The organism is Amycolatopsis sp. NPDC004368 (assembly GCF_053602515.1).
This window is the reverse complement of the sequence record NZ_JBSGDT010000036.1, coordinates 1-56,957: the sequence shown is the minus strand read 5'-3', so window position 1 is coordinate 56,957 and position 56,957 is coordinate 1. Positions and strand designations below refer to the sequence as shown.

Annotated in this window: 52 protein-coding genes and 2 riboswitches (1 of these 54 running past the window's edge); of the genes, 31 read left to right on the top strand and 21 right to left on the bottom strand. The window is 72.1% G+C overall.

Translation table 11 applies throughout. From position 1 onward, the window contains the following. Together ACWEOE_RS34520 and ACWEOE_RS34515 are read left to right on the top strand one after the other, a co-directional pair. Positions 1-10,963, top strand: partial view of a non-ribosomal peptide synthase/polyketide synthase gene (locus ACWEOE_RS34520; RefSeq protein WP_452016688.1) — the final stretch only. Its footprint begins 12,476 nt before the window's first position; 10,963 of the gene's 23,439 nt are visible here — the last part of the coding sequence; its start codon lies off the left edge, out of view; it ends in the stop codon at positions 10,961-10,963. Positions 10,964-10,977: 14 nt separating this feature from the next. Then, the gene (locus ACWEOE_RS34515; RefSeq protein ID WP_452016686.1) at positions 10,978-11,187 is read left to right on the top strand and encodes an MbtH family protein; all 210 of its coding nucleotides are present in this window, start codon (positions 10,978-10,980) and stop codon (positions 11,185-11,187) included. A 95-nt stretch (positions 11,188-11,282) separates the two neighbouring features. Here the strand turns inward: ACWEOE_RS34515 and ACWEOE_RS34510 are convergent, their stop codons facing one another. From ACWEOE_RS34510 to ACWEOE_RS34500, 3 genes are all read right to left on the bottom strand, one after another. Continuing rightward, the gene (locus tag ACWEOE_RS34510) at positions 11,283-12,359 is read right to left on the bottom strand and encodes an iron-siderophore ABC transporter substrate-binding protein (RefSeq protein ID WP_452016684.1); all 1,077 of its coding nucleotides are present in this window, start codon (positions 12,357-12,359) and stop codon (positions 11,283-11,285) included. A gap of 92 nt (positions 12,360-12,451) precedes the next feature. Continuing rightward, positions 12,452-14,215, bottom strand: a complete 1,764-nt coding sequence (locus ACWEOE_RS34505) for an ABC transporter ATP-binding protein (protein ID WP_452016682.1) — start codon at positions 14,213-14,215, stop codon at positions 12,452-12,454. Further along, the gene (locus tag ACWEOE_RS34500; protein WP_452016680.1) at positions 14,212-15,903 is read right to left on the bottom strand and encodes an ABC transporter ATP-binding protein; all 1,692 of its coding nucleotides are present in this window, start codon (positions 15,901-15,903) and stop codon (positions 14,212-14,214) included. Before ACWEOE_RS34500 ends, ACWEOE_RS34505 begins: the two co-directional genes overlap by 4 nt. Positions 15,904-16,040: 137 nt before the next feature. Between ACWEOE_RS34500 and ACWEOE_RS34495 the strand changes: the two genes are divergently transcribed. Both ACWEOE_RS34495 and ACWEOE_RS34490 read left to right on the top strand, forming a co-directional pair. Then, positions 16,041-17,069: a FecCD family ABC transporter permease gene (locus ACWEOE_RS34495; RefSeq protein WP_452016709.1), complete on the top strand. Its 1,029-nt coding sequence runs from the start codon at positions 16,041-16,043 to the stop codon at positions 17,067-17,069. Continuing rightward, a complete protein-coding gene (locus ACWEOE_RS34490; protein ID WP_452016678.1) occupies positions 17,066-18,100 on the top strand; it encodes a FecCD family ABC transporter permease in 1,035 nt (344 codons plus the stop codon). The genes ACWEOE_RS34495 and ACWEOE_RS34490 overlap by 4 nt, the downstream gene beginning before the upstream one ends. A gap of 3 nt (positions 18,101-18,103) precedes the next feature. On the opposite strand, the gene ACWEOE_RS34485 is transcribed toward ACWEOE_RS34490, so the two are convergent. Both ACWEOE_RS34485 and ACWEOE_RS34480 read right to left on the bottom strand, forming a co-directional pair. Then, a complete protein-coding gene (locus ACWEOE_RS34485) occupies positions 18,104-18,943 on the bottom strand; it encodes a hypothetical protein (protein WP_452016676.1) in 840 nt (279 codons plus the stop codon). A 129-nt stretch (positions 18,944-19,072) separates the two neighbouring features. After that, positions 19,073-19,735 carry a Type 1 glutamine amidotransferase-like domain-containing protein gene (locus ACWEOE_RS34480; protein WP_452016674.1) on the bottom strand — a complete coding sequence of 221 codons (663 nt, stop codon included), beginning with the start codon at positions 19,733-19,735 and terminating at the stop codon, positions 19,073-19,075. A 109-nt stretch (positions 19,736-19,844) separates the two neighbouring features. On the opposite strand from ACWEOE_RS34480, the gene ACWEOE_RS34475 reads away from it, so the two are divergent. The 5 genes from ACWEOE_RS34475 to ACWEOE_RS34455 all read left to right on the top strand — a co-directional run bounded on the left by ACWEOE_RS34475 (position 19,845) and on the right by ACWEOE_RS34455 (position 24,527). Beyond that, the gene (locus ACWEOE_RS34475) at positions 19,845-20,555 is read left to right on the top strand and encodes an MBL fold metallo-hydrolase (RefSeq protein ID WP_452016672.1); all 711 of its coding nucleotides are present in this window, start codon (positions 19,845-19,847) and stop codon (positions 20,553-20,555) included. A gap of 262 nt (positions 20,556-20,817) precedes the next feature. After that, entirely contained in the window at positions 20,818-21,648 is an 831-nt protein-coding gene (locus ACWEOE_RS34470) for an ABC transporter permease (RefSeq protein WP_452016670.1), read from the top strand. Continuing rightward, positions 21,633-22,361 carry an ABC transporter ATP-binding protein gene (locus ACWEOE_RS34465; RefSeq protein WP_452016668.1) on the top strand — a complete coding sequence of 243 codons (729 nt, stop codon included), beginning with the start codon at positions 21,633-21,635 and terminating at the stop codon, positions 22,359-22,361. The genes ACWEOE_RS34470 and ACWEOE_RS34465 overlap by 16 nt, the downstream gene beginning before the upstream one ends. Beyond that, positions 22,348-23,370, top strand: a complete 1,023-nt coding sequence (locus ACWEOE_RS34460) for an ABC transporter substrate-binding protein (protein WP_452016666.1) — start codon at positions 22,348-22,350, stop codon at positions 23,368-23,370. Before ACWEOE_RS34465 ends, ACWEOE_RS34460 begins: the two co-directional genes overlap by 14 nt. Beyond that, the gene (locus ACWEOE_RS34455) at positions 23,367-24,527 is read left to right on the top strand and encodes an LLM class flavin-dependent oxidoreductase (protein WP_452016664.1); all 1,161 of its coding nucleotides are present in this window, start codon (positions 23,367-23,369) and stop codon (positions 24,525-24,527) included. The genes ACWEOE_RS34460 and ACWEOE_RS34455 overlap by 4 nt, the downstream gene beginning before the upstream one ends. Before the next feature lie 154 nt (positions 24,528-24,681). Here the strand turns inward: ACWEOE_RS34455 and ACWEOE_RS34450 are convergent, their stop codons facing one another. After that, positions 24,682-25,122, bottom strand: a complete 441-nt coding sequence (locus tag ACWEOE_RS34450) for a class F sortase (RefSeq protein ID WP_452016662.1) — start codon at positions 25,120-25,122, stop codon at positions 24,682-24,684. Between the two features lie 29 nt (positions 25,123-25,151). Here ACWEOE_RS34450 and ACWEOE_RS34445 point away from each other — a divergent pair, with 29 nt between their 5' ends. Further along, positions 25,152-25,346, top strand: a complete 195-nt coding sequence (locus tag ACWEOE_RS34445; protein ID WP_452016660.1) for a hypothetical protein — start codon at positions 25,152-25,154, stop codon at positions 25,344-25,346. 392 nt (positions 25,347-25,738) lie between these two features. Here the strand turns inward: ACWEOE_RS34445 and ACWEOE_RS34440 are convergent, their stop codons facing one another. After that, complete coding sequence (locus tag ACWEOE_RS34440; RefSeq protein ID WP_452016658.1) at positions 25,739-26,335, bottom strand: TetR/AcrR family transcriptional regulator; 597 nt, start codon at positions 26,333-26,335, stop codon at positions 25,739-25,741. A 142-nt stretch (positions 26,336-26,477) separates the two neighbouring features. On the opposite strand from ACWEOE_RS34440, the gene ACWEOE_RS34435 reads away from it, so the two are divergent. The 4 genes from ACWEOE_RS34435 to ACWEOE_RS34420 all read left to right on the top strand — a co-directional run bounded on the left by ACWEOE_RS34435 (position 26,478) and on the right by ACWEOE_RS34420 (position 31,305). Continuing rightward, positions 26,478-27,404 carry an oxygenase MpaB family protein gene (locus ACWEOE_RS34435; protein WP_452016656.1) on the top strand — a complete coding sequence of 309 codons (927 nt, stop codon included), beginning with the start codon at positions 26,478-26,480 and terminating at the stop codon, positions 27,402-27,404. Between the two features lie 15 nt (positions 27,405-27,419). After that, on the top strand, positions 27,420-28,445 hold the full coding sequence (locus ACWEOE_RS34430) for an LLM class F420-dependent oxidoreductase (protein WP_452016654.1): 1,026 nt from the start codon (positions 27,420-27,422) through the stop codon (positions 28,443-28,445). Positions 28,446-28,579: 134 nt separating this feature from the next. Next, positions 28,580-29,899: an MFS transporter gene (locus ACWEOE_RS34425; RefSeq protein ID WP_452016652.1), complete on the top strand. Its 1,320-nt coding sequence runs from the start codon at positions 28,580-28,582 to the stop codon at positions 29,897-29,899. After that, positions 29,896-31,305, top strand: coding sequence for a pyridoxal phosphate-dependent decarboxylase family protein (locus tag ACWEOE_RS34420; RefSeq protein WP_452016650.1), 1,410 nt, complete (start codon positions 29,896-29,898; stop codon positions 31,303-31,305). Before ACWEOE_RS34425 ends, ACWEOE_RS34420 begins: the two co-directional genes overlap by 4 nt. Before the next feature lie 262 nt (positions 31,306-31,567). On the opposite strand, the gene ACWEOE_RS34415 is transcribed toward ACWEOE_RS34420, so the two are convergent. From ACWEOE_RS34415 to mrf, 8 genes are all read right to left on the bottom strand, one after another. Next, complete coding sequence (locus ACWEOE_RS34415; RefSeq protein WP_452016648.1) at positions 31,568-31,828, bottom strand: DUF6295 family protein; 261 nt, start codon at positions 31,826-31,828, stop codon at positions 31,568-31,570. A 34-nt stretch (positions 31,829-31,862) separates the two neighbouring features. Then, positions 31,863-32,606 (bottom strand): dienelactone hydrolase family protein, encoded by a 744-nt coding sequence (locus ACWEOE_RS34410; protein WP_452016646.1) that lies wholly within the window; start codon positions 32,604-32,606, stop codon positions 31,863-31,865. Further along, entirely contained in the window at positions 32,603-34,237 is a 1,635-nt protein-coding gene (locus ACWEOE_RS34405; RefSeq protein WP_452016707.1) for an MFS transporter, read from the bottom strand. Before ACWEOE_RS34405 ends, ACWEOE_RS34410 begins: the two co-directional genes overlap by 4 nt. Before the next feature lie 68 nt (positions 34,238-34,305). Further along, positions 34,306-34,749, bottom strand: coding sequence for a MarR family winged helix-turn-helix transcriptional regulator (locus ACWEOE_RS34400; RefSeq protein ID WP_452016644.1), 444 nt, complete (start codon positions 34,747-34,749; stop codon positions 34,306-34,308). Positions 34,750-34,892: 143 nt separating this feature from the next. Beyond that, positions 34,893-35,987 carry a GTP-binding protein gene (locus ACWEOE_RS34395; RefSeq protein ID WP_452016642.1) on the bottom strand — a complete coding sequence of 365 codons (1,095 nt, stop codon included), beginning with the start codon at positions 35,985-35,987 and terminating at the stop codon, positions 34,893-34,895. Then, positions 35,984-36,142 carry a 50S ribosomal protein L32 gene (gene rpmF, locus ACWEOE_RS34390; RefSeq protein WP_326835965.1) on the bottom strand — a complete coding sequence of 53 codons (159 nt, stop codon included), beginning with the start codon at positions 36,140-36,142 and terminating at the stop codon, positions 35,984-35,986. The genes ACWEOE_RS34395 and rpmF overlap by 4 nt, the downstream gene beginning before the upstream one ends. Continuing rightward, on the bottom strand, positions 36,142-36,405 hold the full coding sequence (locus ACWEOE_RS34385) for a type B 50S ribosomal protein L31 (RefSeq protein WP_452016639.1): 264 nt from the start codon (positions 36,403-36,405) through the stop codon (positions 36,142-36,144). The genes rpmF and ACWEOE_RS34385 overlap by 1 nt, the downstream gene beginning before the upstream one ends. Further along, positions 36,402-37,661 (bottom strand): ribosome hibernation factor-recruiting GTPase MRF, encoded by a 1,260-nt coding sequence (mrf, locus tag ACWEOE_RS34380; RefSeq protein ID WP_452016637.1) that lies wholly within the window; start codon positions 37,659-37,661, stop codon positions 36,402-36,404. Before mrf ends, ACWEOE_RS34385 begins: the two co-directional genes overlap by 4 nt. Positions 37,662-37,737: 76 nt before the next feature. Between mrf and rpmB the strand changes: the two genes are divergently transcribed. The 5 genes from rpmB (at position 37,738) to cobA (ending at position 39,992) form a co-directional block, all read left to right on the top strand. Further along, entirely contained in the window at positions 37,738-37,974 is a 237-nt protein-coding gene (gene rpmB, locus ACWEOE_RS34375; RefSeq protein WP_452016635.1) for a 50S ribosomal protein L28, read from the top strand. Further along, positions 37,975-38,142: a 50S ribosomal protein L33 gene (rpmG, locus tag ACWEOE_RS34370; RefSeq protein WP_003091682.1), complete on the top strand. Its 168-nt coding sequence runs from the start codon at positions 37,975-37,977 to the stop codon at positions 38,140-38,142. Beyond that, the gene (gene rpsN / locus ACWEOE_RS34365) at positions 38,142-38,447 is read left to right on the top strand and encodes a 30S ribosomal protein S14 (RefSeq protein WP_452016633.1); all 306 of its coding nucleotides are present in this window, start codon (positions 38,142-38,144) and stop codon (positions 38,445-38,447) included. The genes rpmG and rpsN overlap by 1 nt, the downstream gene beginning before the upstream one ends. 5 nt (positions 38,448-38,452) lie before the next feature. Further along, a complete protein-coding gene (gene rpsR, locus ACWEOE_RS34360; RefSeq protein ID WP_452016631.1) occupies positions 38,453-38,689 on the top strand; it encodes a 30S ribosomal protein S18 in 237 nt (78 codons plus the stop codon). An 85-nt stretch (positions 38,690-38,774) separates the two neighbouring features. After that, positions 38,775-39,992, top strand: coding sequence for a uroporphyrinogen-III C-methyltransferase (gene cobA, locus ACWEOE_RS34355; RefSeq protein ID WP_452016629.1), 1,218 nt, complete (start codon positions 38,775-38,777; stop codon positions 39,990-39,992). Positions 39,993-39,996: 4 nt separating this feature from the next. On the opposite strand, the gene ACWEOE_RS34350 is transcribed toward cobA, so the two are convergent. Continuing rightward, positions 39,997-40,872 carry an alpha/beta fold hydrolase gene (locus ACWEOE_RS34350; RefSeq protein ID WP_452016627.1) on the bottom strand — a complete coding sequence of 292 codons (876 nt, stop codon included), beginning with the start codon at positions 40,870-40,872 and terminating at the stop codon, positions 39,997-39,999. Between the two features lie 103 nt (positions 40,873-40,975). On the opposite strand from ACWEOE_RS34350, the gene ACWEOE_RS34345 reads away from it, so the two are divergent. Together ACWEOE_RS34345 and ACWEOE_RS34340 are read left to right on the top strand one after the other, a co-directional pair. Beyond that, entirely contained in the window at positions 40,976-41,818 is an 843-nt protein-coding gene (locus ACWEOE_RS34345) for a crotonase/enoyl-CoA hydratase family protein (protein WP_452016625.1), read from the top strand. Positions 41,819-41,852: 34 nt separating this feature from the next. Further along, positions 41,853-43,565, top strand: coding sequence for an AMP-binding protein (locus tag ACWEOE_RS34340; RefSeq protein WP_452016623.1), 1,713 nt, complete (start codon positions 41,853-41,855; stop codon positions 43,563-43,565). Between the two features lie 31 nt (positions 43,566-43,596). On the opposite strand, the gene ACWEOE_RS34335 is transcribed toward ACWEOE_RS34340, so the two are convergent. Further along, positions 43,597-44,109, bottom strand: coding sequence for a hypothetical protein (locus ACWEOE_RS34335; protein ID WP_452016621.1), 513 nt, complete (start codon positions 44,107-44,109; stop codon positions 43,597-43,599). Between the two features lie 324 nt (positions 44,110-44,433). On the opposite strand from ACWEOE_RS34335, the gene ACWEOE_RS34330 reads away from it, so the two are divergent. The 6 genes from ACWEOE_RS34330 (at position 44,434) to ACWEOE_RS34305 (ending at position 47,880) form a co-directional block, all read left to right on the top strand. After that, positions 44,434-44,697 (top strand): hypothetical protein, encoded by a 264-nt coding sequence (locus tag ACWEOE_RS34330; protein ID WP_452016619.1) that lies wholly within the window; start codon positions 44,434-44,436, stop codon positions 44,695-44,697. Positions 44,698-44,808: 111 nt separating this feature from the next. Further along, positions 44,809-45,402, top strand: a complete 594-nt coding sequence (locus ACWEOE_RS34325; protein WP_360601683.1) for a CDP-alcohol phosphatidyltransferase family protein — start codon at positions 44,809-44,811, stop codon at positions 45,400-45,402. Between the two features lie 46 nt (positions 45,403-45,448). Beyond that, positions 45,449-45,832: a glycine cleavage system protein GcvH gene (gcvH, locus tag ACWEOE_RS34320; RefSeq protein ID WP_452016617.1), complete on the top strand. Its 384-nt coding sequence runs from the start codon at positions 45,449-45,451 to the stop codon at positions 45,830-45,832. A gap of 133 nt (positions 45,833-45,965) precedes the next feature. Beyond that, positions 45,966-46,433 (top strand): glycogen accumulation regulator GarA, encoded by a 468-nt coding sequence (gene garA / locus ACWEOE_RS34315; RefSeq protein ID WP_033287853.1) that lies wholly within the window; start codon positions 45,966-45,968, stop codon positions 46,431-46,433. Further along, the gene (gene ftsR, locus ACWEOE_RS34310) at positions 46,430-47,188 is read left to right on the top strand and encodes a transcriptional regulator FtsR (RefSeq protein WP_452016614.1); all 759 of its coding nucleotides are present in this window, start codon (positions 46,430-46,432) and stop codon (positions 47,186-47,188) included. Before garA ends, ftsR begins: the two co-directional genes overlap by 4 nt. 218 nt (positions 47,189-47,406) lie before the next feature. Then, positions 47,407-47,880, top strand: a complete 474-nt coding sequence (locus ACWEOE_RS34305; protein ID WP_009078856.1) for a bifunctional nuclease family protein — start codon at positions 47,407-47,409, stop codon at positions 47,878-47,880. Between the two features lie 75 nt (positions 47,881-47,955). Here the strand turns inward: ACWEOE_RS34305 and ACWEOE_RS34300 are convergent, their stop codons facing one another. Then, positions 47,956-48,591: a TetR/AcrR family transcriptional regulator gene (locus tag ACWEOE_RS34300; protein ID WP_452016612.1), complete on the bottom strand. Its 636-nt coding sequence runs from the start codon at positions 48,589-48,591 to the stop codon at positions 47,956-47,958. Between the two features lie 257 nt (positions 48,592-48,848). Between ACWEOE_RS34300 and ACWEOE_RS34295 the strand changes: the two genes are divergently transcribed. Then, positions 48,849-49,430, top strand: a complete 582-nt coding sequence (locus ACWEOE_RS34295) for a MerR family transcriptional regulator (RefSeq protein WP_452016610.1) — start codon at positions 48,849-48,851, stop codon at positions 49,428-49,430. A gap of 41 nt (positions 49,431-49,471) precedes the next feature. Then, positions 49,472-49,572, top strand: a riboswitch (glycine riboswitch). Beyond that, positions 49,573-49,692: riboswitch (glycine riboswitch) on the top strand. It begins immediately after the preceding riboswitch. A gap of 206 nt (positions 49,693-49,898) precedes the next feature. Here ACWEOE_RS34295 and ACWEOE_RS34290 read toward each other — a convergent pair. Further along, positions 49,899-50,261, bottom strand: a complete 363-nt coding sequence (locus ACWEOE_RS34290) for a nuclear transport factor 2 family protein (RefSeq protein WP_452016608.1) — start codon at positions 50,259-50,261, stop codon at positions 49,899-49,901. 180 nt (positions 50,262-50,441) lie between these two features. Between ACWEOE_RS34290 and ACWEOE_RS34285 the strand changes: the two genes are divergently transcribed. Continuing rightward, positions 50,442-51,245 carry a helix-turn-helix domain-containing protein gene (locus ACWEOE_RS34285; RefSeq protein WP_452016606.1) on the top strand — a complete coding sequence of 268 codons (804 nt, stop codon included), beginning with the start codon at positions 50,442-50,444 and terminating at the stop codon, positions 51,243-51,245. A 92-nt stretch (positions 51,246-51,337) separates the two neighbouring features. Then, complete coding sequence (locus ACWEOE_RS34280; protein WP_452016604.1) at positions 51,338-52,162, top strand: aldo/keto reductase; 825 nt, start codon at positions 51,338-51,340, stop codon at positions 52,160-52,162. Positions 52,163-52,250: 88 nt separating this feature from the next. Here ACWEOE_RS34280 and ACWEOE_RS34275 read toward each other — a convergent pair whose 3' ends face one another. Next, positions 52,251-52,952, bottom strand: coding sequence for a hypothetical protein (locus ACWEOE_RS34275; protein WP_452016602.1), 702 nt, complete (start codon positions 52,950-52,952; stop codon positions 52,251-52,253). 277 nt (positions 52,953-53,229) lie between these two features. Beyond that, positions 53,230-55,668, bottom strand: a complete 2,439-nt coding sequence (locus ACWEOE_RS34270) for a DUF7617 domain-containing protein (protein ID WP_452016600.1) — start codon at positions 55,666-55,668, stop codon at positions 53,230-53,232. Positions 55,669-56,089: 421 nt separating this feature from the next. Between ACWEOE_RS34270 and ACWEOE_RS34265 the strand changes: the two genes are divergently transcribed. After that, positions 56,090-56,932, top strand: a complete 843-nt coding sequence (locus ACWEOE_RS34265) for a 3-methyladenine DNA glycosylase (protein WP_452016598.1) — start codon at positions 56,090-56,092, stop codon at positions 56,930-56,932. Positions 56,933-56,957: the final 25 nt, after the last annotated feature.

Genomic DNA, 56,957 nt, shown 5'->3' with positions numbered 1-56,957 from the left:
GCCGGCCGCGTTCGTCACGCTCGCCGTGCTGCCGTTGACCGACAACGGGAAGCTCAACGTCCGCGCGTTGCCCGACGCCGAACCCGCCGTGACGCTCACGGAAAGCCGGCCCGCCGAGTCACCGGCGGAAGAGGTGCTGTGCGAGCTGTTCGCCGAGGTGCTCGGGCTCGAACGCGTGGGCGTGGCGGACTCGTTCTTCGACCTCGGCGGCCATTCGCTGCTGGCCACCCGCCTGATCAGCCGGGCGCGCACGGAGCTCGGGGCCGAGCTGGCGATCAAGGACCTGTTCGAGGCGCCGACGGTGGCGGAGCTCGCCACTCGCGCCGGGAGCGCTGAACCCGCGCGACCGCCGGTCGTGGCCCGGACGCGGCCGGAGCGAATCCCGCTGTCGGCGGCGCAGCGGCGGTTGCTGCTGCTCGAAGAGCTGGGTGAAGTCGGGGAGGCGTACGGCTTCCCGCTGTTCTTCCGGGTACGGGGTGAGCTCGACGTCGCGGCACTGCGGACCGCCCTCGGCGACGTGGTCGCCCGGCACGAGTCGCTGCGGACCGTGTTCGGTGACCACGAAGGCACGCCGTACCAACAGGTTCTGGCGGCGGCCGAGCCGGAGCTTCCGGTCGTCGACTGCGCTGAAACGGACCTGTCCGCGCGGTTGCGTGAGCCGGCGCGGCACCGGTTCGACCTGCGCCGGGAACCGCCGCTGCGGGCCGAGGTGCTGCGCCTGGGCGAAGGCGACCACGTGGTGGCGATCGTGCTGCACCACGTCGCCACCGACGAGTGGTCCGACCGGCCGTTCCTCACGGACCTCACGACCGCGTACGAGGCCCGGGTGGCCGGCCGCGCGCCGGAGCTGCCCGCGCTTCCCGTGCAGTACGCGGACTACGCGCTGTGGCAGGAGGACCTGCTCGACCGGCTCGGCTCCGCGCAGCTCGAGTTCTGGACCACGGCGCTGCGCGGCCTGCCGGACGAGCTGGCGCTGCCCACCGACCGGCCTCGCCCGGCGCGGCCCACCGGCGTGGGCCGGACGGTGCGGGCCGCGCTGCCGGTCGAGGTCGCCCGAGCGCTGCCCGGTTTGGCCGCTTCGGCGGGCGCGAGCACGTTCATGGTGCTGCACGCGGCCGTCGCGACGCTGCTGCACCGGCTCGGCGCGGGTGACGACATTCCGGTGGGTGCGCCGATCGCGGGCCGCACCGATGCCGCGCTCGACGAGCTGGTCGGGTTTTTCGTCAACACCCTTGTGCTGCGTGCGGACCTGACCGGTGAGCCGACGTTCGCCGAGCTGCTCGCGCGGCTGCGGGAAGCGGATCTTTCCGCGTTCTCGCACCAGGATCTGCCGTTCGACCGGCTCGTCGAGGAGCTCAACCCGGAACGCGTCTCCGGGCGCAACCCGCTCTTCCAGGTGATGGTGGGCTACCACTACCGGCCCGACGGCGACCCGGATGTGCTGGGGCTGCCCACCGAATGGGTCGACGTGCCCGGTGAGACCGCGATGTTCGACCTGAGCTTCACGATGGTCGACGGCGTGGGCGACGAAATCACCGTGGGGCTGGAGTACGCGACCGACCTCTTCGACGCGCGCACGGCGGAGCGCCTGCTGGCCCGGCTGGTGGCGCTGTTCGGCCAGGTCGTCGCCGCGCCGGAGCGCCCGATCGGCGGGTACGACCTGCTCGACGACCACGAGCGTGATCTCGTGCTGCGGCAGTGGAACGACACCGCGCACGCCGGCGAACCGGTGACGTTGCCGGAGCTGGTCGAAGCCCAGGTGGCCGCGACCCCGGACGCCGTCGCGGTGGTCTTCGAGGACACCCGCCTGACCTACGCCGAGCTGGACGCGTGGGCGAACCGGTTCGCGCACTGGCTGCGGGAGCAGGGTGCCGGGCCCGAGTCGGTGGTCGCGGTCGCGTTGCCGCGTTCGGCCGAGCTGGTCGTGGCGCTGTACGCCGTGCACAAAGCCGGCGCCGCCTACCTGCCGCTCGACCCCGGCCAGCCGGCCGAGCGGGTGGCGTACCTGCTCGCCGACGCCGCGCCGGTGTGCGTGCTCGACGAGCCGGCCCAGCTGAGCGGACTGGCCGGGTATCCGGACTCGCCGCCGCGGCGCGGGTCGCGGCCGGCGAACCCGGCGTTCGTGCTCTACACCTCCGGCTCGACCGGCCGGCCCAAGGCGGTGATCGTGCCGCAGGAAGGCGTGGTGAACCGGCTGCGCTGGTTGCAGCACGCCTACCCGCTCGGCGCGACGGACCGCATGTTGCACAAGACGCCGATCACCTTCGACGTGTCGGTGTGCGAGGTGTTCCGGCCGCTGCTCGTCGGCGGTGCCGTGGTCGTCGCGCACCCGGACGGGCACCGCGATCCGCGCTACCTCGCCGAACTGATCCAGGCCGAGGGCGTGACGGCCGCGGACTTCGTGCCGTCGATGCTGCAGCTGTTCCTGGAGGAACCGGCCGCGGCCGCGTGCACGAGCCTCACCCGGGTCGTCGTCGGCGGCGAGGCGCTGGGTGCCGATCTCGCGGCCCGGTTCCGGGCCGTGCTGGGCATCCCGCTGCACAACCTGTACGGCCCGACCGAGACGTCGATCGACGTGCTGGCCTGGACCGACGACGGCGGGCCGGTCGCGATCGGCCGGCCCGGCTGGAACGTGCGCGCGTACGTGCTCGACGCGCGCCTGCGGCCCGTCGCGCCCGGCGTGATCGGCGAGCTGTACCTCGGTGGTGACCAGCTCGCGCGGGGTTACCTCGGGCGGCCGGGACTGACGGCCGAGCGGTTCGTCGCCGACCCGTTCGGGCCGGCGGGCTCGCGGTTGTACCGGACCGGGGACCTGGCCCGGCATCGCGCCGACGGCGTGCTGGAGTACGCGGGCCGCGCCGACGACCAGGTGAAGGTGCGCGGTGTGCGGATCGAGCCCGGTGAGGTCGAGGTCGCGCTGGCCGCCGACCCGTCGGTCGCGCAGGTGCGGGTCGCGGCGCGCGACGGTCTGCTCGTCGCCTACGTCGTGCCCTCGGGTGCGCTGGATCCGGCCGATCTGCGGGCCCGGGCGGCGGACACGTTGCCGGCGCACCTCGTGCCGTCGGCGGTGGTCGAGCTGGCCGAGCTGCCGTTGCTGCCCAACGGCAAGCTGAACCGCCGGGCACTGCCGGCGCCGGAGTTCGCCGCCGGATCGGGACGCGCGCCGCGGACGGCCCGCGAGGCCGAGCTGCGCGGGTTGTTCGCCGAAGTGCTCGGTGTCGCGCGGCTGGGCGTGGACGACGACTTCTTCGCGCTCGGGGGCCATTCGCTGCTGGTCATGCGGCTCGCGGGCCGGATCCGGGCCGCCTTCGGCGTGGACGTTCCGCTGCGCGTGGTGTTCGACGCGCCGACGGTGGCGCAGCTCGCCGCTCGCCTCGACGGACTCGGGGCCGCCCGGCCCGAGCTGGTCGCGGCAGAGCGGCCCGTGGTGCTGCCGCTTTCGGCGGCACAACGCCGGTTGTGGTTCCTGTACAAGCTGGAAGGGCCGACCTCGACGTACTCGCTGCCGGCCGCGTGGCGGCTGGGCGGCGCGCTGGACGTGGCCGCGTTGCGGGCGGCGTTCGAGGACGTCGTGCAGCGGCACGAGGTGCTGCGCACGGTGTTCGAGGAGCACGACGGCGTGCCGGCCCAGCGGATCCTCGACGACGCGCCGCTCGACTTCACGGCGGAGGCGGTCGACGACGTGGCCGCGCGGATCCGGTCCGAAGTGGACATTCCGTTCCGCCTCGACGAGGCCCCGCCGGTGCGGGTGCGGGTGTTCCGCGTGGCGCGGGACGAGCACGTGCTGCTCGTGCTGCTGCACCACGCGGTCACCGACGAGTGGTCGGAAGGCCCGCTGCTGACCGACCTCGCCACGGCGTACCGGGCCCGGCTCGCCGGCGACCGTCCCGAGTGGACGCCGCTGCCGGTGCAGTACGCGGACTACGCGCTGTGGCAGGACTCCGTGCTGCGCGGGGAGCAGGACCGACAAGTGGCGTTCTGGCGCGACGCGCTCGCGGGGCTGCCGGAAGAGCTCGACCTGCCCGCCGACCGGCCGCGGCCGGCCGAGGCGAGCCACCGTGGCGGCACCGTGGAGTTCGAGGTGCCGGGCGGGCTCGCGGCGCGGCTGCGGGAGCTGGCCCTCGCCCACGACTCCAGCATGTTCATGCTCGCCCAGGCCGCCGTGGCCACGCTGCTGCACCGCCTCGGCGCGGGCACGGACATCCCGATCGGCGCCCCGGTGTCCGGCCGCGCCGACGAACGGCTCGCCGACCTGGTCGGGTTCTTCGTGAACTCGCTGGTGCTGCGGACCGACCTGACCGGCTACCCGGCGTTCGGCGAGGTGCTGCGGCGGGTCCGGCAGGCCGACCTGGCGGCGTTCTCGCACCAGGAGCTGCCGTTCGACCGCGTGGTCGAGGCCGTGGACCCGGACCGGTCGCTGGCGCGCCACCCGTTGTTCCAGACCATGGTCGTGTACCTGCCGGAAGGCGCGGGTACCCCGCAGCTGCCCGCGCTGGTGGTCGAACGCGAGGACGTCGCGCAGGACGTCGCTAAGTTCGACCTCGAGTTCGGGTTCCTGGAACAGCCCGGGGGCTCGATCGCCGGTGCGATCGAGTACAGCGCGGACCTGTTCGACCGCGGGACCGCGCAGGCGATCGCGGCGCGGCTGGTCCGGGTGCTGGAGCAGGTCGCGGCTGATCCGTCGGTGCCGGTCGGATCGCTCGCCGTGCTGTCGGAGGCCGAATCGGCGCGGTTGCACGGGTGGCAAACGACCGGGCACGAGGTCCCGGCGACGACGTTGCCCGAGTTGTTCGAGGCCCAGGTCGCGCGGACGCCGAACGCGACCGCGCTGGTGTTCGAGGGCGTGTCGCTGTCCTACGCGGAGCTGAACGCGCGCGCCAACCGGCTGGCCCGATGGCTGCGCGAGCGGGGTGCGGGGCCGGAGTCGGTGGTGGCGGTGTCGCTGCCGCGGTCGCTGGATCTCGTCGTGTCGCTCTCTGCGATTCACAAGGCGGGAGCGGCGTACCTGCCGCTGGACCCGGACTACCCGGCAGACCGCCGGGAGTTCATGCTCGCCGACGCGGCGCCCGCCGTGGTGCTCGACGGGCCGGTCGACGTGGCCGATTACGACAGCTCGAACGTCGGGGTGCGGGTCGCGCCGGAATCGCCCGCGTACGTGATTTACACGTCGGGTTCGACCGGCCGGCCGAAAGGCGTGGTGGTTCCGCACGCGGGAATCGTCAACCGGCTGCTGTGGATGCAGGCGGAGTACGGTCTGACGGCCGAGGATCGGGTGCTGCAGAAGACGCCGTCGAGTTTCGACGTGTCCGTGTGGGAGTTCTTCTGGCCGCTGATCACCGGCGCGACGCTGGTCGTGGCGAAGCCCGAAGGCCACCAGGATCCGGCGTATCTGGCGCGCCTGATCCAGGACGAACGGGTGACGACCGTCCACTTCGTCCCGTCGATGCTCGAAATTTTCCTCGAGCAGGCCACCGCGTTCCCGAGCCTGCGGCGTGTGCTGTGCAGCGGCGAGGCCCTGCCGGCCGAGCTGGCCGCGCGGTTCGACCTCGCCGCGGAGCTGCACAACCTCTACGGGCCCACGGAGGCGTCGGTCGACGTCACCGCGGCGCCCGCGCGGGTGGCGCCGTCCGGCCGCGTTCCGATCGGCCGTCCGGTGTGGAACACCCGCACCCACGTGCTCGACGCGCGGCTGCGGCCCGTGCCGCCGGGCGTGGCGGGCGAGCTGTACCTCGCCGGAGTCCAGCTGGCCCGCGGCTACCACGCGCGCCCGGGGCTCACGGCCGAACGGTTCGTCGCGGACCCCTTCGGGTTGCCCGGCGCGCGGATGTACCGCACCGGCGATCTCGCACGGTGGACTGCGGACGGCGAGCTGGAGTTCCTCGGCCGCGCCGACGACCAGGTGAAGATCCGCGGGTTCCGCGTCGAGCTCGGCGAGATCGAGGCCGCGCTGGCCACGCACCCGGCCGTCGCCCAGGCGCGGGTGATCGTCCACGAAGGACGGCAGCTCGTCGCGTATGTGGTGCTGCGCGGGGAACCCGGTGATCTGCTCGCGCACGTCGCGAAGACGCTGCCCGAGCACATGGTCCCGGCCGCGGTCGTGCCGCTGGACGCGCTGCCGCTCACGCCGAGCGGCAAGCTGGACCGCCGGGCGCTGCCCGCACCGGAGTTCGAAGCCGGCGACGACGCGGCGGCCACTCCACGCGAAGAGGTGCTCGCGGACCTGGTGGCCGGGGTGCTCGGGTTGCCCCGCGTCGGTGTGCGCGACGACTTCTTCCGCCTCGGCGGCGACAGCATCGTCGCGATGCAGCTCGTGGCCCGGGCCCGGTCGGCCGGGCTGCTGCTCGGCGCGCGGGACGTGTTCCGGTACCGCACCGTGACCGCGCTCGCCGAGGCCGCAGGGGAGGTGCTGGCGACGCCGACGTCCGACGACGGCCGGCCGCTGCTCGACCTCACCGACGCCGAACGCGCCCAGCTGCAGTCGACCGCACCCGACGCGGCCGAGGTCTGGCCGCTCACGCCGTTGCAGTCGGGGCTGCTGTTCCTGGCGACGGCCGAGGCCGAGGGCCCGGACGTCTACACCGTGCAGTTCGGGTTCGACCTCACCGGCCCGCTCGATCCCGCGCGGCTGCGCGATGCCGTGCGGACGCTGCTGGCCCGGCACCCGAACCTGCGCACGAGCTACCGGTACCTGGGCTCGGGACGTCCGGTCGCGCTCGTCGCGCGCTCGGCCGAACCCGAGTGGCGAGAGGTGTCCGGCGATGCGCTGGAAGCGGAACTCGACCACGAGCGTCGGCGCTTCGACGTGGCCGAGGGGCCGCTGCTGCGGTTCCTGTTCGTGCGCTTGGGCGAGGAGCACCACCGGCTCGTGGTGTCGCACCAGCACCTGCTGCTCGACGGCTGGTCCGTGCCGCAATTGCTGGCCGAGCTGAGCGCGCTCTACGCAGACCACGAGCTTCCGCCGGCGCTGCCGTACCGCGGCTACCTCGCCTGGCTGCGCGAGAAGGACGAGGCCACGGCCAAGGCGGCGTGGCGCGACGCGCTGGCGGGCTTGGCCGAGCCCACGCGGCTCGCACCCGCCGACCCGGACCGCGTGCCGGCGTTGCCGCGACAGCGAACGCTGGAGTTGTCGCGGGAAGCGACGGCCGAGCTGACGAAGCTGGCGCGCGAGCGCGGGCTCACCGTGAACACCCTGGTCCAGACCGCGTGGGGGTTGTTGCTCGCGTCGCTCACCGGGCGCACCGACGTGGTGTTCGGCGCGACCGTCGCCGGGCGCCCTCCGGAGCTGCCCGGGGTCGAGCGGATGCTGGGCCTGTTCATCAACACCGTGCCGGTGCGGGTGCGCCACGACCCGGCCGAACCGTTGGCGGCGCTGCTGGCGCGGGTTCAGGAGGAGCAGGCGGCCCTGCTGCCGCACCAGCACGTGGGCCTGGCCGACATCCAGCGCGAGGCCGGGCTGGGGGAGCTGTTCGACACGCTCGTGGTGTTCGAGAGCTACCCCGGCGCCGGGGACGGGCCCTCCGACGGGCTGCACGCGACGATCGTGGACCATCGGGATTCCACGCACTACCCGCTGACCTGGGCCGTCGAACCGGCGCAGCGGCTGCGGCTCACCGCCGAGTACCGCGCGGACCTGTTCACCGATGAGGACGCGATGCGCCTGCTCGCGGGCATGGAGCTGCTGCTGGGCGCGATGGTGTCCGAGGTGGACCGTCCGGCCGGAACGGTCGACGTGCTGCCGCCCCAGCTGTCACGGCGGATCCTCCACGAGTGGACCGCCACGGAGCGGCCGGTCGAGCCGTCGACGGTGGCGGGGCTGTTCGAGGCGCAGGTGCGGCGTTCGCCCGACGCGATGGCGGTGGTCGGCGGTGGTTCGTCGTGGACGTTTGACGAGTTGAACGCGCGGGCCAACCGGCTCGCGCGGGCGCTGGTCGAGCGGGGTGCCGGGCCGGAGACGCTGGTGGCCCTGGCGTTGCCGCGGTCGGCGGACGTGCTGCTCGCGATCCTGGCCGTGCACAAGGCCGGCGCGGCGTACCTGCCGCTGGACCCGGACTACCCGGGCGAGCGGCTCGCGGCGATGCTCGCGGACGCCCGGCCGGGCCTGCTGGTGACCGTCGCCGAGGTCCGGGCGGCCCTGCCCGCGTTCGCCGACACGCTGCTGCTCCCGGAACTCCAGGATGCGGAAAGGTCCGAAGAGGACCTGACGGACGCCGACCGGTGGCGCCCGCTGCGGCCGGAGAACCCCGCCTATGTGATCTACACGTCCGGCTCGACGGGCACGCCCAAGGGGGTCGTGGTGCCGCACGCGGGGCTGGTGAACCTGTTCCACAGTCACCGGGCGACGCTGCACCGCCCGGCCGTGGCCCGGACCGGGCGCGAGCACCTGCGGGTGGGTCACGCGTGGTCGTTCTCGTTCGACGCTTCGTGGCAGCCGCAGCTGTGGCTGCTCGACGGCCACGCCGTGCACGTGGTGCCCGACGAGGTGCGCCGCGACCCGGAGCAGCTCGCGGCGATGATCCGCCGCGACGGGCTCGACTTCATCGAGGTCACTCCGTCGCTGTTCACGCAGCTGGCCGACGCCGGGCTGGTCGAGGGCGACCGGTGCCCGGCGGCCGTGGTCGGCGTCGGCGGCGAGGCGGTGCCGGACGCGCTCTGGCGCCGGCTGGGCGAGCTCGACGGGACCGAGGCCTACAACCTGTACGGGCCGACCGAGTCCACTGTGGACGCCCTGGTCGCGCGGATCGTGGACAGCGCACGGCCGCTCGTGGGCCGGCCCGTGGCCAACACCCGCGCGTACGTGCTCGACGGCTCGCTGCGACCCGTGCCGCCGGGCATGCCGGCTGAGCTGTACCTCGCGGGCGCGGGGCTGGCCCGCGGCTACCTCGGCCGCTTCGCGCTCACGGCCGAACGGTTCGTCGCGGATCCGTACGGGGAGCCGGGCACGCGCATGTACCGCACGGGTGACCTCGCCCGGTGGACCTCCGACGGGCGCCTGGAGTTCGGCGGCCGCGCCGACGACCAGGTGAAGATCCGCGGCTTCCGCGTTGAACCCGCGGAGATCGAGGCGGCGCTCGACCGGCACCCGGCCGTGGCGCAGTCGGTGGTCGTGGTACGCGAGGCGCGGGTGAAGCAGCTGGTCGCGTACGTGGTCGCGGCGGCGCCGGTGGACGCGGCCGAGCTGCGGCGCCACGCCGTCGCGACGCTGCCCGACCACCTGGTGCCGGCCGCGTTCGTGGTGCTGGAGCGCCTTCCGGTGCTGGCCAACGGGAAGCTCGACCGCGCGGCGCTGCCCGCGCCCGACTTCTCGGCCCAGGTCGGAGGCCGTGCGCCCTCGACCGACGTGGAACGCGAGCTGTGCGCGATGGTCGGCGAGGTGCTCGGTGTGCCGGGCCTGGGCGTCGACGACGACTTCTTCGCCCTGGGCGGGGACAGCATCGTCGCGATGCAGCTGGTGGCGCGCGTGCGCGCGGGTGGGCTGCGGATCTCGCCGCGGGACATCTTCCGGCACCGGACCGTGGCGGGGCTCGCGGGCGTGGCCGTGCCGGTCGAGGCCGCCGCGCCGGTGGCTCAGGACGACGGCACCGGCACCGTCGGGCTCACGCCGATCATGCACGCGATGCGCGAGCTGGGCGGCCCGATCGCGGGGTACCACCAGGCGGCGCTGCTGATCACGCCCGCGGAGCTGACCGGGGACACCCTCACTGCCGTGCTGCGGGCCGTGGCCGACCGGCACCCGATGCTGCGGGCGCGGCTCGACCGGGAACCGCGGCAGTGGGCGTTGCAGGTGCCCGAACCGGTGGACGTGCGCGGCTGGGTGTCGCGAGTGGACATTCGCGGGCTCGCCGGCGCGGACCTCGAACGCGTGATCGCGGCGGAAGCCCTGGCCACGCGGGCGCGCCTCGATCCCGACGCGGGCGCGATGCTGCGGGCGACCTGGTTCGACGCCGGGCCGGCGCGTGGCCGGCTGCTGGTGATGGTGCACCACCTCGTGATCGACGGCGTGTCGTGGCGGGTGCTGCTGCCCGACTTCGCCGCGGCCTGGGAGGCCGTGGCCGCCGGACGGAAGCCGGACCTGCCTCCGGTGGACGTGTCCTTCCGCCGGTGGTCGGCCGAGCTCACGGCCCGCGCGGTCGAGCCGGCGCGCGAGGCGGAACTGGACCGGTGGCGTTCGGTGCTCGGCGGCGGCGACCCGTTGCCCCTGCTGCGCGCCCGTGACCCGGAGCTCGACGTCGACTCCGGTTCGGCGGCGCTGTCGCTCACCCTGCCGCCGGAGGTGACGGAACCGTTGCTGGGCCGCGTTCCGGCGGCGCTGCGGGCGACGGTGAACGACGTGCTGCTCACCGGCCTCGCCCTCGCGGTCGCCGACTGGCGCCGCCGCCACGGGGCCGGCGAGGGCACGGCGACGCTGGTCGATCTCGAAGGCCACGGCCGGGAGGACGAGCTCGCGGGTGGCGGGGACCTGTCGCGCACGGTGGGCTGGTTCACCAGCGTCGTGCCCGTCTGCCTCGACCTCGGTGAGCTCGACCTCGCCGACGCGCTGGCCGGCGGCCCGGCGGCTCGGGTGGCGTTGGCACGCGTCCGGGCCGAACTGGACGCCGCACCCGTCGCGGGCACGGGTTTCGGCCTGCTTCGGCACCTGAACCCCGTGACCGGACCGGAGCTCGCGGCGCTGCCGGCGCCGGAGATCGAGTTCAACTACATGGGCCGCTTCGGCCACGCCGACGGTGGCGACTGGGAGTACGCCCCTGAAGGCGAAGCCGCCGACCTCGGGGCCGACCCCGGCAAGCGCGTGTCCCACGCGCTCACGGTCAACGCGCTCACCGAAGACCGGCCAGACGGCCCCGCCCTGGCGGCCCACTGGTCGTGGCCCGAAGCCCTCGCACCCGCCGACCGGGTGCGCGACCTGGCCGAAACGTGGTTCCGCGCGCTGGGAGCGCTCGTGCACCACGCCGTACACTCGCAGTGAGAAAGGACGACACCATGACCAACCCCTTCGAAAACCCCGACGGCACGTATCTGGTGCTCACCAACGACGAAGGCCAGCACAGCCTGTGGCCCGAGTTCGTCGCCGTGCCGGCCGGCTGGACCACCGCGTTCGGCCCGGACGCCCGCCAGGCGTGCCTGGACTACGTGGAACGGAACTGGACGGACCTGCGGCCGAAGTCCCTCATCGAGGCCATGGAGTCCTGACCCCAGAACGAAACCGCACGACCGAAACCGCACGACCGAAACCGCCCGGCCGGGAACTTTCCCGGCCGGGCGGTTTCGTCTGTGTGCGGCGGAGATCAGGCGGCGGGCTTGACCTCGGTGGCCGGGTTGCCGTCGACGGCCGCGCTGAGCTGCGGGACGAGGCGCTCGAGGGTGTAGGGCAGGCTGAGCACGCTGACGAACGAGGTGGCGCTGCCGTAGGTGCTCGGGTCCTCGATGAAGACCTCCCGCTTCTGCTTCGCGACGTCCAGGCCCGAGTACAGCTTGTCCTTCGCCAGCGTGTCCTGGCCGGCCTGCAGGCTGGCGACGATCCAGACGAGCGCGCCGACGTTGAGCAGGTCGGTGCGCTCGGCGCTGATGTTGGCCCCGAACTTGTCGCCGATGACCTGGTCGAGGTTCGGCGGCAGGGTGAAGCCGAGTGAGGTCAGGATCCGCGAGCGCGGGTCCTGGCTGCCGTAGACGAAGTAGCCGTCGTACTGGGTGGCCATCAGCGCGGTCTTGCCGGCGAACTCCGGGTGCGCGGCCTTGGCCTTCGCGAACTGGTCCTCGACGCCGGCCACGAGCGCGTCGGCTTCCTTGGCCCTGCCCACGGCCTTGCCGACCGTCTTGGTCGTCTCCTGCCAGGGGATGCCGTAGTCGTTGTACTGCTTGGGCTGCGCGATCGTCGGGGCGATCTTCGACAACGTGGTGTACTGCTCCTGCGTGAGCGCGGAGTAGAGGCCGATGATGAGATCCGGCTTCAGCGCGGCGATCTTCTCGAACTGCGGCCCGTCGGCGTCCTTCAGCACGGTCGGCAGGGGCGCGTTGCCGAGCTTCGCCTTGGCCCACGGCGCGATGGCGCCGGGGAAGTTGCCGAGCCAGTCGGTGGTGCCCACGGGCACGACACCCAGGGCCAGCAGGGAATCCTGCTCGGTGAGGCCGACGGTGACGACGCGCTGGGGCGCCTTCTCGATCGTCGTGGAGCCGTACTTGTGCTCGATGGTGACCGGGAACGCGCCGGGATCCGTCGCGCCGGAGGCGGCGGTGGAACCGGGCGTGGTGGAGGTGCCGGAGCCGCACGCGGTGAGCGCGCCGGCGAGCACGAGGGCCGCGGCGAGCGCCCCGGCGATCCGGGCGCGCCCGCGCCCGGCGGACAGGAGGGAGAAGCGGGCCATCGTCGGTCCTTTGCGGTCGCTCTCGATTAATCAGGTTTGCCTAACCTAAGACGAACCGTTGATCGAGGCAACCACCCGCGCTGCGGTACGGCTCACTCCGGGCCGCTGCGGGTCCCTGACCAGGCCGCCCACAGCGTCGCGTACCGCCCGCCCGCCGCCACCAGCTCGTCGTGCGTGCCCGTCTCGACGACCGCGCCGGCGTCGAGCACCACGATCCGGTCCGACGCCGCCGCCTGCGTGAGCCGGTGGGCGACCACGAGCCCGGTGCGCCCGGCGAGTGCCGCCGCCGCGGCCGCCTCCAACGTCTTCGCGCCCGCGCTGCCCGCCTCGGCCGTCGCCTCGTCGAGGATCGCGACCGGCGGGTCGGCCAGCACGAGCCGCACGAGCGCGAGCTGCTGCGCCTGCGCGACGGTGAGCTGGTGCCCGCCTTCGCCGACGACGGTGTGCAGCCCCTCCGGCAACGCCTCGGCCCACTCCCGCGCGCCCACGGTGGCCAGTGCCGCACGTAGGTCCTCTTCGGACGCTTCCGGTCGCGCCAGGCGCAGGTCGTCGGCCAGCGTGCCGCTGAACACGTGCACCTCCTGGCTGATGAGCGCGACGGTGCGGCGCGTCCCGGCCGGGCCCAGCTCGTCGAGCGGCACGCCGCCGAGCGACACCGAACCCGAGCCCGGCCGGTGGATTCCGGCGATGAGCTTCGCCAGCGTGGTCTTGCCGGCGCCGCTCGCGCCGACCAGCGCGACGCGCTCTCCCGGTGCGAGGTCGAGGTCCACCTCGCGCAGCACCGGGTGTCCGTCCACATAGGAATGCCGCAGTGCGCCGGCCTTCACCGACGAATCAGCCGGGCGGGCCGGCAGCCGCGGTTCGACCGGTGCGGGCAGGTCGGCCACGCCGATCAGCCGCGCGAGGCTCGCCGCGGCCGCCTGGGCGTCGTCGACGAGGGCGAGCGCGGTGTTGATCGGGTTGAAGAGGCTGTGGAAGTACAGCGCCGCCGCGGTGGCGACGCCGACCGTCGCGAGGTTCGCGCCCACGAGCAGGTAGCCCGCCGCGAGCACGGCCGCGAGCCCGACGAACTCGGCGAGGTTCAGCCGGCCGAAAAACCTGGTGACGAGCCGGATTCCGCGCAACGCCAGCTCCACGGCACCGTCGGAGCGCTGCCGCACGCGCTCCACGTGCTCGTCGGCCAGCCGGAACGCGCGCACGGTTTTCGCGCCGCCGATCGTGTCGAGCAGCTGCTGTTGCTGCGCGCCGACCGCGGCCCGCTGCGCCGCGTAGAGCGGCTTCGCCTCCCGCACGTACCAGCGCACGGTGTGCAGCTGGATCGGCACGGCGAGCAGGGCGGCGAGGAGGAACCGCCAGTCGAGCACGGCCATGGCCACGAGCGTCAGCACGATCGTGAGCACCGACCGGCCCAGTTCCGGCAACGCCTCGCGCACGGCTTCGGCGACCACCGACACGTCATTGGTCACGCGGGTGGTGAGGTCGCCGGACCCGGCCTTCTCCACCTGTTCCAGTGGCAGGCCCAGCGCCCGGTCGACGAACCGCTCGCGCAGGTCGGCGAGCATCGTCTCACCGAGGCGCGCGAGCATCGAGGTTCCGATGGCCGTCGCGATCGCCGAGGCGACGGCGACCAGCACGAGCTCGACCACCGGCGTCACGAGGTCGGTGGCCGGGCGGTGCTGCGCGACGATGTCCACGACCCGGCCCAGCAGCGGCGCGGTGAGCAGGCCGATGGCCGTGGCCGCGATGACGAACGCGAGCGACCCGGCGGCACGCGCTTTCGCGCGGCGCAACAGCTCGCCCAGCACGACGCGGATGCGGTGCCCGTCCGCGGTCGGGAGCAGTTCACGCTCGCTCACGACAGCACCGCCGCGCGGTAGTCGGCGCGCTCGCGCACGAGGCCGGCGTGCTCACCTTCGGCGACCACCCGACCTTCGTCGAGCAGCACCACGCGGTCGGTGGCCGCGAGCAGGGCCGGGCTGGTCGTGACCACGATCGTGGTGCGGCCGCGGCGTACCTGCGCGACCCCTGCCGCGATGCGCGCCTCGGTGACCGTGTCGACGGCCGTGGTCGGGTCGTGCAGCACGAGCACCGGGGTGTCGGCCGCCAGCGCCCGCGCGAGCGCGACGCGTTGCCGCTGCCCGCCCGAAAGCGACCGTCCGCGTTCGGTGACGGCCGTGGCCGGGCCCGCCGGCAGTGTGCTCGCCACCTCGTCGGCTGCCGCGGCCGCCAGCACCGCGTCCGGCACCGCCGGCCTGCCCGCCCGCACGTTCTCCTCCAGTGTTCCTTCGAACAGATCGGCGTCGTGGGCCGCCACGAGCACCACCTCCCGCACGTGGTCCGGGTCCACAGTGGACAGATCGACGGCATCGACGCGCACTGCTCCCGCGCCGGGGTCGGTGAAGCGGCCCAGGCAATCGAGCAGGTCGGTCGCGGTGGCCGGGTCGGCCGTGACGATCCCCAGCAGCTGCCCGGCGGGCACGGACAGGTCGAGGTCCCGCAGTTTTCCGTGCGTCACCCCGGACAGCTCGATCCCACCCGCGGTGCGCGCCGGCAACGGCGAGCTGCCCTCGGGCACGGCGAGCGGAGCGTCGAGCACCGCGGCGACGCGTCCGGCCGAGGCGCGGCCCTGCGCGAACTGACCGTTGACCCACGCGAAGATCCCGAACGGTCCCTGCAGGAATTGCGCGAGCCCGACCGCCGCGACGAGGTCGCCGATGCTGATGTCGCCGTTCGCCGCGAGGTTCCCGCCGACCAGCGCCACCAGCGCGATGAAGATGCCGGTCAACGCGAGCAGCGCGCCGTTGTGCCAGGCCTGCGCGCGGGCGGCCCGGACGGTGGCGGCGAGCGACGTGCGGCTGGTGCGCCGGTAGCGCTCGACGGCGGCCGGTTCCGCACCGATGCCCTTGAGCACCCGCAGCCCCGCCACGAGGTCGGCCGCCACGCCCGACGCGTGCGCCGCGCGTTCCTGCTCCACCTCGCTGCGCTTCTCCAGCGGCTTGCCGATCAGGTGCGCGAGGAACAGCAACGGGGGAGTGCCGAGCAGCACCAGCAGGCCGAGCGGCACGGACATCCGCAGCAGCGCGATCGCGCTCACGACGAGGCCGGCGAGCGCCGAGACCCCGAACGGCACCACGAAGTTCACCATCCCGACGCGGCGCGCGTCCGACGTCCCGATGCTGGCCAGCTCACCCGCGAGCGCCCCGGTTTCGGTGCCACCACGGGAATGCAGCACTCGCCGCGACAGCGCGAGCCGGATGTCGTGGGCCGCGCGCTCGGCCGCGGCCTCCGCGGCCCGGGCGCCGAAGCGATAGCTGTACGAGAGCACCAGGAACACCAGCGCCAGCACACCCAGCCAGGTCAGCAGGGTGAGCACGGAGCTGTCGGCCACGGCACGGTCGATGACCACACCGATCACCACGGGCACCAGCGCTTCGCCACCCTGGTGCGCGGCGGCGAGGACCGACGCGAGCGTCACGGCCCCCCGCTGCCCGGCGATCGCGCGCCGCAGCACGTTACGCCCGGTCGTCGCTGCAGCCGTCGTCACCGGCGCCCTCCCGTTCGTTCCACCTGCGCGCGTCCCGCGTCACCCCGGTTTGGATAGGTAAGGCTAGTCTAAGAACCGCCCGTGAAGGAGTACCCGGTCCCCAGGAGGTGTCGGTGGTCGTCAGCGTCAGCCCACCCGTGGCGACGGGGCCACCCGCGCACCGGGGCCGGACCCGGACCCTGCGCGGCGGTGGCCTGGTGTGCGCCGTCGCGCTGCTCGTGCTGATCATGCTGGTGAGCCTCTGGGTGGGCTCCAAGAGCATCCCGTTCGGCTCGACGTGGACAGTGCTCTGGCACAACGACGGTTCGACCGACGCGGTCATCATCCACGACCAGCGCCTGCCGCGGACGCTGCTCGGCGCCCTGGTCGGCGCGGCCCTCGGGCTCGCCGGCGCGGTGATGCAGGCCCTCACCCGGAACCCGCTCGCCGACCCCGGACTGCTCGGGGTGAACAACGGCGCGGCCGCCGCGGTGGTCTCGGCCATCGCGTTCACCGGTGTCACCACGGTGCTCGGTTACGTGTGGTTCGCGTTCCTCGGAGCCGCGATCGCGTCGGTGGTGGTGTACCTGCTCGGCACCGCCGGGCGCGGCGGCGCGACCCCCGACCGGCTCGTGATGTCGGGTGCGGCGCTGACCGCCGTGCTGCAGGCCTACATCGGCGCGGTGCTGCTGATCGACCCCGACACGTTCAACCAGTTCCGGTTCTGGAACGTCGGCTCGCTCAGCGGCCGGCGCGCGGACGTGCTGGTGCAGGTGTCGCCGTTCATCGCCGTGGGGATCGTGCTGGCGCTGCTGCTCGCGCGGCCGCTGAACGTGCTCGCGCTCGGTGAGCAGACCGGCAAGGCACTGGGCGCGCACATCGGCCGCACGCGGGTGCTGGGCGCGATCGCGGTCACCCTGCTGTGCGGTGCCTCGACCGCGGCGATCGGGCCGATCGCGTTCATCGGCCTCGCGGTGCCGCAGGCCGTGCGGATCCTGGTGGGTCCGGACCAGCGGTGGGTGCTGCCGTACTCGATGATCCTGTCTCCGGTGCTGCTGATCGGCTCCGACGTGATCGGTCGCGTCCTCAACCCGCCGGAGGAACTGCAGGTGGGCATCGTGACGGCGTTCCTCGGCGCGCCGGTGTTCATCGCCCTGTGCCGGCGCCGGAAGCTGGCGCGCCTGTGACCACGCTCGAGGACCGGCCCGCCCGGCGGGTCGTGGTTCAGGTGAAGCCGCGCGCGCTCGTGGTGGGGATCGTGCTCGCGGTCGTGCTGTTCGGGCTGAGCGCGGTGAGCATGACGACCGGCGACTACCCGCTGTCGGTGCTCGACGTCGTGAAGACGCTCTTCGGTTTCGGCGACGCGGGCACCGAGTTCATCGTGACCACGCTCCGGCTGCCGCGGCTGCTGGTCGCGGTCCTGGTCGGCGCCGCGCTCGCGGTGAGCGGCGGCGTGCTGCAGAGCCTGTCGGCCAACCCGCTCGGCAGCCCGGACGTGATCGGTTTCACCGAGGGCTCGGCGACCGGCGCGCTGCTCGTGATCGTGCTGGCCCACGGGGGATCGGGTGAGGTCGCGCTCGGCGCGCTCGCCGGTGGGGTCGTCACGGCGCTGGCGGTCGGGCTGCTCGCGTACCGGCGCGGGCTGCAGGGGTTCCGCATGATCCTCGTCGGCATCGGTGTGGCCGCCATGCTCACGGCCGTGAACTCGTACCTGATCACGCGGGCTTCGCTGCAGGACGCGATCGCCGCGCAGGCGTGGTTGGTGGGCGGGCTCAACGGCCGCGGGTGGGACGAGATCTGGCCGGTCGCGATCGCCGTGGCGGTGCTGTTGCCGCTCGCGTTCGGCTACGGCCGGCGGCTCGCGCTGCTCGAGATGGGCGACGACGCGGCCAAGGGGCTCGGCGTGCCGGTGGAACGCAGCCGGGCGGTGCTGCTCGCGGTGGCGGTGACGTTGTGCGCGATCGCCACCGCCGCGACGGGACCCATCGCGTTCGTCGCCCTGGCCGCACCGCAGCTGGCGAAACGGCTGGCGCGCTCGGCGAAACCGGCGCTGGTGTCCTCGGCGCTCATGGGCGCGCTGCTGCTCGTGGCGAGTGACCTGGTGACGCGCCTGGTGTTCGGCGAGGAAGGGCTGCCGGTCGGCATCGCGACCGGGGCCATCGGCGGGCTGTACCTGATGTGGCTGCTGTCGAACCAGTGGCGGCGCAACCGCGGCTGAGTCTCAGACGGGTTGTTCGATGGGCGCCGGCTCGCCGAAGCGGGCCAGCACCAGCGCGGCGGTCACCGCGAGCACGAACCCCGCGACCGCCACGACCACGAAGCCGGGCCGAGTCCGGTCGCCCAGCAGCACGATGCCGATGAGCGAGGGCAGCACGGTCTCGCCGAGCACCATCATCGCGGTGGACGTGGTGACGCTGCCGCGTTGCAGGGCTGTGGCGTAGAACAGCATCGCCATGCCGCCGGACACCGCGAGGATGTACAGCGCCGGATCGGTGATCAGGTCGAGCGGTGCCAGGCTCGGGATGATCCGCCCGGCCACGGCGACGAGCCCGAAGCTCAGCCCCGCGATGAGCCCCAGCGCCGGCGTGCGGACGCGGCGCCCGGCCTTGCCCGCGGCGATCCCGGCCAGCCCGAGCACGACCACCGCGCCCGCGAGCGCGAGCCGGAACCCCAGCCCCACCTGCTCGGACCCCTCACTCTGCGCCGACGACCCGAGCAACGCCAACCCTGCACACACCACGACGACGGCCGTCCACTCGCGCGCCCCCAGCCGCATCCCGAACACCCGGGCGGCCACGGCCGTCACCGCGAGGCTCGCCGCCTGCGTGGCCTGCACGACGAACAACGGCAGCACCTGCAGCGCGGCGATCTGCGCGATGAACCCGATCACGTCGAGGCCCAGCCCGGCCACGTACTTCCACTGCCGCAGCACCCGCAGCAGCAACCGCGGGTCGACCCCCGCGCCCGCGTCGGGCGTCGCCTTGGCCGCCACCGCCTGCATCACCGACGCGACGCCGTACGCCACGGCCGACAGCAGCGCACCCAGGAGTCCCCACACCATGAGCGCCAGCCTATTCGGAGCGTGCGGCAGTAGGCTTTTCGCCATGTCGAACACGGGTTCGAAAACCGAGCTCGTTTGGCCCGGCCCGTCGAGCGGTGAGGAACCGACCGTCCAGACGCCGCCGGGTGGTCAGGCCCCGAACTGCGTCCAGCGCCCTTCGGAGACCACCTCGACGGAGCCGTCGACGACCGTGATGGCGGTCTGTTCGTCGATGGCGTAGGCCGGGCCGCCGATTTCGGCGGCCCACCGCTGCGCGTCGGCCAGGGTGTTCGTGGGGAACAGGTCCAGGTGCGGGAAGATCGAGAACTCGACGACGCCCAGGGTGCGGTCGTCCGGGGCCGAGGGCCACTCGACGAAGTACGAGCCGATGCGGGGCGTCAGCACCATGCTTCCGGCGCTCACCCCCACCCAGACCGTGTCGGGCAGCGAAGGCAGCAGATCGGCCAGCCCGGACTCCCGCATCCAGTGGCACAGGTAGGTCGCGTCGCCGCCTTCGACGAGGAGCACATCCGCCTCCCGGACCCAGGGAACCCAACGCCCCTCGCCGACGGTGGGCAGCGCGGTGAGTTCGAGGACACCGAGCGAGGCCCAGCCCAGGCCCGAGAAGTGCTGCCACGTGGGCTCGGCGGCGACGAATCCCCGCACCGACGCCGGACCGCACATCGGATGACCCCACTGTGCCGTCGGGACGCAGAGGGCGTGGCAGTCGGAGATCGGCTTGCCGAGAAGCTGCACGAGCGCCGTGCGGATGCTGGGGTTCGTGACGCCACCCGAAGTGAGCAACAGCTTCACCGGTGCCTCCGGATTCGCGCGGAAGTGAAGGGCAGGGGCCGAGCGGGGAGTCAGCGTAGCGACCGGGGGAAGTCGGCAGGGCCGGGCAGGTACCCGTAGGCTGCCCGCCATGGCAGACCAGCTGTACTTCCGCCAACTGCTCGCCGGCCGGGACTTCGCGGTGGGCGACCCGGTCGCGACGCAGATGGTCAACTTCGCCTACCTCATCGGGGACCGCGAGTCGGGTGAGGCCGTGATCGTCGATCCGGCCTACGCGGTGGGGGATCTGGTGCAGGTGCTGCACGACGACGGCATGCGCCTGACCGGCGTGCTGGCCACCCACCACCATCCGGACCACGTCGGCGGCGACATGATGGGCTTCTCGCTGCCCGGGATCGCCGAGCTGCTCGCGATCGAGCAGGTGCCGATCCACGTCAACACCGAAGAGACGGAGTGGGTCCGGCGGGTCACCGGGGTGTCCGGCACGGACCTGCGCGCCCACGACCACGACGACGTGCTCCGCGTCGGCGCGATCGACATCCGGCTGCTGCACACGCCCGGGCACACGCCGGGCAGCCAGTGTTTCCTCGTCGGCGACCGGCTCGTCTCCGGCGACACGCTGTTCCTCGAAGGCTGCGGCCGCACCGACTTCCCGGGCGGTGACGCCGACGCGATCTACCGCAGCCTCCAGTGGCTCGCGACGCTGCCCGGCAACCCCGTCGTGTACCCGGGCCACCAGTACTCGGCCGAGCCCTCGGCCGCGCTGTCGCACGTGAAGGACACCAACTTCGTGTTCCGGCCGCGCTCGCTCGACGAGTGGCACCGGATGTTCGGCGCCTGAGCCGTCCCACTCCTCGGTAGTCCCGCGCCCGGGAGGGCGCGCACTCGTGGCACAAGTGGGTCCGTGATACCAGTGCCTGGGAGCGGGCACGCGGTTTGTTGACGCGATCCGCCCGGCCGGGTGAAGCTCGGGGCATGAACCTCGGCGCGCTGCTCGTGAGCCGCCTGCACGTCGACCTCCGGCAGCAGGCGAGCGCGATCTGCCGTTCGCGCTGAGCGGTTCCCCTTTCCCCGTAGCAAAAACCCGTACCCGGGAGAAATCCGTGTCGATTTCCACCACGGGTGTGCTGACGCGCGCCCAGCAACCCGCGGCCGCACGGCCACCGAACCCCCGGCGAACCGCCCGGCGCAGGATTTCCCTCCGCCGCTGGATCAGCCCGCTCGTGCTCGTCTCCGCGTGGCAGCTCGCGAGCTCCACCGGCGTGCTGCCACCCGAGAAGCTCAGTGCCCCGTGGACGGTGCTGACCAGCGCGGTCGACCTCGTCCGCACCGGCGAGCTGGGCACCGCCTTCGTGGTGTCGCTCGGCCGGGTCGGTGCGGGGTTCGCGATCGGCGCGGTCGTGGGTGTGCTGCTCGGGATCACCGCCGGCCTCTCGCACTGGGGCGAGGCGCTGGTCGACCCGCCCGTGCAGATGCTGCGGACGCTGCCGTTCCTCGGCCTGATCCCGTTGTTCATCCTGTGGTTCGGGATCGGCGAGGAGACGAAGATCGTGCTCGTGGCCCTCGGGGTCGCGTTCCCGCTCTACCTGAACGTCCACTCGGGAATCCGCACGGCCGACGCGCGCCTGGTCGAAGCCGCGCGGGCACTCGGTTTCACGCGCGGCGAACGGCTGTGGCACGTGGTGCTGCCCGGCGCGCTGCCCCAGGCGCTGGTGGGGCTGCGCCAGTCGCTCGGCCTCGCGTGGCTGGCGCTGATCGTGGGCGAGACCGTGAACGCCGACGCCGGCCTCGGGTACCTCATCAACAACGCCCGCGAGTTCCTGCGCACCGACGTCGTGGTGGTCGGCCTGATCGTCTACGCGATCCTCGGCCTCGCGACCGACGCGCTGGTGCGGCTCCTGGAACGGAGGGCGCTGCGATGGCTGGCCCCGTGAAGCCGGTGGTCGCGGTGCGCGACCTCACGAAACGCTTCGGGGAGCGCACTGTCCTCGATGGACTCGAGATCGAGATCGGCCACGGCGAGTTCGTGGCGCTGCTCGGCCGCAGCGGCTCGGGCAAGTCGACGCTGCTGCGGGTGCTCGCCGGCCTCGACACCGAGATCGACGGCACCGCGAACGTCGTGGGCACGGTGTCGGTGGCGTTCCAGCAACCGCGCCTGCTGCCGTGGCGCAAGGTCTGGCGCAACGTCGTGCTCGGCCTGCGCCGCGACGGGGCGAACCGCTCGCGTGACCGCCGCGTGGCCGAGCAGGCGCTCGAGGAAGTACGCCTGTCGGGGCACGTGGACGACTGGCCGCTCACGCTCTCGGGCGGTGAGGCGCAACGGGTTTCACTCGCCCGCGCTCTGGTGCGCGAGCCCGACCTGCTGCTGCTCGACGAACCGTTCGGCGCGCTCGACGCCCTCACCCGCCTCGCGATGCACCGGCTCGTCGAACGCCTGTGGCGCACACACGAACCCGCTGTGCTGCTGGTGACCCACGACGTCGACGAAGCCCTGCTGCTCGCCGACCGGATCCTCGTCCTCGACGAGGGCCGCATCGTCTCCGAACACGTCCTCGGCCACCCGCGGCCGCGGACAGCCACCGACCACGCCGACGTGCGCTCGCGCGTGCTGGCCGACCTGCGAGTGACCGAAGGTGCACCTGCGTAACGCGAAACTCGCCGCGGCTGTCGCCGCGCTGCTGGCCGGGCTGACCGCGTGTTCGTCCTCGGGCGCGGCCACCGGCCCCGCACCCGTGCCCGCGGCCGTCCCGGCCGCCGATCTGGCCAAGGTGACGCTGCGCGTCGGCGACCAGAAGGGCGGCGTGAAGTCCCTGCTCACGGCCGCGAACCTGCTGTCCGACGTGCCTTATCGGATCGAGTGGTCGACGTTCACCTCCGGGCCGCCGCTGCTCGAAGCGGCCTCCGCCGGCGCGATCGACCTGGGCCGGGTCGGGAACACACCGCCCATCTTCGCGGCGGCGGCCAAGGCGAAGATCTCCGTGGTCAGCGTCGCGAGGAGCAACGTCGAACGCGAGGCGATCCTGGTGCCCCCGGATTCGCCGCTGCGGGACGTGGGTTCCCTGCGGGGCAAGACGATCGCGGTGTCGAAGGGCAGCTCGGCCCACGGGCAGCTGCTCAACACGCTGAAGCGCGCGGGCATGACCACCAAGGACGTGAAGCTGTCGTTCCTGCAGCCGTCCGAGGCGTACGCGGCCTTCACCCAGCACCAGGTGGATGCCTGGGCGATCTGGGACCCCTACACGGCCCAGGCGCAGCTCGACGCCCACGCCCGGGTGCTCTCCGACGGGCGCGGCAGCTCCAACGGGCTGGCGTTCGAGACCGCGAGCACGGCCGCGCTGGCCGACCCCGGCCGGAACTCGGCGATCCGCGACTTCGTGACCCGCGTCGTCAAGGCCCAGCTCTGGGCGAACACCCACCGCGACGAGTGGGCGAACGCGTGGGCCGCCGAGACCGGCCTCGAACCCGCTGTGGCGCAGAAGGCCGTGGCCGCCGGGCGCGACGTGCCGATCCCGCTCGACGACTCGGTCGTCACGTCGGAGCAGCAGCTGGCCGACGCCTTCACCGCCGACGGAACCCTGCCCGGGAAGGTTGACTTCGCGGCGTTCGCCGACCGCCGCTACGGGCCCGACATCGAAGCCGCGAGGAGCACCCGATGAGCGTGAGACTGCACTGGTTCCTGCCGACCACCGGCGACGGCCGCACGATCGTGGAACGCTTCCACGCCAACAAATCCCGGGGCCGCGAAGCCCAGCGCCCGGCCAACCTCGACTACCTCGCGCAGGTCGCGCGCGCGGCCGAGCAGCTCGGGTTCGAGGCCGTGCTCACGCCCACCGGCACCTGGTGCGAGGACGCCTGGCTGACCACCGCCGCCCTGATCCGCGAGACGCGGCGGCTGAAGTTCCTCGTCGCGTTCCGGCCCGGCGTGATCTCGCCGACGCTGGCCGCGCAGATGGCCGGCACCTTCCAGCGGCTGTCGGCGGGCCGGGTGCTGCTCAACATCGTGACCGGCGGCGATGCCGTGGAGCAGCGCCGCTTCGGCGACTGGCACGACCACGACGCCCGCTACGCCCGTACCGACGAGTTCCTCACGATCGTGCGCGGTGTGTGGTCGGGCCGACCGTTCGACTTCTCTGGCGAACACCTGGAAGTCGCGGGCGCGACGACGCTCGCTGCGCCGGATCCGGTACCCCCGCTGTACTTCGGCGGCTCGTCACCCGCGGCGCTGCCGGTGGCCGCGCGCCACGCCGAGGTCTACCTGACGTGGGGCGAACCGCCCGCGCAGGTCGCGGAGAAGATCGGGAAGGTGCGTGCGCTGGCCGAGGCGCAAGGCCGGAGCGTGCGGTTCGGCGTCCGCCTGCACACCATCGCGCGCGACACCTCCGCCGAGGCGTGGGCGGAGGCGCAGCGCCTGCTCGACGCGCTCGACCCGGTGCAGGTCGCCCAGGCGCAGGCCCAGCTCGCCGCAAGCGAGTCGGAGGGCCAGCGCCGGATGGTCGCCCTGCACGGCGGCCGCCTCGACGCGGGTGCGCGCGGCCTGGAGATCCACCCCCACCTGTGGGCCGGCATCGGACTGGTCCGCGGCGGCGCGGGCACGGCGCTCGTCGGCAGCCACGAGGAGATCGCCGACCTCATCGAGGAGTACCACGCGGTCGGCGTCTCGGAGTTCGTGCTGTCGGGCTACCCGCACCTGGAGGAGGCGTACCGGTTCGGGGAGGGGGTGCGCCCAGCGCTGGCGCGGCGCGGTCTGCTCGCCGACGAGGCCGTGGCGGAGTTCCGTGACCGGCTCGTGGAACGGAGTGCCGTGGCCCAGTAGGTCACCGGGTGGAGATGCAGCGCTGGGCCAGACGCCGCCCGTCGTGGTCTGCTGGCCGACGAGGTGGTGGCGGAGTGCGGCGGCCCGGGAGGTCGGGCCCGTCGGGTGGAGGCGTGGGCCATGATGCTGTCCTGATGGGTCCGGCCGCAGGTGATCAGCCGCAGCGCGGCACCCGGCGCGAGGCCGTGGACGGCGTCGGTCGGGAACGCGCTTTTCGGGTACCGCTGCACGGCGTCGACGACGAAGCGAACGGCGCCGGGCCGGACCGGGAGTCCACGTGGGCGGCGATCACCGCCGGCCCGGGATCACCCGGTACCGGGCCGGCGGCATACCAGCCGACGTCGGCGAACCGCGCGGGCGCCGCCAGCTCGTGGGCCGGGCCGAGGGCGAGCGGCACCAGCTCGCGCACGTCGATCCCGATCGCCGGGACCGTGAGGCGGACCGGGGACGTGGTCGCCGCGGGCGGCAGCGGTCCGATCCCGCGGGCCGGTGCGGACGGCGGTGGTGCCGCCGGGACCACTGTGGACGGTGCGGGTGTGCACACGGCGCAGACCAGTGCGACCGCGCAGCACACCCGCGTCGGCTCAGCGCGCACGGCCTCCCCGGATCCGCCGCACCAGCGGAGTGAGGATCAGCACGAGCAGGAACACCCCGACCGCGCAGGCGAACACCGGCTCGGAGCGCACTCGTGAGGTGGCCCAGGGTGTAGGTGCGCGCGACGGCCGTGGCCTCGCCCGGCAGGTCCGGGGTGCTCGTCGCGAGGGCCACCACGCGCAGGCCGCCGGCGAGGGCGACCAGGCCGAGCACGAGGTCGAGTGACAGCAGACGGGATCCGGCCGCCGCTGCGGGACCGCGACGGCCCGCGACGGTCGTGGGGGACCGGCCCGGGAACGTGATCCCCCAGTTCCGCCGGGCCATCGGGACGATGGTAGTTGCGGAGAATTACGAGAACAGCGTGTTTCCCGACGTCATCCGATTGCCCTAACCCACGAGGAAACCTTGGTGTGGCCGGTGTTTTTCCGGCCAGTCAGGTCCGGACCAGCGCGCGCGACAACACGAGCGCGACGGTCCGCACCACCGGAGCAACACGCTCCGTGCACACCCGCGTGATCCAGCCGGTGATGGAGATCGACGTGACCGAGGTGCCCGCGGCGTCGACGCCGCGGCGGGCGCATCGACACCGCCTTGCGGCTGCCGAAGGAAAACGGCGCTCAGTGGTCGAACTCGTCGGCGCCGAGCACCAGGCGCACGCAGTGGGCCACGAGCCGCTCGCGGCCCACCCGCAGCGTGCCGTCGAGGTAGGCGATGAACACGTTGCTCAAGGCACCGACGAGCCCGATCGCCACCAACATCCGGTCGGTCTCGTCGCCGTGCGAAAGCTGTTCGCCGATCAGTGCGGCGAACGCGGGCAGCAAGTGCCGGCCGCGGCGGGTGAGAGCGGGGTCGGTCAGCGGTGCGAGCAGCAGCACCCGGCCCCGCCGCGGATCGTCGACGATCAGCTCCACGAACGCCCGCACCGCCCGCTCGGCCCGTCGCCGCGGGTCGGGTGCGTCGCGGACAGCGTCGATCAGGGCGTGGCGCGCCAGTTCGCCGACGTGCTCGTAGACGGCCACGACGAGCTCCTCGCGGTCGGCGAAGCTCTCGTAGAAGTACCGCTCGGTGAGGTGGGCGTGGCGGCACACGGCGCGCACGCTCACCGCCGCGGAGCCCTCGGTGCCGAGCAGGTCGAGGCCCGCGGCGACCAGCTGGTCGCGCCGCGCCGCCTTGCGATCGTCCAGCGTCGTGCCCGCCCACGTGCGGCCCGGCATATCCACTCCCACACTCGACCACCACGCTCGACCGCCACACCCGACCACCACGCTCGATCGCGCGTGGTTGACCACGCCCGTTGTCACATCCTAACCTGACAACGGTCGTAGTCAGTTCATCGGCGCACGGGCAGGAGCCGCGATGACGGGGGAGGAACCCGAACCACTGGGACCCGATTCGCTCACGTGGCGCTACTTCGGCGACTGGCGTGGTCTGCTGATCGCGCTGTGGGCCGGGTCGATGCAGAACATGCATCCAGGCCTCGGCGCCGGTGTCGAGCAGCACTCGCGGTTCTTCGAAGAGCGCTGGCAACGGCTGTTCCGCTCGCTCTACCCGATCGGCGGCGTGGTGTACGACGGCCCGCGTGCCCACCGGACCGCGCTCGAGGTGCGCGGTTACCACCACCGCATCAAGGGCATCGACGCCAAGGGCCGCCGCTACCACGCCCTCGACCCGGACACGTTCTACTGGGCCCACTCGACGTTTTTCGTCAGCACGATCCTCATCGCCGACCACTTCACGGGCGGCATCGGCGAGGAGGAGAAGCGGCGGCTGTTCGACGAACACGTGCGCTGGTGGCGGATGTACGACCTGACGATGCGCCCGGTACCCGAGTCCTGGGAGGACTTCCGGCGCTACTGGAAGCACATGTGCACCGAGGTCCTGGAGGACAACAAGGCGACGCGAGACGTGCTCGAGCTGCGGGGCATCGCCAAACCGCCGAACCTGGCGTGGCTGCCCGACCTGCTGTGGCGGCCGGTCTCGGCGGTGGTCGCGAAGCAGTTCGTCTGGCTCACCGTCGGGCTCTACGACCCGGAGATCCGCGATCTGCTCGGCTTCCGTTGGTCCGCCCGCGACGAACGGCGCCACCGCTTCCTGGGGCGCGCCATCAACGCCGTGTTCTCCCTCGTGCCGCACGACCGCCGCTACCACCCGCGGGCGCGCGCGGGCTGGCGGCGCGCGAGGGGTGCGGTGGCCGCGGACGCGCCCGTGGTCGAGACTCCACGGAGGAACCTGCCGCCGCTGTCGCAGCGCGGCAAGCCGGAGCACTACTCGCCGAACGTCTGACGCACGGAGGGCCGAATGAAGCTGGGTTACCACCTCGGGTACTGGGGGAGCGGCCCGACGCCGGGCGCGCTCGAGGCCGTGCTCGAAGCCGAGCGCCTCGGGTTCGACTCGGTCTGGTCGGCGGAGGCCTACGGCTCGGACGCCTTCACCCCGCTTGCCTGGGCCGGTGCGTCGACCAGCCGCGTGAAGCTCGGCACCAACATCGTGCAGATGTCCGCGCGCACGCCGACGGCCACCGCCATGACCGCGATGACGCTGGACCACCTCTCCGGCGGCCGGTTCGTGCTCGGGCTCGGCGCGTCGGGCCCGCAGGTCGTGGAAGGCTGGTACGGCCAGCCGTACCCGAAGCCGCTCGCCCGCACCCGCGAGTACGTGGCCGTGATCCGCCAGGTGCTGGCGCGCGAGGCTCCCGTGACGCTGGACGGGCAGTTCTACCAGCTGCCGTTGCGGGGCGGCACCGGGTTGGGCAAGGCGCTCAAGCCGACCGTGCACCCGCTGCGCACCGACCTCCCGATCTACCTCGCGGCCGAGGGACCCAAGAACGTCGCGCTGTCGGCGGAGATCTGCGACGGCTGGCTGCCGCTGTTCTTCTCGCCCAAGGCCGATGCGTTCTACCGCGCGGCGCTCGCCGAGGGCTTCGCACGCCCGGGTGCGCGGCGCACGGCCGACGACTTCGAGGTGCCCGCTTCGGTGCCGGTGATCGTCCACGACGACGTGGAGGAGGCGGCGAGCTGGATCAAGCCGGCGCTCGCGTTGTACATCGGCGGCATGGGGGCCAAGGCCGTGAACTTCCACCACGACGTGTTCGCACGCCTGGGTTACGAGGAGGTGGCCGACAAGGTGCAGGAGCTTTACCTCGCGGGGCGCAAGGACGAGGCCGTCGCGGCGATCCCGACGGCGCTCGTGGAGGACACCTCACTCGTCGGGCCGGCCGCGAAGATCCGCGAAGAGCTCGCTGCCTGGGAGGACACCGTGGTCACGACACTGCTGCTGCGCGGCGACGCGGGTTCGCTGACGAAGGTGGCCGAAGTCCTTTCGTGAGCAGGGCACGGTGCGAGGTCGGCCCGGTACGCGCGGTGCATTACGACGGTGGCACGATTGCCGCCGACCACTACCGGGGAACGGCGAAGATCCACTAGGCATTGCGTTCGTCGGACCGCCCTCGAGGAGGACCCTTGGCGCCGCTGCCCCGCCGGACGCGTTTCCGTTACTCGCTCGGCTCGTTCGTCACCGGCTCGTTCGGCACCGTGCCGGGGCTGTTGCTCCTGCCCTACCTCACGGACACGATGGCGGTGCCCGCCGCGGCGGCCGGCGTGATCGTGTTCGTGCCGAAGGCGTGGGACGTGGTGTTCAACCCGATCGCGGGCCGGCTGTCCGACGCGGACCTCGTGCGCACCGGCAGCCGGCGGCGGTTCCTGCTGGGCGGCGGCATCGGTGTCGCGGTCCTGTTCTTCGCGTTGTTCGCGCACCCGGGCTTCGGCAAGCCGGCGATCGACGCGACCTACGTGGTGATCGTGTTCTTCCTGTGCGCCACCGCGTACGCGTTCTTCCAGGTGCCGTTCAACGCGCTGCCGGCAGAGCTCACGGACTCGGCCGAGGAACGCACGAAGCTCACCAGCGTGCGCATCGGCGTGCTGGCCGTCGCGATCCTCGTGTCGGGCGGTGCGGCCCCGGCGATCACCGACTTCCTCGAAGGCGTGGCGGGCTACCGGGTGATGGGCGCCGTGATGGCGGTGATCATCCTGCTGGCGACCCTCGGTGTCTACTTCGGTCTGAAGGGCGCGCCCGTCGGTTCGCTGCGGCCCAACGCCGTGAGCTTCAAGCAGCTGATGGGCACGATCGCGCAGTGGCGCCCGTTCTGCTGGCTGATGGGCTCGTACTTCATCCAGGCCCTCGGCGTCGGCACCGTGCTCGCCGCGATCCCGTACTTCGCCGAGCACGTGCTGGGCGACCCGAGCTACCGCACGGTGCTGTTCGTCGGGTTCGTCGGCCCGGCGCTGATCACGATGCCGCTGTGGCCGCGGTTGGGCTCGCGCTGGGGAAAGCTCGTGGGTTTCCGCATCGCGACCGTCTCGTTCGCCGTCGGCCTGCTCGGAATCCTGTTCGCGGCAAGCATCCCGTTCGCGCTCACGATGGTGTTCGTGGCGCTCGCGGGCATCGGCTACGCCGGGATCTCGGTGTTCCCGCTGGCGATCCTGCCCGACCTGATCAGCGCTGAGGAGGAACGCACGGGCGAGACCCGCGCGGGCATCACGGCCGGGGTGTGGACCGCGTCGGAGACCCTCGGTCTGGCACTCGGCCCCGGCCTGTTCGGGCTGGTGCTGCAGGCCGGCGGCTACGTGTCCAGCACGGACGCGGGCGCCCAGCAGCCGAGCTCGGCGATCACGGCCATCACCGTGGGCTCGTCGGTGCTGCCCGCCGTGCTGGTCGCGCTGGCGATCCCGCTGCTGCGCCGCAAGGTGCTCGAACCGCGTTCGGCGCGGGCGCAGTCGTGACCGACGTCCTGGCCGACCTGCGGGCGCTGCGCGCGGGGGACCTGCCGACGCACGGCGGCCACACATTGGCCTACGTCTACGACAGCGGGCTGTCCGAAGTGGACGAGATAGCGGCGGCGGCCCACGCGCTCGCATCGTCGGCCAACGGCTTGGACCCCACGGCGTTCCCGAGCCTGCTGCGCCTCGAGAACGACCTCGTCGGCCGGGCGGCGGCGCTGCTCGGTGGCACCGCGGAGACGGTGGGCACCGTGACGTCCGGCGGCACCGAGTCGTGCCTGCTCGCGGTGCTGGCCGCGCGCGACGCCCGCCCGGACGTGGCCGCGCCGAGCATCGTGCTGCCCGACACCGCCCACGCCGCGTTCCACAAGGCGGCGCACCTGTTCGGCCTGCGCAAGATCGTGGTGCCGGTCGACGCCTCGACCTTCCGCGCGAACCCGGACGCGATGGCGGCGGCGATCGACGAGTCCACTGTGCTCGTGGTCGCCAGCGCGCCCTCCTACGCCCACGGCGTGGTGGACCCCATCCCCTCGATCGCCGCGGCCGCTTCCGCGGCCGGCGTGAGGATGCACGTGGACGCCTGCATCGGCGGCTGGGTGCTGCCGTACTTCGCCCGCCTGGGCGAGGACGTGCCGCCGTTCGACTTCGGCGTGCCGGGCGTCACGAGCATTTCCGTGGACCTGCACAAGTACGCCTACTGCGCGAAGGGCGTCTCGGTGCTGCTGCACGCGAACGCCGCGCTGCGCCGCACGCACTACTTCGCCAGCGCCGCCTGGCCGGGCTACACGATGCTCAACCCGACGTTGCAGAGCACCCGCTCGGGCGGCCCGCTCGCTGCCGCGTGGGCCGTCGTCAACCACCTCGGCGACGACGGCTACCTCCGCCTCGCGAAGGTCACCCACTCGGCCGTGGCGCGCGTTCGCACCGGCATCTCGACTCTCGAGGGCCTGCGCATCCTCGGGCACCCGGAATCGACCCTCATCGCCTTCACCGCGGCCGACGACGGTTTCGACCTCTTCACGGTCGCGGACGAGATGAAGCTGCGCGGCTGGTACGTCCAACCGCAGTTCGCCCACGGCACCTCACCGCTGAACCTGCACCTCACCATCACCGCCGCCAACCACGGCAACGAGGCGGAGTTCCTCGCCGCCCTGACCGCCTCGGTGACCGCCGCCCGCGCCGCCGGCCCGGTCACGGTCGACCCGGACGTGGCCGCCTTCGTGGCGGCTCTGGACCCGGAAACCTTGACGGCGGAGCAGTTCGCCGGTTTGCTCACCGCCGCGGGCCTCATGGGCAATGGCGGGCTGCCCGAGCGGATGGCCCCCATCAACGCCCTGCTCGCCACCGCCCCGGAACCCTTGCGCGAGCGGTTGCTCCTGGAATTCCTGGGCGCCCTCTACACCCCCTGACGCCGCCCCCCCCGCTTCACCTACAGACCGCAGCCGGTTCCACCTACGTTTCCGCTGTCCTGCTCCACCTACAGACCGCAGCCAACTCCACCTACGATTTCGCCGCCCGCCAACACAACCAAACCCGCACCCAGCCCCCTCCCGGCACCCCGATCCGAAGCCGCCGTAACACACTCCAGCTTCGGGGTGCACGCCAACGCAACCCGCCCTGCGAGGACAAAAACCCTCGCCAACGCGACCCGCCCCGCGAGGCCAGAACCCCTCACTGATCCCGCGAAGCCAACCCCGCCGGCGCCGAAGCCAACGCAGCATGAATCGCGTCCGCCAACGCCAACGCATCCTCCTCCGTCAATTCCAGCGCAACCCGTGCCGCAGGCCCCATCGAAGGATTGCGGAAGTCGATGTTCACCGTATGAGCGAACCGCGCATGCGTCGGATGATCGACGTACACCGTGGCCTCATCGACCCCGTGCCACCCCTGAGCGCTCTTCCCGCTGCCCTCGACCGCGAACTTCTCAGTCAAATACGTGCACACAACAATCCCCTTCCGAAGGAATTCAGGCCGCGAGGTGCCGACGGTAGAAGTCGAGGATCTTGGCCCAGCCGTCCACCGCGGCCTCCGGCCGATAGCTGGGCCGGTCGACCGCGAAGAACGCGTGCCCCGCACCCTCGTACGTGTGGAACTCGTGCTCCTTCCCCAACCGGTCGAGCTCCGCACCGAGCTTCGCGGTCTCCTCGGGGCCGGGGTACTGGTCGTCGGCGCCGAAGAGGCCCAGCAGCGGGGCCGAGAGCTGCGGCGCGAGGCCCAGCAACGGCTTCATGGACGCCGGCATGCCCGCGGGCGGCTCGTTGACCACGAACGCGCCGTAGCAGTCCACCGCGGCGTCGACCTGCGTCGAGCACGCGACGAGAAACGTCTGGCGCCCGCCGGAGCAGTGGCCGATCACGCCGATGCGGCCGTTCGCGTTGTCCAGCGCCTTGAGGTACGCCGCCGCGCCCTCCACGTCACCGACCAGGCGCTCGTCGGGCACGCCGCCGTTGGCGCGGACGGTCGCGGCGGCGTCGTCGGGGCTCGCGCCCGGTGCTTCGCGCGAGTAGAGGTTCGGGCACAGCGCCGCGAAGCCCTCGGCGGCGAAGCGGCGCACCATCTCCTTGGTCGCCGGGTCGTAGCCGGGCATGTGGTGGATCACCACGACGCCGCCGCGGGGCGCGGGGTCGAGGGGGCGCGCCAGGTAGGCCTCGATCTCGTCACCGCCGTGGCCGGTGATCGTGACGGTGCCGGCGGTGAGCGTGTCGTTCATCCGTTCTCCTTGTGCGGGGTGCTGCGTTGCTGGTCGGGGTGGAAGTAGCGCTTGCCGCGCGACACCGAGGCGAGGCCGGCGACGAGCGCCATCACGGCGGCCGCCGTGAAGACGGTGACGAGTCCGTTGTGGAACGGCCCCGAGATGAGCTGCGGGAAGAACTCCTTGCCGGTGAGCGCGGCCGAGTCGCTCGGCGGAAGTCCGGAAAGGACACCCGGGCCGAGCAGGTGCGCCACGGGGTTGCTGCCGAGGAACGCGGCGAACAGCGTGCTCACGGGCGGCAGTTGCGCCACCCCGGCCGCGACGGCCGCGGGCACGCCGTGGGCCTGCAGCCCGCCGGTCAGCGTCGTGGGCAGGGAGCCGGCGAGACCCGCGATCATGAGGGAGAAGAACACGCCGATCGACAGGGCGGTGCCGGAGTTCTGGAACGTCGAGCGCATGCCGGACGCGACCCCGCGCTGGTGGTCGGGCACGCTGCTCATGATCGCCGAGGTGTTGGGCGCCGAGAACATGCCCTGCCCGAGCCCGCTGAGCACCAGCAGCGCTGCGAACACGGGGTAGGAGAAGTCCACGGGCAGCGCCATCAGGCCGAGGAACGCCGCCGCGACGAGCACGAGCCCGCCGGTCGAGAACAGCCGCGCGCCGAAGCGGTCGGACAGGTACCCCGACACCGGGCCCGCGATGAGGAACCCGACGGTGAGCGGCAGCAGGTAGATCCCGGCCCACAGCGGCGTCTTCTCGTAGTCGTAGCCGTGCAGGGGCAGCCAGATGCCCTGCAGCCAGATGATCAGCATGAACTGCATCCCGCCGCGCGCGATCGCCGTGAGCAGCGCGGCGAGGTTGCCCGCGGAGAACGCCCGGATCCGGAACAGCGAGAGCTTGAACATCGGGTCCTTCACGCGCGATTCGATCACGCCGAACACCACGAGCAGCAGTACTCCGGCGCCGATGCCGCCGAGCACCCACGGGTTGCCCCAGCCGGTCGCCGCGTCGCCGTAGGGCTGGATGCCGTAGGTGATCGCGGCGAGCAGCACGCCGGTGCCCAGCGCGAAGGTGATGTTGCCGCCCCAGTCGACGTTCGCCCGCCGGGGCTTGCCGATCTCGCGCAGGCTGCGGATCGACCACACCGTGCCGAGGATGCCGAACGGCACGCTCACCCAGAACACCGCGCGCCAGTCGATCTCGGCGAGCAGACCACCCGCGACGAGGCCGAGGAACTGCCCGGCGAGCGCGGTGATCTGGTTGATGCCCAGTGCCATGCCGCGTTGTTCGCGCGGGAACGCGTCGGTGAGGATCGCGGCCGAGTTGGCCGTGAGCATCGACCCGCCGACGGCTTGGACGATCCGCCAGCCGATCAGCCACAGCGCGCCGTGGGCGCCGTGGAAGGGGTCGAACGACAGCGCGACGGAGGCGACGCTGAAGATCACGAACCCGACGTTGTACATCTTCACGCGGCCGAACATGTCGCCGAGCCGCCCGAGCGTGACCACGAGGACCGCCGACACCAGCAGGTAGCCCAGGATCATCCAGAGCAGGTAACCGATGTTGGCCGGGGCGAGCGGGTCGAGCCCGATGCCGCGGAAGATCGCGGGCAGCGAGATGATCACGATCGATCCGTCGAGGGTCGACATGAGCACGCCGAGGGTGGTGTTGGACAGCGCGACCCACTTGTAGCGGTCGCCGCGGGTGGTGGCCGTGGTCACAGTTCGTCCGCCAGGCGTTCGAGCAGCGGGATCACCTCGAGGAGTCTGCGGCGCTCCTCGGCACTGAAGCCGCCGGCCAGAGCCTGGGCGACGCGCTGGGTGCTGAGGGAGCGCCGGTCGGTCAGGAGCTTGCGGCCGGTCGCGGTCACGGACATCAGGACCCGCCGTCCGTCGGCGGCGTCGGGGCTGCGGCTCACGAGGCCGCGCTCGACGAGCCCGGCCAGGGTCGCACCCATGGCCTGCGGCTTCACGCGTTCCTGCTCGGCGAGGTACCCGGGCGACGAGGGTCCGTCGCGGTCCAGCCGCGACAGCACGGAGCTTTCCGAGAGCGTGGCCTCACCGGCCACGTAACCCTGGCGCATCCGCCGCACCAGCCGCCCGAGCGCGACCCTCAGGTCGGCGGCGGCCTCCACGAGATCCTTGCTGATCCGATCCGGCACATTCGTCAACGTAGACTGATAAACCTGCGTTGATCAACCTTCGCGAAACACCCCTAACCGCAAGGAAATGCGCAGTTCGGACGCGGTGCAACACGCGAAAGCCGCGCGACCCCGAGCCGGGGACCGCGCGGCTTCGTCCGTCCTCAGTGGACGTGGACCGGTGCCCACTCCGGGAAGGGATCCGCGGTCACCGGCGCGTCGGTCAGGCACGCCTCGAGTGCGGCCAGCAGCGGGTCGCCGGCGAGCTCGACGCCGATGAACACCAGTTCCTGCTGTGGCGCGCCGGCCACGCCCTGCGGTTCGAACCGCGCAACCGCGCCTGCCTGGGACCACAGGCCCAGCGTGCCCGGCCGCGACGCGAGGGTGAAGAACCCCTTGGAGCGCAACACCGTGCCGAACTCGCCCGAATCCAGGCGGGTCGTGACGAAGTCCCACAACGCGGCCGGGTCGAACGCCCGCGTGGCGCGGAACACGACGCTGGAGATGCCGTACTCCTCGGTTTCGGGCACGTGGTCGCCGTTGAGCTCCGCGACCCAGCCGGGCGCCTGCTGCGCGCGCAGCGGATCGTGGCGGCCGGTGCCGAACACGCGCCCGAGCGGCACCCGCCCGAACTCCGCCGGCACCACGTCGGCGCCCGGGTTGAGCCGGCGCAGCGCCGCCACCAGCCGGTCGCGTTCGGCCGGGGAGACGCGGTCGGTTTTGTTCAGCAGCAGCACGTCCGCGAACTCGATCTGGTCCACGAGCAGGTCGCTGACCGTGCGCTCGTCGCCCTCGTACTGGTCGAGCCGGCGCTCGGCGAGCGAGTCGCCGCCCGCCAGCTCGCGCCCGAAGTTCAGGGCGTCGACCACCGTCACCATCGTGTCGAGCCGGGCGTCCGCGAGCACCGGCGTGCCATCGTGGCCCGGGAACGAGAAGGTCGCGGCGACCGGCATGGGCTCGGAGATCCCGCTCGACTCGATGAGCACGTGGTCGAACCGGCCTTCCGAGCACAGCCGCGCGACCTCGTCGAGCAGGTCCTCGCGCAGGGTGCAGCAGATGCACCCGTTCGTCAGCTCGACGAGGCGTTCCTCGGTGCGCGACACGCTGTCGCGCACGAGCGCCGCGTCGATGTTGACCTCACTCACGTCGTTCACGATCACCGCCACCCGCAAGCCTTCGCGGTGGGCGAGGATGTGGTTGAGCAGCGTGGTCTTGCCCGCGCCGAGGAACCCCGACAGCACGGTGACGGGCACGCTCACCGTTCGAGCCGCTGGAAGTGCTTGATCAGCCGGCGCGGCACCAGCTTGCGCTCGCCGTCGACCGTGATCGGGACCAGGTCGGGCACGGCGGCCTTCCACTGCGAACGGCGTGCGCGGGTGTTGCTGCGGGACTTCTTCCGCTTCGGCACGGCCATCAGCGCGCACCGCCCCTCTCGCGACGGCCGTAGCGGCGGTGGAACTTCTCGACCTGGCCCGCGGAGTCCACGATCCGCTGGTTGCCGGTCCAGAACGGGTGCGACCACGAGCTGATGTCCACCACCACGAGCGGGTAGGTGTGGCCGTCGCTCCACTCGACCGTCCGCTCGGACGTCGCGGTGGAGCGGGTGAGGAACGCGTCGCCGGTCGACGAGTCGCGGAACACCACGGGGTGGTAGTCGGGGTGGATGCCGGGCTTCACTGGGGTTCTTCCTTCCGGTTGGCGGCGTTCACGTGCCGCTCTGTTTCTTCCGAGGCGTCTTCGGTCGCTTCGCACGGGTCTTCGTGCCACTCGCCGAACGGGTCGGGGTAGCTGCGCCAGGCAGCTTCTCCTTCGGCCAGCTCGGCGTCGGTGAGCAGGGCGCCGAGCAGCGCCTGCTCGATCTCCCTCGGGTCCATCAGATCCGTGACCACCACCAGCTCCTGCGCACGGTCGCCGTACTCGGGGTGCCAGCGCAGCGATGCGAGGGTGCGACGTTCGGGGGAGACCTCGGCCCAGTCGGGACCGTCGGCCGAGGCGAGCCACGGTCCGGCGTGGCCGATCGCGAGCCCACCACCCGCCGACTCGAGCCAGAACGCGATGTCGGGCTGGCTCGCGACCCAGGCGCGGCCGCGGGTGCGGATCACGCCGCCCAGCAACGTGTCGATCGCCTCGTGCAGCCGCTCCGGGTGGAACGGGCGCTGCGCGGTGAACGTGAGCACCTCGATGCCGCAGTCGGCGTGCAGGGGCGGCTGGCCACGCAGCAGCGCGCCGTGCAGGTCGATCACCTCGCCGCGGCGCGCGTTCGCAGGAATGGCGCCGTAGAGCAGACCGGCGTCCAGGCCCTTCAGCACGACGCGCGGAACCGACGGTGCGACGCGGTCGAGTGCCGCCGCCGTTTTCGCGGCGCACCAAGCGTCGGGCAGGCCGCCGGTGAGCACGAGCACGTCGGCGAACTCCACCTGGGCGAGGACGACCTGCGCGACGGACCGGTCGTCCTCGGGGCTGCCGAGCAGCCCGCGCTCCAGCAGCAGCTCGTCGCCGGACGCGTCGGCCAGCCAGGTGGCGCGGTCGACGGTCGTGAACACGGCTTCGAGCTCGACGTCGTCGCTCACCGGCCGGTCGCCGACCAGCACGTGGGCGATGGCCCAGCTCACCGGCTCCGGCTCCATGGCCTCGTCGAGGCGCACGACGATCCGGTTCACCTCCGGCAGGCGCGCGAGCCGGCGCAGCAGCGGCAGGAGGTCTTCGCGCAGCGTGCAGTTCACGCAGCCGTGCGCGAGCTCCAGGGCGGTGAGTTGGTCGCGGGAGCCGAGGCGGATCCGCCGGCGGACCACGCCGCCGGCGATCTGGCGCAGGTCGTGGTGGACCACGGCGACGCCGGGGCCGGCGCGGCGCAGCAGTTCGGCGAGCTCGTCGTTGCCTTCGGCGGCGAGCCCGCCGACGAGCACGAGCGGGACACGCGGGTGTGGGGTCACTGAAGCTCCAGTCGACGAGGGGGGTACGGTGGCAGCGTAATTGAAAACGAATATCACTATCAACTCGGGAGGGTCCGTGTCAGCCGTGTGCCAGGTCACCGGCCGCAAGCCGGGCTACGGCAAGCAGGTCTCGCACTCGCACCGCCGCACGTCGAGGCGCTGGGAGCCGAACCTGCAGACCCGCCGCTACCACGTGCCGAGCCTCGGCCGGACCGTGCGGCTCAAGGTGTCGGCGAAGGGCATGAAGACGATCGACAAGCGCGGGATCGACGCGGTCGTCGCGGAACTGGCCGCGAAGGGGGTGAAGCTCTAGATGGCGAAGAGCACCGACGTCCGGCCGATCATCAAGCTGCGGTCCACGGCGGGCACCGGCTACACGTACGTGACGAAGAAGAACCGGCGCAACGACCCGGACCGGATGGTCCTGCGCAAGTACGACCCCGTGGCGCGCAAGCACGTCGAGTTCAAGGAAGAGCGCTGATGGCCAAGAAGTCGAAGATCGCGAAGAACGGGCAGCGCAAGGTGATCGCCGCCCGCTACGTCGAAAGGCGCCGGGCGCTCAAGGCCGTGATCGCCTCGCCGCGCTCGTCGTCGCAGGAGAAGGCCGACGCCGTCGTGGCGCTTCAGCGCATGCCGCGCGACGCGAGCGCCACGCGCATCCGCAACCGCGACACCGCCGACGGCCGTCCCCGCGGCTACCTGCGCAAGTTCGGCCTGTCCCGCGTGCGTATGCGGCAGCTGGCGCACAACGGCGAGCTGCCCGGCGTCTCGAAGTCGAGCTGGTGAGGCCCGTGCGCAAAGGCGAACGCGTGCCCCGCAAGCGGGCGAACCCGTTGCACGCCCGGGGGATCACCACCGTCGACTGGAAGGACGCCGACCTGCTGCGGATCTTCATCTCGGACCGCGGCAAGATCCGCGCCCGCCGGGTCACCGGCCTGACGCCGAAGCAGCAGAAGCAGGTGGCGGGGGCCATCAAGAACGCGCGGGAGATGGCGTTGCTGCCCTATCCCTCCTCCGCGCGGTCCTGAGCGCCCGGTGTCCCGGGTGTCAGGTGCCCGGGACACCGCCGCCCTGCTGCGGCGCGGCGCGGGCGTGCCAGGCAGACTTCCCGGCATGGACGACCCGCATTACCTCTCCGGACTCCAGCTCGCCGGCCGTCGCGTCGTGATGGTCGGGGGCGGCTCGGTCGCCCAGCGCCGCCTCCCGCGGCTCATCCGCGCGGGCGCGCGGGTGGAGCTGGTCTCGCCGCACACCACGCCCTCGGTGAGCGCGATGGCCGACGCGGGCGAGCTCGTCTGGCACGAGCGCCCGTACGTCGAGGGTGACCTCGTCGACGCCTGGTACGCCCTCGCCTGCACCGACGACCCCGCGGTCAACGCGGCCGTGTGCGCCGAGGCCGAGCGGGAGCGCGTGTTCTGCGTGCGGGCCGACGAGGGGGAGTCCGGCAGCGCCGTGACCCCGGCTTCGGGCCGCCACGGCGGGCTGCTGTTCGGTGTCCTGTCCGGCGGTGAGCCGCTGCGGTCCGCCGCGGTGCGCGACAGCATCCTCGACGCCCTGCACGCCGGGACCGTCGCCGACGGCCGCATGGCACGGGACCCGGGTGTGGACCTGCCCGGCGTGGCCCTGGTCGGCGGTGGGCCGGGTGACCCGGACCTGATCACCGTGCGTGGTCGCCGGCTGCTCTCGCGCGCCGACGTGGTGGTCGTCGACCGGCTCGCGCCGCGCGAGCTGCTCGACGAGCTCGCGCCGGAGGTCGAGGTCGTCGACGCGGCGAAGATCCCGTACGGCCGGGCCGCGAGTCAGGACGTGATCAACAGCACGCTGATCGAGAAGGCCAAGGAGGGCAAGTTCGTCGTCCGGCTCAAGGGCGGCGACCCCTACCTGTTCGGCCGCGGGTTCGAGGAGGTGCTGGCCTGCGCCGAAGCGGGCGTGCCGGTGACCATGGTCCCGGGCATCACGAGCGCCTTCGCGGTGCCGGCTGTCGCCGACGTGCCGGTGACCCACCGCGGGGTCGCCCACGAGGTCGTGGTCGTGTCGGGCCACGTCGCCCCCGGCGACCCGCGCTCGCTGGTCGACTGGTCGCTGCTGGCCGGGCTGCGCGGCACGATCGTGCTGATGATGGGCGTCGAACGCCTGCGGCAGTTCGCGTCGGCGCTGCTCGAGGGCGGCCGTCCCGCCGACACGCCCGTCGCGATCGTCGAGGACGGCACCATGCGCACGCAGCGCACGCTGCGGTCCACCCTCGGCACGGTGGCCGGAGAAGCCGCGGCCGCGGGCGTGCGGCCCCCGGCGGTGATCGTCTTCGGTCCGGTGGCCGGCCTGGCGAAGTGACGGCTCAGGTCTCGTAACAGCGCTCGGCGAAGTCCTTGATCGCCGAGGTGAGGCGCTTCGGGTCGGACCGCAGCTCGACCGGGCTGCGGGCCTGCACGAACTGGGCGTGCGGCATGTCCTCGGCCAGCGTGTCGGCGTCGCCGAAGGGGTGGATCGGGTCGCCTTCGTGTCCGATCACCAGCGCGGGCGTGGTGATGGCGCGGCGCACCGACTTCGGCGGCGCGATCCGGCCGAACAGCACCCCGTGCAGCAGCGCGGCCATCGGCTCCGGCCGCTGGGTCAGCGTGTCGGTCACGACGTCGACCCACTGGCTGCCGTGGGGCACCAGGTTGGCCGCCAGCGCGACCCCGCGCACGGTCACGGGCAGGAACCGGGCGGCGAACAGCAGCGGGGCGAAGGTGAGCAGCCCGGCGACGATCGCGTTGTCCAGTACCGGCATCTCGACCACCAGCCCCCGGGCGCGCGCCGGCTGCGCCACCGCGACCTCCAGCGCCACGTTCGCGCCGAGGGAGGTCCCGCCGAGCACCGCGTCGGGCAGCCCGAGGTGGTCCAGCAGCGCCACGGCCTGCTCGCCGAACGCCGGCATCGAGTAGCGCCACGACTCCGTGGGCCGGTCGGACTCGCCGTGGCCGAGCAGGTCGAGGGTGATCACGCGGAAGCCCGAGCGCGCGAGCTTGCGGGCCAGCGGGGCGTGCATGCGGCGGGTGAACATGATGCCGTGCATCAGCACCACGACGCGGTCGCCGGAGCCGTACTCGGTGTAGGCCAGGCGCTGGCCGTCGCAGGTGAACGAACCGGACAGCTCGATCGGGCGCGTGCGGCGCACCGTCGGCGGTTCGGGGGTCGTGTCGTCGACGGCGGGAGCGGGGGCCGGGGCCATGCGCCACCTTCCTCTCGTGGTCGAGGGCCGCTTCGATCTCTCCAGGAAAGCATCCCGGGGCCGAATTGGCACAGCGTCAACCGGATGAGCCAAGATGACGGTCATGACCGCACCTGCCGACGCCCTGACCGATCTCGTCTCGCTGAAGGTGGACCTCGACGGCCACGTCGCCGAAGTCACCCTGCTCGGACCGGCGAAGGGCAACGCCATGGGCCCCGACTTCTGGCGGGAGCTGCCGCTGGTCTTCGGCGCGCTCGACGCCGACCCGCGCGTGCGCGCGATCGTGCTCACCGGCAGCGGCGCGCACTTCTCCTACGGCCTCGACCTGCCCGCCATGATGGGCGGCTGGGCGCCGATGCTCGCCGGCGACGCGCTGGCCGGCCCGCGCACCGACTTCCACCGCGAGGTCCGCCGGCTGCAGGAGGCCGTGAGCTCGATCGCCGAGTGCCGCAAGCCCGTGATCGCCGCCGTGTCCGGCTGGTGCATCGGCGGCGGGGTCGACGTGATCAGCGCCGCCGACGTGCGCCTCGCGAGCGCCGACGCGAAGTTCAGCGTGCGCGAGGTGAAAGTCGCGATCGTGGCCGACCTCGGCAGCCTGCAGCGGCTCGCGACGATCGTCGGCGAGGGCCACGCGCGCGAGCTCGCCCTCACCGGCAAGGACATCGACGCCGCCCGCGCCGAGAAGATCGGCCTGGTCAACGACGTCCACGCCGACCAGGACGCGCTGCTGGCCGCGGCGCGTGAGCTCGCCGCCGGCATCGCCGCGAACCCGCCGCTGGTCGTGCAGGGCACCAAGCAGGTGCTCGCCGCCAACACCGAGCGCCAGGTCGCCGAGGGCCTGCGCTACGTCGCGGCGTGGAACTCCGCGTTCCTGCCGAGCAAGGACCTCGGCGAGGCCGTGCAGGCGTTCATGGAGCGCCGCGCGCCGGAGTTCAAGGGCGAGTAGAACAAGCACTTACGCGAGCACGAGGGAGTACGACGTGAGCAATGGCGCTTCGCCGAACGGGGTCTACGAGGTCTTTCGCGAGGCGCGGGACTACCTGCAGGCCCACCGTGAGGACTACGACACCGCCGTCCGCGAGTTCTCCTGGCCGCAGCCCGCCGAGTTCAACTGGGCGCTCGACTGGTTCGACGTGATCGCCCGCGACCCGGCGAACGCGCAGCGGTACGCGCTCTGGATCGTCGAGGAGGACGGCACCGAGAACCGCTGGACCTACCCGGAGATGGCCGACCGCTCCGACCGCGTCGCGAACTGGCTGCGCCGGCTCGGCGTGGCGCGCGGCGACCGGCTGATCCTGATGCTGGGCAACCAGGGTGAGCTGTGGGAGACGATCCTCGCCGCGATCAAGCTCGGCGCCGTGATCATCCCGGCCTCGACCCTGCTCGGCCCGGCCGACCTCGTCGACCGCGTGGAGCGCGGCAAGGCCAAGCACGTGGTGGTGCGCTCGGCCGACGCGCCGAAGTTCGCCGACGTGGCCGGCGACTACACGCGCATCGCCGTCGGCGAACCGGTGGAGGGCTGGCACGCCTACGCCACCGCGTACGCCGAACCAGCCGGGTTCACCCCCGAGGGCGTGACCGCGGCGGCCGACCCGCTGCTGCTCTACTTCACCTCGGGTACCACGGCGAAGCCGAAGCTCGTGCAGCACACGCAGGTGTCCTACCCGATCGGGCATCTGTCCACAATGTACTGGATCGGCCTCGAACCCGGCGACGTGCACCTGAACATCTCCTCGCCCGGCTGGGCGAAACACGCGTGGAGCAACGTGTTCGCGCCCTGGAACGCCGAGGCCACGGTGTTCCTGTACAACTACTCGCGCTTCGACGCCGCCGCGCTGATGGCGCAGATGGACCGGTGCGGTGTCACGAGCTTCTGCGCGCCGCCCACCGTGTGGCGCATGCTCATCCAGGCCGACCTGACGGCCCTGAAAACCCCGCCGCGCAAGGTCGTCGGCGCGGGCGAGCCGCTCAACCCCGAGGTGATCGACCAGGTCGAGAAGGCCTGGGGTGTCACGATCCGCGACGGGTTCGGGCAGACCGAAAGCAGCGTGCAGATCGCCAACACCCCGGGCCAGCCCGTGGTCCCGGGCTCGATGGGCCGTCCGCTGCCGGGCTTCGTGGTGGCGCTGGTCGACCCGGTGACGGGCGAGCGCGCGACCGAGGGCGAGATCTGCCTCGACCTCGCGCACCGCCCGGTCGGCCTGATGGTGGGCTACGCGGACGACGACGAGCGCACCTCGGAAGCGTTCCGGGACGGCTACTACCACACGGGCGACGTCGGTTCGATTGACGAACGCGGCTATCTCACCTACGTCGGGCGCACCGACGACGTGTTCAAGGCGTCGGACTACCGCATCTCGCCGTTCGAGCTGGAAAGCGTGCTGCTGGAGCACGAAGCCGTGGCGGAGGCCGCCGTGGTGCCGGCGCCGGACCCGATCCGCCTCGCAGTGCCGAAGGCCTACGTCGTGCTCGCCGCGGGGCACGAGCCCACCGCGGACACCGCGCGGGGGATCCTGGCCTACGCGCGCGAGCACCTCGCGCCGTACAAGCGGATCCGGCGGCTGGAGTTCGCCGACCTGCCGAAGACGATCTCCGGCAAGATCCGCCGCGTCGAGCTCCGCGGGCGCGAGCACGAGGAAACCCGGCCCGAGGGCGAGTACCGCGAGGACGACTTCCCGGACCTCAAGGGCTGAGCGGCTTGCGGGGCGTGCGCCGTCGTCCGGTTCACTCGGACGGGACGACGGCCGCGAACACCGTCCGCTCGCCCTTGCTGCACGTGGTGCCGCCCTGCGCCGCCGGCGGTCCGGACGTGCACAGCCAGCCCGACACCGTGTCGTTGACGGCGTCGTTGGACCCCGAACCCTGCCGGCCGGCGATCTTCGCGTGGAAGTCGCGCACCAGCTTCATCGCCTCGGCGCACGGCACGCCGCCGGCCTGGCTGTCGAACACGTACAGCGTGAGGCCGCTGGCGGCCGTCACCGTGCCGCAGGAGCCCGGAACGGCGGCGGTGGTGCTCGCGGGCCGGGCGGACGTGCTCGGCCCTTCGTGGGTCGACTCAGCCGGTGGGGGAGGCGGGGGAGTCGCCGTGCGCGGCGCCGTGCCCGGCGGCGCCGTGGTGGCGGACGGTGGCGGCGGTACCGCCGCCCGGGTTTCGGGTTCGCCCGAACAGGCGGCGAGGGCCGGCAGCACGAGCCAGGCCGCGAGCAGTGGCCGCCACGTGGGCTTCGACGGGGGCACCGGAGTCCTTTCGCCAGGGGTCCTTCCCGGCATTCTGACGCCCCGGCAGCGCCGTGACCCGCACCGACACCCGGCGCGGCGTGCGGAGGTTACCGGAACCGGGGCGTCCGCCTCTCGCGGCTCCCGCGAAAATGAGTCTATTGTGGACGGTTAACATCGCGTTCACGCAGTGAGACACCGGGAACTGCTCGCTCACCGATCGGACGAATCTGCGGCGCGGTCGTTAACGTCTCGCGCCTACGGGCCGAAATAGGTGAGGAGCGCCCGGCGCGTTCCCGTCCCCGATCACCCGCCGACCCCGAGAGACAAAGAGCACCGCACAGCATGACCACCGAAACGGCCACCGAGCCCGGCATCCCGTCAGCGTCCGACCTGAAGGACCTGACCGACCTGACCGACCCGACCGCGCGGCCCACCGCCCCGCCCACAGCGCCCTGCAGCGTCGTGTGGTGCTGTGGCCGCCCGTACGTCCTCGAAGGCCGGGCCGGCCGCGCCCGCTGGGTCGGCAACGACGACCGCGGCCGCCCCGAACGCCTGAGCAACGCCGAGCTCCAGCGCCGCGGCTGGAGCCACCGCCGCGCCCGCTGAGCGCGGCCCGTTCCCACCTCGAGCCCCGCGGTCGGGTCGTGCGTCACGAACCCGCGACCCGACCGCGTGACCACCGGTGTCCGTGCCGGTCCACCCCTCTAGGCTGAGCGCGTGACCACGGTCCCCGAGCCCAAGACGGAGCCTTCCCTGCTGCGGCAGGCGTTCAACGTCCCCAACCTCCTGTCGCTGCTGCGGCTCGCGGGCGTGCCCGTGTTCCTCTGGCTGCTGCTCGGCCCGAAGGAGGACGGCTGGGCGCTCGCGCTGCTCGTCTTCTCGGCGCTGACCGACTGGCTGGACGGCAAGCTCGCCCGCTGGCTCGACCAGATGTCGCGCCTCGGGCAGCTGCTCGACCCCGCCGCCGACCGGCTCTACATCCTCGCGACGCTCGTTGCGTTCCTCATCCGCGACATCATCCCGTGGTGGGTCGTCGTGCCGCTCGTGCTGCGCGAGGCGGTGCTCGCGGTCTGCGTGCTCGTGTTGCGCCGCGGCGGGTTCGCACCGCCCGAGGTGACCTACATCGGCAAGGGCGCGACGTTCGTGCTGATGTACGCCTTCCCGTTCCTGCTGCTCACCCAGGGCGGCTCGACCGTCGCCGTGGTGGCCCGGCCCATCGCCTACGCCTTCATGGTCTGGGGCGGGGTGCTCTACGTCTGGTCCGGCGCGCTCTACGTCGTGCAGGCAGTGCGAGCGCTCCGCAGCCGGTGATGGAAGACTGCCCGCGAAGAAGTCGGTTCGAGGAAGGGGAGGGGCGTTGACCACTCCAGAAGAGCTGCGTTACACCGAGGAACACGAGTGGGTGGCCACGCGTGAGGGTGCTTTGGTCCGCGTGGGCATCACGGAGTACGCCCAGGATCAGCTCGGCGACGTGGTGTTCGTCGACCTGCCCGAGGTCGGCAAGCACGTCGACGCGGGCGACGCCTTCGGCGAAGTGGAATCCACCAAGAGCGTCTCGGAGCTGTTCGCGCCGGTCGACGGCGAGATCGTCGCCGTGAACTCCGCGGTCGCCGATTCGCCCGAGCTGATCAACTCGGACCCGTACGGCGAGGGCTGGCTCGTGGAGATCCGCCTCGACGACCCCGCGGGGCTCGACGCCCTGCTCGAAGCCGAGGCGTACCAGGCGCTCATCACCGGCTGAGGCGGGTTCGGCCTGGCCCGGGGGTTCCGCCCGCCGAAGGGGGAGCCCCGGGGTCCCGAACCGATCAGGCACGGTACGTTGAGCGCTACACGTTCTTGGTCATAGGCAACATTGTGTGTAGAGGAGAGCTCAGGTGAGCACGAACGACGGGCCCGGCGTTCCCCCGGAGCAGTCTCCGGAGCGGACCTCTGTCTTCCGGGCCGACTTCCTGGCCGACGTCGAAGGCCAGGAGTCCGCGCCGGCCGCCGAGGCACCGGTCCAGGGCGTCGACGCCCTGCCCCCGGGTTCCGCACTCCTGGTCGTGAAGCGGGGCCCCAACGCGGGGTCGCGCTTCCTGCTGGACCGCGACACCACGAGCGCGGGCCGGCACCCCGACAGCGACATCTTCCTCGACGACGTCACGGTCTCCCGTCGCCACGCCGAGTTCCGGCGTGAGGGCGGTGAGTTCGTCGTCATCGACGTCGGCTCGCTGAACGGCACCTACGTCAACCGCGAGCCGGTCGACCAGGCCGTGCTGGCCGGTGGCGACGAGGTGCAGATCGGGAAGTTCCGCCTGGTCTTCCTGACGGGCCCGGGGCACGGGGGCCAGGGGGCGCAGTGACGGCGGCCGGGCAGGCCGGTCGTTCGGAGGCCCGGCGCGACGGGTTGAGCATCGGGGCGGTCCTGGCGCAGCTGCGCGGCGACTTCCCCGATGTCACCATCTCCAAGATCCGGTTCCTCGAGGCGGAAGGCCTGGTCCGGCCAGGCCGCACGCCGTCGGGGTACCGGCAGTTCGCTCCGGCGGACGTGGAGCGGCTTCGCTTCGTGCTGTCCGCGCAGCGGGATCACTACCTCCCGCTCAAGGTCATCAAGGAACAGCTGGACGCGGCGGACTCCGGAGCGGAGCCCGCCGCGGCCGCGCCGCGGCTGCCGCGGAAGCTGGTGTCGCTCGACCCGGCCGACACCGGCGGGCTGCCCGAGCCGGCCGACTTCGAGACCGGTCCCGAGATCCGGCTGACGCAGGAAGAATTGCTGGCGCAAGCCGGCATCCCCGCCGCGACGCTCGTCGAGCTGCAGCAGTACGGGCTCGTGAAACCGGGCGCGGCCGGGTTTTTCGGGCCCGACGCCGTGCTGATCGCGCGCACGGTGAAGGCGATGACCGAATTCGGTATCGAGCCGAGACATCTGCGTGCCTTCCGCGCCGCGGCCGACCGCGAAGTCGGCTTGCTGGAACAGATCGTGACCCCGGTGTATCGCCACCGTGACGAGGACGCGAAAGCGAGGGCGGACGAAGTGGTCCGCGAGCTCGCCGCGCTGTCCGTGACACTCCACACGCTCCTCGTGAAGGCGGGGATCCGGGGAGTCACCGGGGGCTGAACCGGACGTAACGGGACGAACACCGGTGTTCGTCACATGTCAATGCCTGAATGTTCGCCTCCGCATGCCGTACCGTGAGAGACGGTTTGCGGTGCAGCGAACCGAGAATGTCCGCCACTAGCGAGCACAGCGCCCGGATGACGGGTAGCGTCGAACCCAACGGCGCGAGTACGTCGCAAGCGCTGCAGCCCGTGTGCACGAGAGGGAGGCGAAACCCGATGAGCGAGATGCGCGTCGTCGGTGTGCGGGTGGAGCTGCCCGCCAATCAGCCGATCTTGTTGCTGCGGGAAACCGAGGGCGAGCGCTACCTGCCGATCTGGATCGGATCGGTCGAGGCCACCGCCATCGCCTTGGAGCAGCAGGGAGTACGACCCGCCCGGCCCCTGACCCACGACCTCCTCAAAGAGGTCATCGGGGCGCTCGGCCGCGAGCTGGAGCAGGTCGTGATCACGGACCTGAAGGAAGGCACCTTCTTCGCCGAGCTCGTGTTCGACGGCGACATCCGGGTGTCCGCGCGGCCCAGCGACTCGGTCGCTCTGGCGCTGCGGATCGGGGTCCCCATCCACGCCGTCGACGCGGTGCTGGAAGAGGCCGGCCTGATCATCCCGGACGAGCAGGAGGACGAGGTCGAGAAGTTCCGCGAGTTCCTCGACTCCGTGTCCCCGGAAGACTTCCGCGGCGCCGACACCTGAGCCGCCGGCGGGAACGCGGACCCCGAGCCCCGTTCCCGCCGTATTTTCCGGTGGAAAGTCCCGCTTCCCGGTGTTTCACCGCGTCGGCGCGGTCGCGCGTTCGAAGAGGTCCGCGATCTCCCGCCCGTACCGGTCGAGGTCGATCGCCGGATCGGCCGCGTACGTCGCCGCCACGCCGTCGATCGCCTGAGCGATCGACATCGCCATCACCTCCGGCGCGAACTCGCCGAACACCCCCTCGTCCTGACCCTGCTTGAGCTGGCGCTGCACCCCGCCCACCCTCAGCTCGTTCACGAGCACCGACGTCATCGCCCAGCCGTCCGCGTCGTCGGCGTTCGCCGAGAGCTCCGCGAGCACGCGGACGCATTCCGGGTAGTCGCGCAGGAAGGCCACCGACGTCTCGATGTGGGCCCGCAGGTTGCCCGGCCGGTCGCCGGGGTCGAGGTCCTTGCTGCGCTCCTGCAGGAACATCGCCTTGGTCTCGGACACCGTGCTGAGCACGGCCTGCATGAGCCCGGCCTTGTTCGTGAAGTGGTAGGAGATCATGCGGGTGCTGCTGAGCCCCGCACGTTCCTTGATCTTGGCGAACGTGGTGCGCGCGTAGCCGTGGTCGGCGATCGTGGCGATGGTGGCCCCGATGATCTGCGCGCGGGTCGTCGCTTCCGTGACGCTCAGCCCGAGCTCGGCTTGCGTGTCGAAGTTTACTCGCATGAGTAAGAAATTACTCGGCTGAGTAAAAGGTGTCAAACCCGTACGGCGAACGGACCAAAGCCTCAAGACGCGCTCGAGGTGCGCCGCGCGTCGCGTTGACCGGCTCGCGGTGCGGCCTTACCGTCGAAGGCGGTAAATCGCCACGATGTGATTCTCCGACCGGAGCACGATCGTGACGGTTGTCCCCGGCCGACCCCGCTCCTGGGTTCGTCCGGCTGTCGTTCGCCGGCCGCCAGGTCGGGCGAGGGGAGGCTTGCGTGGTCGAGGCTGGTAGTCCGGAGAGGCCGCCCGTTCGTGCCGCCGATGGCGAGCAGGGCGAGCTGTTCCCCGACGCCTCCCTTCCGGACGAGCTCGTCGGCTACCGCGGCCCCGCCGCGTGCCAGATCGCGGGGATCACGTACCGCCAGCTCGACTACTGGGCCCGGACGAAGCTGGTCGCGCCGAGCATCCGCACCGCGCACGGCTCGGGCTCGCAGCGGCTGTACTCGTTCAAGGACATCCTCGTCCTGAAAGTCGTGAAGCGCCTGCTCGACACCGGCGTCTCACTGCAGAACATCCGGGTCGCGGTCGACCACCTGCGCGTGCGCGGCGTGCGCGACCTCGCGAAGGTCACTCTCTTCTCCGATGGCACCACGGTGTACGAGTGCACCTCGCCGGAGGAGATCGTGGATCTGCTCCAGGGTGGCCAGGGCGTGTTCGGCATCGCCGTCAGCGGCGCGATGCAGGAGATCAGCGGCACGATCCACGAGTTCCCGGCCGAACGCGCCGACGGCGGCGTGATCGAATCGGTCGTGCCGGACGAACTCACCCAGCGCCGTAACTCCCGCCGCACCGGGTGATCACCGCCCGCGAGGGCGGGGTAAACTGATGTCGCGGTCGACGAACCCGCGCGGGAGAGACCGAGCCGGCATCCACGAGCTCGGCGCCGAAGGAGCAAGTCCTCCCCGGAACCTCTCAGGCACCCTGGACCGCGCGGACGAGACGCCTCTGGAAAGTGGGCCCGCTGGAGACCGCCAGCCGGTTCCGCCGACGGTGCAAACCCGGGTATCCACGCGGGTGAAACTCTCAGGCGCCCCACGGGGTACGGACAGAGTGGGGAGGACCACGGACCCGGCGTTCACCGGGTCCGGGCCGACTGGTTCAGACCTTCCGCCGTGTCGGGGCCGGCCTCTCGATTTTCCTTCGCGTGGCACTGATGTCCTGGCGGAACTGGTTCGGACCTCTTCCGGCTGCCGCCCCGGACGGTCCATTGTGGAGCACGGTGGACCCGCTCGCGAGCAGGTCCACCACGCTTGTGCCCCACGACCTCAGCCCGGGATCTTGTCCAGGAACCCGTGCACCTTGCTGATGCGCCCGTCGGCCAGCTCCACGACGTCGAAACCGATGGCGAGGGGCTCCTCGGCGCCCGGAGCGGCCAGGTGCCAGTGGAAGCGCGCCAGGTCGTGGTGCGCGTCGGGCGCCGAGGGCAGCGTGAAGGTCAAGCCCGCGAACTGGGCCTGGGCGACGCCGATGAACTCGTCGATGCCGTCGTGACCGGTGGCCGAGCCCAGCGGGTCGGTCATGGCCGCGTCGGCGGTGAAGACGTCGGCGACGAGGGCGCGCCGGCGGCCGGCGTCGGTCTCGTTCCAGATCGCGATGTACTGCTCGACAGTGCTGGTCACGTCGGACACGGGAAACTCCCTTTGCTTGGCGGACAACGGGTTCGCCGTCCTGCTGCGATCCAGACTGCTGCGCGGGCCCACGGTCCGTCGATTACGCCGGAGGTAATGGCGGCACCCCCGCTGAAGCCCGGCCGGCGATTACCCGTGAGGTAATGGCCGAGGCGAGCCCGGACCCGTAGCGTCGGACGGGTGACGACTTCGGTGAAGGCCCCGGCGCGCCGCGCGGTCGGCGAGCTCCTGCGGGAGTGGCGCGACCGCCGCCGCATCAGCCAGCTCGACCTCGCGATCGCCGCGGACATCTCCACGCGGCACCTGAGCTTCGTCGAGACCGGCCGCTCGAAGCCGAGCCGGGAGATGGTGCTGCGCCTCGGCGAGCACCTCGACGTCCCGCTGCGCGAACGCAACCGCCTGCTGCTCGCCGCCGGGTACGCCCCCGCGTACGGCGAGTCCGAGCTCGGCGCCCCCGAGCTCACGGCCGTGCGCGAGGCCGTGCGCCAGCTGCTCACCGGCCACGACCCGTACCCGGCGGCCGTGGTCGACCGCGGCTGGAACCTGGTCGACGCCAACACGAGCCTCGGCCTGCTGGTCGAAGGCGTGGCACCGGAGCTGCTCGCACCGCCCGCGAACGTCCTGCGTGCCACCCTGCACCCCGACGGCATGGCGCCGCGGGTGCTCAACCTGGGGGAGTGGCGGGCCCACCTGCTCGGCCGGCTGCGCCGCCAGGTCGAGCAGACGGCCGACCCCGCGCTCGCCGAGCTGCTGGCCGAGCTGCGCGCATACCCGTGCGACCAGCCGGTGCCCGAGGTCGAGGTGCCCGGGCCGGGCGACATCTTCGTGCCGCTGCGCTACCTCCACCGCGGCACGGAGCTCACCTTCTTCAGCACGGTCGCGACCTTCGGCACGCCGCTCGACGTCACGGTCGCCGAGCTGGTGATCGAGTCGTTCTACCCGGCGAACCCGGAAACGGCGGAGTACCTGCGGGCCGCTGCCTGACCCGATCGACGGCGGGGCGGCGGGCCGCGGCGGCCCGGGAGTGGAAGGATCGAAGTGCACACCCCAGGACACCGCAGTGAGGATCCGCCTTCATGGCCAACCCGCCCCTGCTCACCCTGAACAACTCCGTCACGATCCCGCAGCTCGGCTTCGGCGTGTACCAGGTCCGTGCCGCGCAGGCCGAGAAGGTGATCGGCACGGCGATCGAGGCGGGCTACCGCAGCATCGACACCGCCGCGATGTACGGCAACGAGGCGGAGGTCGGTGCCGCGATCCGCGCGTCCGGCCTGCCGCGCGACGAGTTCTTCGTGACCACCAAGCTGTGGAACGACCAGCACGGCTACGACAACGCGCTGCGCGCCTTCGACCGCAGCGCCGCCGAGCTCGGGCTGGAACAGGTCGACCTGTTCCTCATCCACTGGCCGCAGCCGCGCCGCGACCGGTTCGTGGAGACGTGGCGCGCTCTGGAGCGGCTGTACGCCGACGGCCGCGTGCGGGCCATCGGCGTGTCGAACTTCGGCATCACACACCTGCGCCGGCTGCTCGACGAGACCGACGTGGTCCCGGCCGTGAACCAGGTCGAGCTGCACCCGTGGCTGCAGCAGCTGCCGCTGCGCACCTTCCACGCGGAGCACGGCATCGCCACCGAGGCCTGGAGCCCCCTCTCGCGCGGCCGGCTGCTGGGCGACCGCGTGATCACCTCGCTGGCGGCCAAGTACGGCAAGTCGCCCGCCCAGCTCGTGCTGCGCTGGCACCTGCAGATGGGCACGATCGCCATCCCGAAGTCGGCGAACCCCTCGCGGATCCGCGAGAACTTCGCGGTGTTCGACTTCGAGCTGGCCGACGACGACCTCGTGGCGCTGGCCGAGCTGGACAACGGCACCCGCACGGGCGCCGACCCCGAGACCTTCGGGTGAGCAACGGCGAACGGCCGGTCCCGGAAGTTCCGGGACCGGCCGTTCGGCTGGGTTCAAGCGGGTTCGCGCGGTGCGGTTCAGCCGGGCGTCAAGCCGCCCGGATGCCGGCAGCCGCGAAGTCGGCCACCTGCGCGGGCTCCTTGAGGTATGCGCGGAAGCTCTGCGTGGCGCGCTGGTGCTCCTCGTCGGTCGAGGCTCCGCCGATAGTGGCGGGCGCGAGGCCCACGAACGGGTAGTCGGCGGGCGGGCCCGAGCCGATCGGCATGGCGGGCGAGCCGATCCGGTCCGGCTTGGCGTTCGTCAGCTGGGTGACCCAGTAGGACGACTCGGGGATCCAGCCGTCGGGCAGGCCGCCGATCGTGTCGAGGTCGGTCTTGCCGATCAGTGCGTCGAGCACCTCCGACGACGACTTGGTCGTGACGCTGACCTGGAAGCAGGCCCCGTGGACCGGGGTGAGGTCGGCGTCCCAGCGCTTCGCGGCGGCCTCGACCGGCTTCGCGACCTGCGGGGTGACCACGAGCCGGATGGTCGTGCGATTGCCGCCACAGCTGGCGGCCTGGGCCTCGGCGCGGTTGTTGAGCACGCTGTCGGCCCAGTTCCAGCCGAAGACGCCGAGGGCGACCAGCACCACGAGTCCGGCACAGGCGATGGGCCACTTGGCGATCCTGCGGCGCGGTGCCTTGGCCGCGACTATCCGGTGGGAGCCCGTCGTCTCGCTGCGGCCTTGCTGGCGCTTCGGCGGATCGAGAGGGTGCGGCACCGGCTCTTCGGCCAGTGTGTGTCGCCCCATCGTTGTCCTTTCGAGACGTGCGCACACGCGCAGCTATGCAATCAAACCGTTATCACTCTAACAGGTTAGCGACCCTGGGTGAATATTGTGACTCTGAGTTGCACAGTCAGTACATAATTCACAGGATGCCGCCGTGCAGGTGACGCCGGTGCGTGAATCGGTCGAGCCCGCGGCGGGTACGGGTCGCGGCCCGCGACGAGGTAGTGAAAATACCCCGTCGCGGGCCGGACTTGATCAGCGGCTCACCGAACGCGCCGCATCGGAGGGACGAACGGCCTCACAGGATGCACAAAAGGGAGCACGCCTTCGCCGAGGACCACGCCGAATGCGACGGCGGGGTACCGGCCGGCGCGTTGGCCGGGGTGTAGCTCACCTTCGCCTGGTTGGTGATCGGGAACAGGTTCAGCAGGGCGTGGGTTGCGCAGTACACCTGCTTCGTCTCGCCGGGTTGCAGGGTGAACGCGGCCGCCGCCTGGCACGAAGGCTCGACGCTGTCGACCACGTGCGTGCCGCTGATGCCCACCGGACCGTGGTCGGTCACCGTGATGCGCCAGTACGCGGTGGCGTCGAGCAGTCCGAGGATCCCCACCGGCGCTTGTTTCGCCCACGGTCCGGAACCGCCCGGTCCGCACTTCGCCGCACTGGCCGAGGTGCAGATCTCCTTTTCCACGGTCACCACGGGCGTGCAGGCGGTGCCCGGCGCGACGGGGACGTTCACCGTGTTCGAGGTGAAGGTGCCGGTCGGGTCCGTGCCGGTCGCGGTGTTCGCCACGCCGCTCACCGTGCAGTCCGTCGAGATCGTCGTGCGGAAGCACAACTGGGGCGCGTCGCCGGTGAAGTCGACGACGAGCTGAGGCTGGGCGCCCCCGGCGAAGTCGGCCGCACTCTTCAGCACGAGCGTGGTGGTCACCGTGAGCGAGGTGTGGGCGGTGGCCGACACCCCGCTCAAGTCGACCGAACCGTCCGGGGCGAAGCCCGGGGTGGTCACGACCGCACCGGCCTGGTCGACGACCGTGACCCGTGAAGCGGCCAGATCGACGTTCGCCGGCGTGATGCCGCTCAGCCGTGCGATTCCGTAACCCTGCACGTGGCCGCTGCCGCCGTCGCAGTAGAACCCGCCGGGCTTGAGCGTGACCTGGGCGCCGGAACGCAGGCACGGCGACGCGCCGGTGGCCGGGTCCATCGAGAACAGCACTCCGGCGTCACCGAGACCGATCAGGCAGCCGGTGGGCGGGTCGAAGGTGTAGCCGTAGTCCCGGGTGGCACCCACTCCCGGGTGCGTGATCGGCACCGGCAGCCCGGCGCACGCCGACGCGGTGGTCCAGTCGTGGCACAGCGTCACGCCGTTCGGGTACTGGCCGCCCCACAACGGGAGGTAGCTGCGTTGGTGGCCGGCGACGTCGGTGACCACCTCGGGGTTGAACGCGAGCACACCGTTCGGCACGGCCGCCATCGTGGCCGGCGCGGTCAGGGGCACGCCGGCCAGCGTGAAGCACGTGGTGGTATCCGGGGTGCCGGAGGTCGTCGAGCACACCCCGGCCGCGGTGCCGTCCGGGGCGAACGCGGTGTAGGCGTTGTAGGTGTAGTTGCCGGCCGGTCCGGTCGGGTGCGGGTTCGTCCAGCCCGCGCACGCGGTGTTCGTGGCCGGGTCGAAGCAGCCCAGCGCCGGCTGTCCCAGGTTGGGGTAGGACGAGGACGCGAAGACCTTGCCGGCCACGACGTCGACAGCTCCGTAGACGAGGTCCCCCGTGCTGCCCGGGAAGTCGCCGCTCGGGCGCACGATCGGCGCATACGGCTGGCCGGCGCACGCGGCGTGCGTGGCGAGCGACCAGCAGACGACCGCGCCGGTGGTGGCGACGCCGTAGAGGTTGCCGCCGGTCTCGACCAGCCCGGAGAGGCTGTTCACGGCCGAGGGCGATCCGCCGGTGGCCAGCAGTTGCCAGTAACCGCAGTTCGCCGCGGCGGCGAGGTCGAGGCAGCCCACGCCGATCGACGACGCGGTAACGGCTGGGTAGTAGACCTTCGAGCTCATGGCGGGGTCGCGCACGTACTGCGGGGTGAGGGTGGAGGCGATGTCACCGGTGTCGCCGCTGCCGAGCGGGCCCGGTGTGGTGTTCAGCGGCTTGGGCCACGGCCCGCCGGGGCAGCGCTGGCCCGTGGAGAGATCGCTGCAGACCAGCTTGCGGTTGGGGGCGGCGAGGTGGTGGAAGATGTTCCACGCCTGCAGGGTGCCGTCCGGGGTGCGCTGCAGGATCGGGGTGTACCCGTCGCCGCCGGTCGCGGTGGCGACCGCCTGCACGGGCGGCGTGAGCGCTCCCGACAGCGAAGTGGCGTCGGGTCCGGAACGCGGGTTGTCCGCCCGGACGGCGGCCGTTCCGGACGCGGGTTCGGCCGGGGTGAAGGTGCTTCCGTCGGCGGACCACGACGGCGTCCAGCCGGGGGGCACGTGCAGCGAGCCGGGTACGTAGGTCTGCCCGGCGCCGACGGCGTCGGTGATGGTGGCGGCGCCGGTGGTGGTGGCCTGGTCGTCGTAGGAGACGACCCAGGTCGGGGTGTCGCCGTGATCAGCGGGCGAACCCACGCCCCGCACGGATTTCGTGAGGGTCGAGCCCGGTGTGGTGGGTGCCGGATCGGCCGAGGCGACCGCGGGGAACGCGGCGGCCACCAGCAGCAGGGACAACGCCGGTACCCCGAAACCGCGCACACGTCTTCGCATGAATGGTCCTCGATTCGTTCGGGAAAGATTTCCAGGAATCGTCTTTCCTGGCCGAAGGAAAAGACTAGGCGGCGGTGGTCCTGGTCTGAACCGCGATCACCCGTGCGCCGGAAAACGAGACGCGAACAGCGCAGGATCCGGGGAAAACGTTTCCCTCGCAGGCAGTTCGGCGCCTCGCGTTCACTCGAAAGCGGTGGCCGTGTCCCTCATCCGGCCCTCTGTCGCGCGTTTTCGCGGTGGCGTGGCCGCATTACTCCACGTCGGATCAACCGCTTCGACCGAATGCCGAATGCGCGGCCCCGGTTCGCCGATTCCCGTTGCTCGGAATCGGCGCTACGGTGCCGTTCTTCGCCGGAATCGCCGCTTTCGTACCCTTCGGCCACCCGGCGGTGCCGCCGGATGCCCGTCGTATCCTGGCGGGGTGCCCCCACCGAAGACGCAGAGCGAGGTCGTGCTCGACGAACCGGTCTGGCGCGCCCGCGTGGCGGCACACGAACAGCGGGTCGACGAGTTGCTGGCCGAGCACCGGCAGCGCCGCCGCGCCGGCGTGAAACACCCCGTGCACGACTTCCTCTTCACCTACTACTCGTTCCGGCCGAACCAGCTGCGCCGCTGGTCGCCGGGCTACGGCGTCGTGCTCACCGGGGGAGGTGACCCGATCCCGCGGGCCGACGTCGAGGCGCGCCGCGACCGCATCGCCGGCATCCGCGCCCTGCTGGTCGCCACCGCCGCGCGCGAGCCCCACTTCGGCTGCTTCGGTTTGCACGAGTGGGCGATGGTCTACGGGCTCTCCGAGGACCAGGTCCGCCACACGAGCCACCCGCTGCGTCTCGGCCCGGCCGGCACCGACGGTGTGGTCGACTCCCACCGCATCGCCTGTTCGCACTTCGACGCATACCGCTTCTTCACACCCGCGGCGCGTCCGCTCAACTCGCTGAACCCGGCCGCGGACGACCGGCCGTCGTTCGAACAGCCGGCCTGCCTGCACGCCGGGATGGACCTCTACAAACACGCCTTCCGGTTGGCGCCGCTGATCCCGTCGGAGCTGGTCGCCGACTGCCTCGAGCTCGCGCGCGACATCCGGGTGCTCGACATGCGCGCCTCGCCGTACGACCTCACCGCCCTCGGGTACGAGCCGGTGCCGATCGAGACGGTGCACGGCAAGCAGGTGTACGCCGCCGCGCAGCGCGCCTTCGCCGAGCGGGGCGCGCCACTGCGGCAACGCCTGATCGAGGAGTGCGAACGGCTGCTGGCGGCGTGCTGACGTGCGCCGGCCCGCGGTGGGCCGG

What these genes read in the sequence shown, in the direction of transcription:
- rpsN (WP_452016633.1), top strand. Translation starts at nt 38,142, where the DNA reads ATGGCCAAGAAGTCGAAGATCGCGAAGAACGGGCAGCGCAAGGTGATC.
- ACWEOE_RS34455 (WP_452016664.1), top strand. Translation starts at nt 23,367, where the DNA reads ATGAGCGTGAGACTGCACTGGTTCCTGCCGACCACCGGCGACGGCCGC.
- ACWEOE_RS34510 (WP_452016684.1), bottom strand. Translation starts at nt 12,359, where the DNA reads ATGGCCCGCTTCTCCCTCCTGTCCGCCGGGCGCGGGCGCGCCCGGATC.
- rpmG (WP_003091682.1), top strand. Translation starts at nt 37,975, where the DNA reads ATGGCGAAGAGCACCGACGTCCGGCCGATCATCAAGCTGCGGTCCACG.
- ACWEOE_RS34345 (WP_452016625.1), top strand. Translation starts at nt 40,976, where the DNA reads ATGACCGCACCTGCCGACGCCCTGACCGATCTCGTCTCGCTGAAGGTG.
- rpmF (WP_326835965.1), bottom strand. Translation starts at nt 36,142, where the DNA reads ATGGCCGTGCCGAAGCGGAAGAAGTCCCGCAGCAACACCCGCGCACGC.
- ACWEOE_RS34410 (WP_452016646.1), bottom strand. Translation starts at nt 32,606, where the DNA reads ATGAACGACACGCTCACCGCCGGCACCGTCACGATCACCGGCCACGGC.
- ACWEOE_RS34440 (WP_452016658.1), bottom strand. Translation starts at nt 26,335, where the DNA reads ATGCCGGGCCGCACGTGGGCGGGCACGACGCTGGACGATCGCAAGGCG.
- ACWEOE_RS34465 (WP_452016668.1), top strand. Translation starts at nt 21,633, where the DNA reads ATGGCTGGCCCCGTGAAGCCGGTGGTCGCGGTGCGCGACCTCACGAAA.
- ACWEOE_RS34430 (WP_452016654.1), top strand. Translation starts at nt 27,420, where the DNA reads ATGAAGCTGGGTTACCACCTCGGGTACTGGGGGAGCGGCCCGACGCCG.
- ACWEOE_RS34330 (WP_452016619.1), top strand. Translation starts at nt 44,434, where the DNA reads ATGACCACCGAAACGGCCACCGAGCCCGGCATCCCGTCAGCGTCCGAC.
- ACWEOE_RS34275 (WP_452016602.1), bottom strand. Translation starts at nt 52,952, where the DNA reads ATGGGGCGACACACACTGGCCGAAGAGCCGGTGCCGCACCCTCTCGAT.
- ACWEOE_RS34435 (WP_452016656.1), top strand. Translation starts at nt 26,478, where the DNA reads ATGACGGGGGAGGAACCCGAACCACTGGGACCCGATTCGCTCACGTGG.
- ACWEOE_RS34350 (WP_452016627.1), bottom strand. Translation starts at nt 40,872, where the DNA reads ATGGCCCCGGCCCCCGCTCCCGCCGTCGACGACACGACCCCCGAACCG.
- ACWEOE_RS34300 (WP_452016612.1), bottom strand. Translation starts at nt 48,591, where the DNA reads ATGCGAGTAAACTTCGACACGCAAGCCGAGCTCGGGCTGAGCGTCACG.
- cobA (WP_452016629.1), top strand. Translation starts at nt 38,775, where the DNA reads ATGGACGACCCGCATTACCTCTCCGGACTCCAGCTCGCCGGCCGTCGC.
- ACWEOE_RS34280 (WP_452016604.1), top strand. Translation starts at nt 51,338, where the DNA reads ATGGCCAACCCGCCCCTGCTCACCCTGAACAACTCCGTCACGATCCCG.
- ACWEOE_RS34305 (WP_009078856.1), top strand. Translation starts at nt 47,407, where the DNA reads ATGAGCGAGATGCGCGTCGTCGGTGTGCGGGTGGAGCTGCCCGCCAAT.
- ACWEOE_RS34515 (WP_452016686.1), top strand. Translation starts at nt 10,978, where the DNA reads ATGACCAACCCCTTCGAAAACCCCGACGGCACGTATCTGGTGCTCACC.
- ACWEOE_RS34485 (WP_452016676.1), bottom strand. Translation starts at nt 18,943, where the DNA reads ATGGTGTGGGGACTCCTGGGTGCGCTGCTGTCGGCCGTGGCGTACGGC.
- ACWEOE_RS34405 (WP_452016707.1), bottom strand. Translation starts at nt 34,237, where the DNA reads ATGTCGACCCTCGACGGATCGATCGTGATCATCTCGCTGCCCGCGATC.
- ACWEOE_RS34475 (WP_452016672.1), top strand. Translation starts at nt 19,845, where the DNA reads ATGGCAGACCAGCTGTACTTCCGCCAACTGCTCGCCGGCCGGGACTTC.
- ACWEOE_RS34270 (WP_452016600.1), bottom strand. Translation starts at nt 55,668, where the DNA reads ATGCGAAGACGTGTGCGCGGTTTCGGGGTACCGGCGTTGTCCCTGCTG.